The sequence below is a fragment of the Enterobacter sp. YSU genome (assembly GCF_016082135.1).
Classification (GTDB): Bacteria; Pseudomonadota; Gammaproteobacteria; order Enterobacterales; family Enterobacteriaceae; genus Enterobacter; species Enterobacter hormaechei_C.
On the sequence record NZ_CP059487.1, the window covers coordinates 3419288 to 3476958 of the forward strand.

The window sequence follows — 57671 nt, forward strand, 5'->3', positions numbered from 1 at the left end:
GATACTGCGGTTGGTGTAGAGCAGCGTCGCCGCACGGCCCAGCTCGGCGAATTTTTCCCGGGTGGAGAGATTATGCATGTGCGTTGGGGTTTTGACGCTGCGCAGGGATACCATGGCGATGATTCCCCCCGCCAGACAAAACGCCAGTGCCAGCCACAGGGTGCCCATCTCCCCGATGTGCGGAATGGTAAAGCTCGGAATATAACTGCCCGCCACGCCAATACCTACGGAATAAACCGCCCAGTACCAGCCCAGCGCCGAGCTGGATTTATCGCTACGCACATTATGAATAATGACCACGATGAAGGCGTACAAAAATAACGGATAGGCCAGGCCGCGGATCCCGTAAAACAGCAGCATTAATGCGTAATTTGCCTGACCCAGACCAAAAACGAGAAACAGGACGTGGAAAACGCACCACAGCACGAAGCCAATCAGCATGGTTTTTTGCGGGGTGATGATTTCAGCCACCACGCCGGAGATCCACGCGGAGAGCGCCGCCGCGAGACCGTAGAGCGTGAAGGCGAAAGAGGCTTCAGCAGGCGTGAAGCCCAGTGATTTAATATAGTGCGACAGGAATGCCAGCTCGAAACCGTCACCCGTCATAAAGACCGCGATCGCCAGATATCCCCATAGCAGGTTCAGCGGCAATCCCAGCCACTGTTTATTTATTTCGGACATATTGACCTCGTTTGTAGCGTACAGGTAAGCCCACACCGGAAATATTCCGGCGTGAGTTTTCTTATTGTCTTTTTCTCTAATATACTGACGTGTATTTATTCTCTGATTACTGTCGCAGTCTGTTGTAACTGCTTATAAGCCTCGTATCGACGCAGATGAAGGGACTGAAAGTTCGCTTGCGGATAGAAATATTTATCCACGTGGGTAAATTGTTTCATGGCATCGGTCACTGAAGGCGCTATATTTCCCGCCACCGCCCCGAGAATGGCCGAACCCAGTAATACCGGTTCGCTGCATTGGGTCGCTAACACCGGCAGCCCGCAGGTATCTGCCAGCAGCTGGCGAACGAAAGGGTGCTGGCCCGCGCCGCCGCTGATAACGATATTTTCGGTCTGTACGCCGCATTCACGCTGGGCGTCAATGATTTGTCGCAAACCGTAACCGATACCACACAGACCGGCCACATACAGTGCCATCAGGTTATTGATATCGTTCTCCATGCCCAGCCCGCAGATCGTGGCCCGCGCATGGGGATCGGCAAAGGGCGCGCGGTTACCCAGAAATTCGGGTACCACGTGCAGTCCTGCTGCCAGGTTCACCGCCTCTGAGGCGGTGGCGAAGGTCTGTAAAAGCCGGTCCGCCAGGTAAACCGGCAGCGGCAGGTCTGATTCCTGTGCCAGCTGGCGCGCTTGCGGTGCGGCAGGATGGAAACTTAATAACCGATCGATAGCGGCACCCGCGGCGCTTTGTCCGCCCTCAATCAGCCACAGTCCAGGTACCATCGCGCTAAAATAAGGCCCCCAGACGCCGGGCACAAAAACGGCGCTCTCGGCGCTGGTCATGGTGCACGATGAGGTGCCAAAAACATACGCGAGATTGTTCAGCGCGCCGCCGCCAACGCCCAACGTCCCGATGCCGCCAGCGTGGGCATCAATTAACCCTACCGCCACCGGCGTGCCTGGCAGCAAGCCCATCTCACGCGCGGCCTGCTCCGTTAAGCCCTCGCCGCAAGGGGTGCCGGGGGCGGCAATATGCTGCCCTATGCGGACAAAATCTTCTCCGGCCAGCTCGTCCAGGCCAACGGTGCGGAAATAGTCCGGGTCCCAGCGATTCTCATGGGCCAGCCACGTCCATTTACAGGTTACGGTACAGATGGAACGGGTGAGATCGCCGGTCGCGCGCCAGGTCAGGAAATCGGCCAAATCGAAAAATTGCCAGGCGCGATCGTAGACCTCACGATGGTTTTCTTTCAGCCACAGCAGCTTGGGCGTCTCCATTTCGGGCGATATTTTCCCGCCAACGTAGTCCAGCACCGGATGATGGGTGGCGTTGATGCGCTCCGCCTGGTCTGTCGCACGGTGATCCATCCAGACGATGATATTGTTTTCCGCTTCACCGTCAGGGCTGACCGCCAGCGGTTCGCCATTGTTGTCCAACACCACCAGCGAGCAGGTGGCGTCAAACCCGATGCCGGCAACGCTCTGCGGAGTCGTCCCGGAGCGCGCCAGCGCCTCGCGGATGCAGCGGCAAACGGCCTGCCAGATCTCGGCGCTGGACTGCTCCACGCGGCTTCCGCTGCGGTGCACGGTGGCAATTTTCTGCGTCGCGTGGGAAAGCAGCCTGCCGCTGAGATCGAAAATGCCCGCGCGGACGCTGCCGGAGCCGACGTCTACGCCGATAACGGTTTCTGGTGTACTCTTCATCCTTGCGGCCCTTAAAGATCGACGCTGTTAGGCAGAATCACCAGATCCCGGACGGTAACGTTCTTCGAACGGGTCACCATGAATAACACCGATTCTGCGACTTCAATCGGCTGCATCAGGCTGCCGTTTGCCAGCGCTTCATCCATTTTGGCCTGCGGCCAGTCGTCGAGCAGAGCCGTCACTACCGGCCCAGGCAGAACGGCTCCGACGCGTACGCCATGTTCCGCGACCTGACGACGGGTGGTATGCACGAACGCCTGAACGGCAAATTTGGACGCGGTGTAGATCGGCTCCCAGATAACCGGCACCACGCCCGCAATGGAGCTGGTGAAGATAATATCGCCTGACTTCTGCGCAATCATATGCGGCAGTACGGCGCGAACGCAGCGGAAGGCGGCGTTGATATTCAGGTTCAGTACGCGATCCCAGACGTCCGGGTCGCCTTCAGCAACCGGCCCGCCGATGTAGGCGCCTGCATTGGCGTGAAAAATATCCAGGCCGCCGGCGAGGCCGACAATGTCGCTCAGCATCGCGTCGACTTGCTCGGGTTTGAACAGATCGATTTGCAGGGCAAACGCGTTCTCGCCCAGCTCGGCGACGATGCGCTGAAGCTTCTCGCCTTCACGGTCGATTAACACCACCTTTGCGCCAGCGCCGAGCAGCGTTTTTGCACACTCCAGGCCAATACCTGAGGCGGCGCCAGTGATAGCAGCGACTTTGCCCTGAAGGGAACTATTCATGGAGGGGACAGAGTGATTCATTTTATAATCCTTTATGCAGAGATGATTTTTAGGGTGTGTCTGCTTTCGCGTGAAGAACGGGGGTTCTGACTGACGCGTGAAGCAAACTGCTCAATCGATGAAGCAGATCTAGCACTTGCTTATTTCTCCAGCAAGAGACATTCAAAATGAAGAGGCGATTTTGTGACGCGCGTTGAGAAAACGAAGAAAACGACCATTTACGATCTGGCGGAACTCACCGGCGTTTCTGCCAGCGCGGTGAGTGCTATTTTGAATGGCAACTGGAAGAAACGCCGCATCAGCGCCAGCCTGGCAGAGAAGGTAACCCGCATTGCACAAGAGCAGGGCTACGCGGTTAACCGTCAGGCAAGCCTGCTGCGCAGCAAGAAATCGAACGTTATCGGCATGATTGTGCCGAAATATGACAACCGCTATTTCGGCTCTATAGCGGAAAAATTCGAAGAGATGGCGCGTGCCAGAGGGCTGTTGCCGATTATTACCTGCACACGCCGACAGCCGGAACTCGAGCTGGATGCCGCCCGTGCCATGCTCTCCTGGCAGGTTGACTGGGTCATTGCCACGGGGGCGACACACCCGGACAAAATTGCTGAACTCTGTCATCAGGCGGGCGTACCTACGCTAAATCTTGATCTGCCGGGTACCCTGGCGCCCTCTATCATTTCGGATAACTACGGCGGCGCGAAGATGCTGACAGAGCGGATCCTCGCCAGCAGCTTTAAACGGTTTGGTTCGCTGGCTCCGCTGACCTTCGTGGGCGGACGCCGGAGTGATAACAACACCGCAGAGCGCCTGCGCGGGTTCCTTGATGCCCATCAGGCCCATGGGCTGACCGTTCCGGAACAGCAGCTGCTGGTCACAGGATACTCGTCATCGCGCGTGGAGGAGCAGCTCAGAGCCACCTTCCCGTCGCCATCGACGGCGTTAAAGGGGCTGTTTGTCAATTCGACCATTTCGCTGGAGGGGGTGGTACGTTGGCTGGCCCAAAACGGGCAGACCGGCCAAAATCAGCCGCCGATGGGTTGTTTTGACTGGGACCCATTTGTCTCTCTGCTGGGACATGATATTGACATGGTGCGCCAGGACGTCCCGGCGATGCTGGAGAAGGTATTTGAAATTCTCGATTCCGGTGATACCTCGGTCAGGCGTATTGAGATCCCACCGGAACTGATTGGCAGCCAGAGCGTCACGGGCTAGCCCTGACGCGTCAGCAGCCAGCGCGCGGTCTGTTCATCCGTCACCAGACCGTTTACCCAGCCGCCTTTGAGGGCGGCAAGGATCGCCGGGCGTTTATCCTCGCCGCAGGCGGCCGCAATACGTGGACACTGGCTCTGGCGAATATCGTAGCTGGTAATAAAGCGATTAATCTGGCTGTCGATGACCTTGCCGTCGGCATCGATAAAGCGTCCGAGTATTTCGCCAACGCCACCGCGCTGGGTCAACTCTTCCAGCTGTGCCTCATCGATAAACCCGTCTTTGAAGATAGGGCTCTGCCTGCCCAGCGCCCCGATGCCGACAAAAATCACATCGGCCGCATCCGCCACGGCGCAGACGTTACGGAACAGGCGGTTTGAGCACCACATCTCATGCTCCTCGCTGGACTGAGCATAGCGCGGCGCCGGCCACTGGTAATATTTTCCCTGAATTTTACGCGCCAGCAGCAACGGCACATCATCGTAATAGTTACATTGCCCGTGCTCGTTCATGGCGCTGATCAGGGCAACACAGCGGGTGTTGTGGCTGTCAAAATCGATACGCTTGATGGTTTTTTTTAGCGTCAGTCCGGAGCCAATTCCGACAACCGTGGGTTTATCACCTTGCAGGTAGCGGGCCATCAGCTGATAACAGCCAAACGTCACGCTATCCAGCGCGCTTTCATTACGGTAGACGGGCACAATGTTGCAGTGGGTCAGGTGATATTTTTCCGCGAGAAGTTGCGCATAATCGAGGCAGTTAGCGACAGGGTGATGAAGCCCAATCGAGACAATGCCTTCCTCTTTCGCGGCGGCAATCAGCCGCTGCACCACCGGTCTTGATGTGCCGAGCTGGCTGGCAATTTCGCTTTGATTAAGCCCGGCGATGTAATACATCCATGCCGCCCGCACTTTTTGATCGAGCCTGATGTCATCTTCTTTGCTCACGTTTCCCTGCCTCAAGAGTGGGGTTGAGGGCGGTCAACACCCACAACAATTGTCTGTCATTCTGGCGGGTGCTCCGCGCTGAGGCAAGCGGTTTGCTCTTTATTGGTCATTTGTTATTTGAATGGTCATTTGTTCTTTTGTGATCTGTAGCTCTTATTTTAATCAAATGATCATCTACAGTTCAGCCATAACCTCACTGGAGAACAGAACAATGACCGAGAAATACACATGGCTACATATTGGACTGGGGTCTTTTCATCGTGCGCATCAGGCGTGGTATCTGCACCGCCTGATTGCCGGCGGCGATACGCGCTGGCACATCGCTGCGGGCAACATACGCAACGATGCTGAACATGTGGTGCAGGCGCTGGCCGCGCAGAAGGGGCGATATGTACTGGAGACCGTCAGCCCGGAAGGCGAGAGAGACTATGAAGAGATCGCCTCGATTCAGACGCTGATCCCGTGGCAGGCGGATTTGCAGCCGCTGATTGCCGAAGGGGCGAACCCGCAGACTCGGGTCATCGCGTTTACCGTGACGGAGGGGGGCTACTATCTGGATACCAGCCACAGGCTGGATGTGGCCAATGCCGATCTGGCGAGCGATATTAAGGGCGGCTGTAAAACCATCTACGGGACAATTGCCCGCATCCTCGAAGCGCGTATGGCGAACGGAGCGGGTCCGGTAACCTTGCTTAACTGTGACAACGTGCGGCATAACGGCGAGCGCTTCCACGACGGGTTGATTGAATTCTTAACCCTCAGCGGCAAACAGAGGGTCATCGACTGGCTGAGCGCTAATGCGACCTGTCCGAATACCATGGTGGATCGCATCACACCGCGTCCGGCGGCCGATCTCCCGGCGCGCATTAAGGCCCGGACGGGCATAGACGATAACGCCCCGGTTATGGGGGAACGCTTTATTCAGTGGGTGGTTGAAGACAATTTCCGCGACGTTCGTCCCGCGCTGGAAACGGTGGGCGTGGAGCTGGTGGGATCCGTCATCCCTTATGAAGAGGCGAAGATCCGCATCCTCAATGCCTCCCATAGCTGTATCGCCTGGGCGGGTACTCTGGTCGGGCAGCAGTATATCCATGAAAGCACGCTGACAGAGTTTATCTACAAGATTGCCGACCGCTACGTGACGGAAGATGTCATTCCCTGCCTGGGAGATAATGGCATCGATCTGCCAGCCTACCGCGACGTGGTGCTTAAGCGTTTTACCAACCCCTGGATTCAGGACACCAACCAGCGCGTCGCGGCCGACGGGTTCTCGAAGATCCCGGCGATGATAGCCCCAACGCTGCGTGAATGTTACCAGCGCGGCGTACGTCCTGACGCTACCGCTATGCTGCCTGCGCTGTTCTACGTCTATATGGAGCAGTGGCATCACGGCAAGCTGCCATATGAATACCAGGACGGTATCCTCAACGCCTCTGCGGTACATGCGATGTTCGAATCGGACGATCCGATAGCCCGATATGCCAGCGATACCGCCCTGTTTGGCGATCTGACCGGCCGGGAAGATTTTGCCGCGCTTCTGCGTGAAAAAATCGCTGACGTCTACGCGCTGATTAAGTGAGAGGTGGGTATGTATCTGGGCATCGATCTTGGCACATCAGAAGTAAAGGCGCTGGTCATTGACGAAAACAACGGCGTTGTCGCTACCCATAGCGCGCCGCTGACGATACAGCGTCCGAAGCCGCACTGGTCTGAACAATCGCCGGAAGCCTGGTGGGAGGCAACCGAATACCTGATTGCCACCCTCCGGGAGAAGTGCGGCCACCACTGGCAGGCGATAAAAGCCATTGGCCTTTCCGGACAGATGCACGGTGCGGTACTGCTGGATGCCGCGGGTGAACCCCTGCGTCCGGCCATCCTGTGGAATGACACCCGCTGCGCGCAGGAGTGCGCAGAGCTGGAAGAGATGGCGCCCGAGCTGCACCAGGTGGCGGGGAACCTGGCAATGCCGGGGTTTACGGCACCAAAGCTGCTCTGGGTGCGCCGTCATGAGCCGCAGAACTTCAGCCGTCTCGCCACCGTGCTGCTGCCGAAGGATTATCTGCGCTTCAAAATGACCGGAAAAAAAATCTCTGATATGTCGGACTCGGCAGGGACGCTGTGGCTGGATGTGGGAAAACGAGACTGGTCGGATGCACTGCTGGAAAAATGTGGGCTGTCGCGTGCCGCCATGCCTGCGCTGGTGGAAGGGTGTGAGGTCTCGGCGCTACTCGAACCTGCGGTAGCGCAGCGGTGGGGTCTGAACCCCTCGGTTATCGTTGCCGGCGGCGGGGGAGATAACGCCGTCAGCGCGATAGGGGTTGGGGCCGTTTCGCCGGGCGATGCGTTTATTTCGCTGGGCACCTCCGGCGTGCTGTTTGTGGTCACAGATGCCTACCGTCCGGCGCCCCAGTCTGCCGTGCACGCGTTCTGTCACGTGCTGCCAAACCTGTGGCATCAGATGAGCGTGATGTTAAGCGCCGCCAGTTGTCTACAGTGGTTTTGCCGTCTGGTGGGCGTCACGGAGCTGGCATTGCTTGAGGAGATCGCCCAGCTAAGCGATGCGGAGAAAGCGAGCGCGCCGATGTTCCTGCCGTACCTTTCCGGGGAACGTACGCCGCATAACGATCCCTGTGCACGGGGCATGTTCTGGGGGCTAACGCACTCCAGCCAGCGTGCGCTGATGGGGTATGCGGTGCTGGAAGGCGTCAGCTTCGGTATTGCCGATGGCCTTCGCGTGTTGCAGGAGAGCGGCACGCAGATTGAACAGTGCTCCCTCGTCGGCGGCGGGGCGCGGAGCCCCTTCTGGGCCCAGCTGCTGGCCGATATTCTGGCGATGCCGGTGGTGACGCATAAGGGCGGCGAAACCGGCGGTGCGCTGGGGGCTGCACGGCTGGCCTGTCTCGCAGCCGGTAAGCCGCTGGCTTCCGTGTGCGAAAAACCTGAAGTCTATAAAACCTGGCGCAGCGATCCGGCGCGCCACCGTGCGCTGATGACGCGTTACCAGCAGTTTAACGCGCTTTACCAAAACGACCTGAACTACCGAAACCCATAATTCTGTGGCAAAGACCCTCCGGCGATGCTGCCGGAGCGGTTCCCTGTACCCTAAAAACGAGGTCAATATGTCGTTAAATAACAAACAATGGCTGGGATTACCCCTGAGTCTGGTCTGGGGGTATATCGCTATCGCGGTCTTTATGACGGGCGATGGTTTCGAGCTGGCATTCCTGTCGCACTATATTAAGGCGCTGGGCTTCACGCCTGCTGAAGCCTCTTTCGCCTTCACGCTCTACGGTCTCGCGGCGGCGCTCTCCGCATGGATTTCCGGCGTGGTGGCTGAAATCATCACCCCGCAAAAAACCATGCTGATTGGCTTCGTCCTGTGGTGCGTTTTCCACGTCCTGTTTCTCGTTTTTGGTCTGGGTCAGGCAAATTACGCATTAATTCTGCTGTTCTACGGGATCCGCGGCCTGGCCTATCCGCTGTTCCTCTATGCCTTTATCGTCGCCATTGTGCATAACGTTCGCAGCGACAGTACCAGCGCGGCGCTGGGCTGGTTCTGGGCGGTTTACTCTATCGGCATCGGCGTGTTCGGCAGCTACATTCCGAGCTTTACCATTCCGCACATCGGGGAGATGGGCACCCTGTGGCTGGCGCTGGCATTCTGCGTAACCGGCGGGATCATTGCGCTGGTCTCTATGCGTAAGGTGGAAACGCCACGGCATATGCAGACTCTCTCCACCCGGGAAAAATTCGCCGAGCTGGGCCGTGCGGCGACGCTGCTCTACACCAACCGCAGTATTGCCGGTCTGTCTAACTTCCTTGCGCCGGCGATTGCCGTGGTGCTGCTGCCCTGGTTCAGCACGCTCGGCGTGGTCATTGCCTACACGGCGCTGTATGTCGTGGCCTTCATCCTGTGTCCGTTTATTCGGGTTGAACAGCCTGGGTTTGTTCGTCAGGAAACCTGTAAGGGTGAAACGGTCGGAATTTCGTAATTTATTCAGGCCTGACGGCAGCGTCGGGCCATTCACGGAGACGTATGATGGATGTTAAGGCGGTAATTTTTGACATGGATGGCGTCATCATTGACTCCGAAGGCCTGTGGCGTCAGGCGCAGAAAGCAGCTCTGGCAGGCTGGCGTGCTGAGGTCAGCGACGAAGAGTGTGAGTCACTGACGAAAGGCAAGCGGCTGGATGAGATTGCCCGGACCTGGTGCGAATACTGCAAACTTGAGGCCGATCCTGAAATGATTGAAGCGGCCATTCGTCTGCGCATCATCGAACTGATTGGCCGGGAAGGCAAAGCGATAGAGGGCATCTACGACGTGATGTCGTATTTTCGTGAGGCAGGTTACCGGATTGCACTTGCCACCTCTTCGTCGCATGAAATCGTGCATGCGGTGCTTAAGAAACTCAGGATGGGTCACTATTTTGAGGTCATTTGCAGCGCCGACGATGAACGCTACGGAAAACCGCACCCTGCCGTCTATCTCTCGGCGCTGCGAAAATTAGGCCTGACGGCCTCGCAGTGCATAGTGATTGAGGACAGCCAGAGCGGCTACCGTGCCGCCCTTAGTGCGGGGCTCAAAACCCTCATCGTCTCGCCAGCGTGCCATCATGCCAGCTTTAACAATGCCAGTGGCCGGTATGCGTCTATGCATGCGCTGCTGGAAAAGCTTGCCGTTCCAGCCCCGGAAGCGGGTTAGTTGACTGATTTGTAAGCGCAGAAGTTTCCGCGGGTTGTTGCCGGTCAGCATATTCCTGCTTCTGCGCTTACCTTCAAATAACGTCTCCCGATCAACCTCACATTTCCCCGCGCTTTTGTGAAAATTGTCACGTCCGACCGTGCATATGCCCAAAAAATAGCCTCTCCTTAACGCGTTTTGTCCGAGGACGTGCTGATTTTTTATGCTTAAATTACATACTGAAACGCATTTTTAAAATCATAAAACCCCTTTGTCATTTTCTGCTTCTGGGCTTATCGCCGGACTTAAGGATCGATAATGAAAATTGAATCTGTAAACGTCACTGTTTTTCAGTACCCGACGCGTCGGGTCTCTGACGCCGCGGGGCATTCGCATCCGGGGCCGGAGAGCATGGCCAAAATGGCGATGCTGACCATCACGGCAGAAGAGGGCACCCGCGGATATTCGTTCGCGCCGCCGGAAGTGGTGCGCCCCTTTGTGGTCAATACCTTCTTTCGCAAAGTGCTGGTGGGGCAGGACGCATTCAACCGGGAACGCATCTGGCAGGATCTGGCGCACTGGCAGCGGGGAAGCGCGCATCAGCTGACCGAGCGTGCGCTGGGCTTCGTTGAACAGGCGCTGTGGGATCTGATTGGCCGTAAGCTCAACCTGCCGGTCTGGAAACTGCTTGGCGGCTATCGCGATAAGGTGCCGGCCTACGGCAGCACCATGTGCGGCGACGATCTGCCGGGCGGATTATCCACGCCGGAGGAGTACGCCAGCTTTGCCGAAAAGCTGGTGGCGCGCGGTTACAAGGCCATCAAGCTGCACACCTGGATGCCGCCGGTCTCTTTCGCCCCCAATCCAAAGATGGACGTCAAAGCCTGTGCCGCCGTGCGTGAAGCGGTTGGCCCGGACATTGACCTGATGATTGACGGCTACCACTGGTACAGCCGTACCGAGGCGCTGTACATCGGCAAAGCGCTGGAAAAGCTTGACTTCGCCTGGTTTGAAGAGCCGATGGAAGAGGAGAGCATGGCCTCCTACGCGTGGCTGGCGGAGAACCTCTCGATTCCGGTTATCGGGCCGGAAAGCCTGGGCGGAAAGCACCACAGCCGCGCGGACTGGATCAAAGCCGGGGCCTGCGACATCCTGCGCGCAGGGTCGAACGGCGTGGGCGGCATTTCCCCAACGCTGAAGGTGGCGAACCTGGCGGAATCTTTTGGCATGGACTGCGAAATACACGGCAACGGCGCGGCCAGCCTGGCGGTGATTGGCGCCATCAAAAACTGCCGCTGGTACGAGCGCGGCCTGCTGCACCCGTTCCTCGACTACGACCAACCGGCGGCGTACCTCAACAGCCTGGTGGACCCGATGGACGAAAACGGCATGGTCAGTCTGCCGACCCGCCCGGGACTGGGCGAAGACATTAATTTTGCATATATCGAAGCCAATACCGTCAGCCACGACTGACAGATAAAAACGTACCCTACAGGCGATATATACATGAAACGATCTCCCTTAGCCGGGGCGTGCTTGCTCGCGCTCTCGCTGATGATGGGGAGCGGTGCGGCGTACGCGAAAACGCCGCCCGACCAGCTCATCATCGGCATGAATATGAACAACCTCCTGACACTCGATCCGGCGGCGATGACCGGTAACGAAGTGGTCGGCATAGTGGTCAATCTCTACGATTCGCTGGTGGAGCTGGACCCGAACGCGCTCACCAACGTCAGGCCCGCGCTGGCGACGTCCTGGGATATTTCGCCGGACCGTAAAACCCTGACCTTTCACCTGCGTGACGACGTTAAATTCCACTCTGGCAACCCGCTCACGGCGGAGGATGTGGTCTGGTCGATGCGCCGTCTGCTGCACCTCAACCTTGCCCAGGCGTCGGTGTGGAAGTCGTATGGATTTTCTAAGCAAAACATCGACAGCCAAATCAGCGCCCCCGATGCCTACACGGTGCAAATTGTTCTGCCTAAGCCTAACGATCCGCAGCTGGTGATCTACTCCCTCGGCGCGCTCGGCAACCTCGGCGTGCTCGACAGCAAAACGGTGCAGCAGCACGCGGTGAATAACGACTGGGGCAACCGCTGGCTTACCACCAACGAAGCGGGTTCCGGCCCGTTTATGCTGGAAACCTGGCAGGCGAAGGATGTGCTGCGCATGCAGCGCAACCCGCAATACTGGCGGGAAGAACCCAAAATGAGCCGGGTGGTGCTGCGTCATTTCCAGGAGTCACAAACCCTGCGCCTGATGATTGAGAAAGGCGACCTCGACGTTGCCAACAACATGGCGGTGGCGGACATTAACGCCCTGCGCAAAGACCCGCAGCTCACCGTCGAAGCCGTGCAGAAAGGCACGGTCTACTACGTGGCGATGAGCATGAAAGAGGCCCATTTCGCTAACCCGAAGGTGCGCGAAGCGGTGCGCTACTTGATTGACTATCAGGGCATCAATAAAGCGCTGATGCCGGGCTACGGCGTGCTGCACCAGCGCCCGATCAAGGCGGGTATGCCGTCCACGCTGCCGGACCCGGGCTATAGGCTCGATATCCCGCGCGCCAGAAAGCTGCTGGCGGAGGCGGGCTACCCGGACGGGTTTGACACCACCCTGCGGGTGCTGGCGGATCAGCCGTTCCTCAATATCGCCATCGCCGTGCAGTCGACGCTGATGCAGGCGGGCATCAACGCCAAAATCATCACCGGCACCGGGAACCAGATTTACGGCGCAATGCGCGAGCGCAAGTTCGACATGCTGGTGGGGCGCGGCGGTAGCGGCGTCGAACCCCATCCGCACTCCAGCCTGCGGGCGTTGGTCTATAACCCGGACAACAGCGATGAAGCCCGTCTGACCAACTTCCAGGGCTGGCGTACCAGCTTCTACGACAAGCCGCTCAACGAAATGATCGACAAGGCCCCGCTGGAGCGCGATCCGGAAAAACAGATCGCCGACTACCAGCAGATCCAGGTCCGCTACGACGCGCTGATCCCGGCGATGATCCCCCTGTCACAGATGGTCGATTCGGTGGTGGTGCGTAACGAGGTGAAGAACTTCCAGTCGCACCCGTCGGCCACCACCTTCCTGCGTGAGGTCTACAAAACCGGAGGTGACAAATGAGTGTGGCAATTCTCGCGCCCGGCTCACGGACCCGGCGCTTCTCAAAGCGGTTAACGCAGGTGGTGGTGACGCTGTTCGGTCTGCTGCTGCTGACCTTTTTCATCGGTCGCGTAATGCCCGTCGATCCGGTGCTGGCGATTGTCGGACCGGATGCCGACCACAGCACCTATCAGCAGGTCTATCACCAGCTGGGATTCGACCGGTCGCTGCTGGCTCAGTTCGGTATTTACCTCAATAACCTGCTGCACGGCGATCTGGGCAATGCCCTGCTGACGGGTAAACCGGTGACTGCCGATATTCTGCGCGTCTTCCCGGCGACGCTCGAGCTGGCGACGATGGCGATTATCGTCGGTGCGGGTCTGGGCATTCCGCTGGGCGTACTGGCGGCGGCGCGGCGCAACAGCGTTTCCGACTACGTGGTGCGCATCATCAGTCTGGCGGGTTATTCCACGCCGATTTTCTGGGTCGGGATGATGGGGCTGCTGCTGTTCTACGCCTGGCTTGGCTGGGTGGGGGGCGCGGGGCGTCTGGATCTCGGACTGGAGGGGGTAGTCCCGCGCCGTACCGGGCTGATGACGGTGGATGCATTGCTGGCCGGAAACGGCGCGGTGTTCTGGAACGCCATTAACCATCTGGTTTTGCCCGCGTCGTTGCTCGGCTTCCACTCGCTGGCCTACATCAGCCGCATGACCCGCAGCTTTATGCTGGCGCAGCTGTCGCAGGAGTTCATTATCACTGCCCGGGTGAAGGGCTTAACTGAACGTCAGGTGATCTGGAATCACGCGTTTCGCAACATTCTCGTGCAGCTCCTGACGGTAGTGGCGCTGGCCTACGGCTCGCTGCTGGAGGGGGCGGTGCTGATTGAAACCGTCTTCTCCTGGCCGGGCTTCGGTTCGTATCTCACCGGCAGCCTGCTGCTCGGGGATATGAACGCGGTCATGGGCTGCGTGCTGCTGGTGGGGGTCATCTTCGTGATGCTGAACCTGCTCTCCGACATGCTGTATCAACTCTTTGACCCGAGGACGAAATCATGACCGTTTCTCTGGATTCGCCGCTGGGGACCGGGCCATCCGAACGCCGCCAGCGTATCAGACGCACGCTGGGCCGCGCCGCGGGCTTCGTCGGCAAGATGGCGCGCAATCCGCTCACCGCCATCGGCGGCGGGATTATCCTGCTGCTGCTGATTGTGGCGGCGTTTGCCCCGCTGATCGCGCCGTACAACCCGCTGGTGCAGGACCTCAATAACGCGCTGGTCGCCCCGAACGCACTGCACTGGTTCGGCACCGACGAGTTTGGCCGGGACATCTTCAGCCGGCTGGTGTACGGCGCGCGCATCACGCTCTACATCGTGCTGCTGGTCTCCGTGACCGTTGGCCCGCTGGGGCTGCTGCTGGGCGTCACCGCAGGCTACTTCGGCGGCAGGGTGGACGCGGTGCTGATGCGCGTCACCGATATCTTTATCTCCTTCCCGAGCCTGGTGCTGGCGCTGGCGTTTGTCGCGGCGCTCGGGCCGGGGCTGGAGCACGTGGTGATTGCGATTACGCTCACCGCCTGGCCGCCGATTGCCCGTCTGGCGCGCGCCGAAACCCTCTCTCTGCGCCAGGCCGATTTTGTCTCGGCCGTGCGGCTTCAGGGTGCTTCCCCGGTGCGCGTACTGTGGCGTCACATTGTCCCGCTGTGCCTGCCGTCAGTGATTATCCGCATCACCATGAACATGGCGGGGATCATTCTCACCGCCGCCGGGCTGGGCTTTCTTGGCCTTGGCGCACAGCCGCCGGAGCCGGAGTGGGGAGCGATGATCTCCAGCGGTCGTACCTACATGATGGAGTGCTGGTGGGTGGTGACTATTCCGGGGCTGGCGATCCTGATCAACAGTCTGGCGTTCAACTTCTTAGGAGATGGCCTGCGTGACATCCTCGATCCTCGTAGCGAATAACCCGATGCTCGACGTGCGCGATCTCCACGTCGATTTTATCAACGGCGACGCGGTCACCCACGCGGTGCGCGGCGTCTCTTTCCAGCTCGGACGCGAAAAGCTGGCGATTGTCGGTGAATCCGGTTCCGGTAAATCCACCGTCGGGCGGGCGCTGCTACGCCTGCATCCGGCCAAAGCGCAGATCCGCGCGGCGCGGATGCAGTTTGGCGATGTCGATTTACAGGCCGTCAGCGAGGCGCAGATGCGCGGCATTCGCGGCAAGCGCATCTCGATGATCATGCAGGACCCGAAATACTCCCTTAACCCGGTGGTGTGCGTGGGCGACCAAATTGCCGAAGCCTGGCTGACCCATCATCCGGGGCGCAAGGCGGAAGCCAAAGCCAGAGTGCTGGAGATGCTCGACGTGGTGCGCATTCGCCAGCCGGAGCGGGTGTATCACCTCTGTCCGCACGAGATTTCCGGCGGGCAGGGGCAACGCATCATGATCGCCATGATGCTGATCGCCGATCCCGAGCTGGTCATTGCCGACGAGCCGACTTCGGCGCTGGACGTGTCGGTGCGCTTGCAGGTGCTGGGGTTACTGGATGACCTGGTGCAGTCCCGCGGTCTGGGGCTGATCTTTATCAGCCACGACATCAACCTGGTGCGCAGCTTCTGCGACCGGGTGCTGGTGATGTACGCCGGACGGGTGGTGGAGTCGATTGCCGCGAAGGATCTGCACAACGCCAGGCATCCCTACACCCAGGGGCTCATCAGCGCGCTACCGGAAATCAACCATCGCCGACCGACGCTGCCGGTATTACAGCGTCAGGCCAGCTGGCTCACCGAGTAAGGAGCAGAGATGATCGAGATACAACACCTTAACCTGACGTTTGGCGAGGGCGAGAAGCGTAATCAGGTGCTGGACGATGTGAATATCAGTGTGAGGGACGGCGAGATTTACGGCCTGGTGGGGGAGTCCGGTTCGGGCAAAACCACGGTGCTGAAATGCCTTGCCGGGCTGTTTACCCACTGGGAGGGCGAGCTGGCGATTAACGGCAAGCGGCTGGAAAAACGTATCAGCCAGGAACGCTGCCGCCGGGTGCAGATGGTATTTCAGGATCCGTACGGCTCTTTGCATCCGCGTCACACCATCGGCGATATTCTGGAAGAGCCGCTGCACATTCACCGCATAAAAAATCGGGAGCGGCGCGTTCACGCCCTGCTGGATAAAGTTGGGCTTAACCGGGCGTTTCGCGATCGCTATCCGCACCAGCTTTCCGGCGGGCAGCGCCAGCGCGTGGCGATTGCCAGGGCGCTGATTCTGGAGCCGCAGGTGCTGCTGCTGGATGAACCTACCTCGGCGCTGGACGTCTCGGTTCAGGCGGAAATCCTCAACCTGCTGGCGGAACTTCAGCGTGAGTCGAACCTGACCTACCTGATGGTCACCCACGATCTGGGCGTGATTGCCCATCTGTGTCAGAAGGTGGCGGTAATGCAGTATGGCAAAATCCTTGAAAGCCTGACGGTGGACGAACTGGTCGCCGGGCAGGCCAAAACCGACTATACGCGGATGCTGGTCAATGCCTCACAGCAGTATTCCCGCGAGATGGCGCGGGAGGTGGCGGTGTATTAGGTAGCCGGGTGGCGGCTACGCGATCGGTCCTGTAGGCCGGGTAAGGCGTAGCCGCCACCCGGCAAACCATCAGCGCAAGAGCTGACAATCCGGCGGTAATCGGCACTGCAACGCGCCCGGAACAACTTCGATGCGGAATTTCTCTCCGCTCAGCGGTTCGCCATCAAGGTTAAAGGTCATGCCGTGTGGGGCGATCACTTCAAACCACGCGGATTTCCCGGCGATGATATTGGGGCTCTCCTCTGGCTGCGTCAGCGTCGTAAACAGCGCGGGCAGCAGCCCGTCGCCAGTAAAAATGCGCAACTGTAGCTGACCATCATTAATCAGGGCTTCCGGGCAAAGCTGCTGTCCGCCGCCTGCCTGACGTCCGTTGCCGATACCAATCACCAGCGCGTCGCCCTGCCAGTGGAAGTTCTCACCGTGGATTTCACAGCTGTCGGGCTTGAGGGTGTCCATGCGCATCAGGCCGTGAATGAGGTACGAGACGCCGCCCAGCGCGGCTTTCAGCTTCTCCGGCGTTTCGCTGGTGATCCGCGTGCCGAAACCGCCCGTTGCCATGTTGATAAAACAAGTTCTTTCATTCACCTGCGCAATGTCGACGGCGGTCGCTTTCCCGAGGATAGCCAGTTGCAGCGCTTTGCCTAAATCCTCAGGTATGCCGGCGCTGGTGGCAAAATCATTGGCGGTACCGAGCGGTAAAATGCCCATCACCGGGCGATGTGCTGTGTTGAGGTCAATAAGCGCACCAGCGATCTCGTTGATTGTTCCGTCGCCGCCGCCTGAAATGATGGTCTCAGCGCCTAACCTGATGCCTTCGTCGATATAGCGTGCCGCATCGCCTTTTTCAAAGGTCACCCGCACGTGAATGCGCGCGCCATCTTCACGCAATTCGGTGATCGCCTGGCGCAACAGATCGTTGCCTGCACTTTTGCCATTGAGAATTAATAAACTGTCTGGATAGGATGCCATCCGGGTTGCTCCCTTTTTTAACTATAGAAAGAGTGTATCCCAGAGAAGGAAAAAGCGGGTAAGAACAGGATGAAAGGCAAAAAATAAGCCCGCGTAAGGGGGCCTTTGAACCCGACCAAAGAACCCCGTAGCGCTTACATGGCTGTTACTGGCACTCAAATGGCAATTGTGGTTAACGTTAGAGGCCTGACGTTGGCCTTGCCTCAATTTTGAGCTGCTTACGCCAGACCCGATTATGTAGCGTTAGCGCAATTGAACGGTAAAAAATCGATGAATCCATCCACTTAATGTTCAGACAGAAAAAACCCAGCCCCAACAAAGAGGTTATTTGCGGTGTGTAGTTCTCAACAGGGCCGATTAAAAGCGAAATCCCTGTCCAGATGAAATAAACGATGCTGATTATGCCTGTCAGCGTAATGACGAAAATATGCAGTTTATATCCAGGCAAAGATCCCCGTGTAGTCAGAAACATCGTGCTCATCACTATCAGACAATACACAATTGCTGCAATGAATACTCCCATCATAACCTTAAATTCAGCTAAGCCGAGCCAGCGAAACAGCAACAGCCAGAGGGAAACTTGCACCATGGCGTAGCAAAAAATAGCAAGTAATGTGCTAACTGCCAGAGGAATCCCTGTCATATGTACGCCCACAGGAACGCCGAACTGATCTTTTAATTCTTCTTTTAATGTTTCAAGCTGGTGGAGATCATCGGTCGCCATTTTACAGTTAACCAAGGCACTTAATGTAAGGCTATTTTTAATGTATTTCATCATGGACGGGTCAATAACTTCCTGTAAATGAAAAAGACTGAATTAAACCAAAAATGTATTTACCCGTTTGTGCAACATTCTGCGGATTTCTGATATTTCCTGAGATAGCACTTCCAACAAAGGCAGAGGAATTTGAAATGGTGTTCAGCAACTCACGCTGTAAGAGCAACTGCAACGCTTCTGACGGATAACGTTTAGGATACACGCCTGCTTTCATTGCGGCTTTTACACCTGAATTCGAGATGCCGGGATTGCGGATACGAATAATCTCCTCTGTTAATCGCGTACGGTCAGCCCGGCTCATTTTTTGTAATAAAGAGAGCAAACTCTCAGACGATGAACGGTTAAGAAGGCGATAGGTCAATACAGCGCTTTTTAAACCCGCAGCAGCCCCGGCAAGAGAAATCGCATCCAGGGCTGTGTTGGTTGCTGTATACCACTCCTGGGAGTCCATCCACGCAACATAGTCATCATGATTCATAGCAATCAACGACAGGCGGCCAAGCCCATTTGCACATTGAATTCCTGTCGCAACACCACCGGCCAAGATCACAGCGGCTATAGCACCGGAAGACCCTGCGGTGAGTGGAATAGCCATGCCGGCACCTGCCGCAAGAACAACAGTAAGTATTGCGGCTCCGCAGGAAATTGCCGTTGAACCAATTTCAGTTGCCAGGGAAGGGGACTTAATCGTCGCCGTTGTTGCCTGAACAGGGTTAACTAATGAGGCATTTACTTTGGTTATGACTACATGACTAACCGAGCTTTCGTTTGGTGTCGCGATTCTTCTTGATGGCCGTACTAACCACTGACGTGCACCGTCTGAGTAGATAATCCCGGCCTGATTAAAATTTCTGCTACAGTCCAGTTGACCTGCAAGTGCTGTGAAATTTATATCGCAGCCAGAGGCAAGACCAAGACTACGTGCGATTTCGTAATCTGGAATATCCTTTGAAAACTGACCTGGGAATGTCACTTCATCTCTCTCCGTCCAGGTGAATCGTAGGCTGTTCTTGAATCAAGAGTAAGGGGGCTGCCATCTCTTACAATTAGGAATGTTCCGAATAGTTTTCATCCTTCTCTAATCCATTAAAAGATGGGATACAGATCCTTTGTCTGTACGATTCCCTTATATGCTATGCCAAATGCTGACACGACCCCCCACCAGGTCAACGCAACTCCATTTTAACTTTCAGGGGTAAAAAAAATAAGCCCGCGTAAGGGAGATTACGCAGGCTAAGGAGGTGGTTCCTGGTACAGCTAGCATTTATGGGTTATGTTTTTCAGCGGGGGGATAATACCCGTATTGAACGAAGCGGTATGTGATCCGATTCTAAGAATTATCCCGGCGAGAAAAAATCCCGTTGATTGACTATTTGCCGTGTGGATTTCGGGTATTTTCACCTTCAAAATTACGCATCAGCAGTGCAAACTCCAGCTCTACCTCTTCAGGAACCGGCAGCCAGACCACATGGCCGTCGCCAGGAGCGACCTCTATCGCCTCACCTTTTTTGTTTTCCAGGTGCTCCAGGCGGAAGTTCATGTTGCCCTGAGGCGTCATCAGCTCCAGGCTGTCGCCTTTAGTGAATTTGTTTTTTACGGCGACGGCGGCCAGCGGACCTTTACGTTCGCCGGTGAAGTCGCCTACAAACTGCTGGCGTTCGGAAATAGAGTAGCCATGCTCGTAGTTCTGGTAGTCGTCGTGGGTGTGACGACGCAGGAAACCTTCGGTATAGCCGCGATGCGCCAGACCTTCCAGCGTTTCCAGCAGGCTGGTGTCGAACGGTTTGCCGGCGGCGGCATCGTCGATGGCTTTGCGATACACCTGTGCGGTACGGGCGCAGTAGTAGTAAGACTTGGTGCGGCCTTCGATTTTCAGGGAGTGTACGCCCATCTGGGTTAAACGCTCGACGTGTGCGATGGCGCGCAGATCTTTGGAGTTCATGATGTAGGTGCCATGCTCGTCTTCGAAGGCGGTCATGTATTCGCCCGGACGTTTGGCTTCTTCGATCATAAACACGCTGTCGGTAGGCGCGCCGATACCCAGCGTTGGCTCAACGTTGGTGACCGGGATCGGCTCGTGTTTGTGCACGATATTGCCGATGTCATCTTCTTTGCCTTCCTGAACGTTATATTCCCAGCGGCAGGCGTTGGTGCAGGTGCCCTGGTTCGGGTCACGCTTGTTGATGTAGCCAGAGAGCAGGCAGCGGCCGGAGTAGGCCATGCACAGCGCGCCGTGAACGAAGATTTCGATCTCCATATCCGGCACCTGGGTGCGGATCTCTTCGATCTCTTCGAGGGACAGCTCGCGGGACAGAATGACGCGGGTCAGCCCCATCTGTTTCCAGAATTTCACCGTTGCCCAGTTGACGGCGTTAGCCTGCACCGAGAGGTGAATGTCCATCTCCGGGAAGTTCTCCCGAACCAGCATGATTAAACCCGGGTCCGACATGATCAGCGCGTCCGGCCCCATCTCCACGACCGGCTTCAGGTCGCGAATGAACGTTTTCAGCTTGGCGTTGTGCGGCGCGATGTTCACCACCACGTAGAATTTTTTGCCCAGGGCATGCGCTTCATTGATGCCGAGCTGAAGATTCTCGTGGTTGAATTCGTTGTTACGCACGCGCAGCGAGTAGCGCGGCTGGCCCGCGTAAACGGCGTCGGCACCATAGGCGAAAGCGTAACGCATATTTTGCAGCGTTCCCGCCGGGGAAAGGAGTTCCGGTTTAAACATGTTTGTTCTCGTTCTGATGACAGGTCAGATCCGCGTGCACCTGGTGCAGCGGTAAGGGGAGATCCCCCACTTTAAGGGCGGGCATTGTAGCGCTGCGGGGAAGAGAGGTAAAGCTTTGCCCCTCACCCTAACCCTCTCCCCTTTGGGGCTGAGGGTTCCCCACAAAATAATGCCTGCACAGACGGCCCCCTCTCCCTTGAGGGAGAGGGCTGGGGTGAGGGGGGGGTATTCAGGCAATCCTGCACGCATCCGCTTCCCAGCGATAACCCACGCCGTACACCGCGCGAATAAACGACTGGTCGGCGTCCAGTGCCTCCAGCTTGCGGCGCAGGTTTTTGATGTGACTGTCGATGGTGCGGTCGGTCACTACGCGGTAATCGTCATACAGATGGTTGAGCAGCTGTTCGCGGGAAAACACTTTTCCCGGCTCGTGGGAGAGCGTTTTCAGCAGGCGGAACTCCGCTGGGGTGAGATCCAATAGTTTGCTGCGCCAGCTCGCCTGGAAGCGGCTTTCATCGACGATCAGCGGGCTTTGCGCATCCAGCACCTGCAATTCACGCTGCGGCTTACAGCGGCGGAGGATGGTTTTCACCCGAGCGACCACCTCCCGCGGGCTGTAAGGCTTGCAGATGTAATCGTCGGCGCCGATTTCTAGCCCCAGCAGACGGTCGATCTCTTCGATTTTGGCCGTGACCATCACGATGGGCACATCGGAGAAACGACGAATTTCCCGGCACAGGGTCAGGCCGTCGGTACCCGGCAGCATCAGATCCAGCAGGATCAGATCCGGCGGCGTCTGGCGCACGTAGGGCAGCACCTGGTCGCCGTGGCTGATAAGCGTTGGCGCGTAACTTGCGGCACGCAAATAGTCGATCAGCAGTTGTCCAAGTTTAGGCTCGTCTTCCACGATCAAAATACGCGGTGTGTTGTCGTCAATCGGTAACTCGGTCATGCTTCCCTCGATAAATCCCGTTCCAGAGGTAACTCTACTGTAATGCTAACCCCGCCAAAAGGCGAATGGGCGGCGCGGATGGTGCCGCCGTGGGCCTCAACAATGTTAACGCAAATCGCCAGCCCAAGGCCGGAACCGCCGCTGGCGCGGTTGCGTGAACCTTCGGTACGATAGAAGCGCTCGAACAGTTTTTCCAGCTGCGCATCTTTCACGCCAGGGGCGGAGTCCGCAAAGGTCAGGGCAAAGCGCCCGTTTTCCTGCCTGCCGGAGATATGCAGCGCGCCGCCGCCGTCGGTGTAGCGGAGGCTGTTCTCCAGCAGATTATTGAACAGCTGCATCAGGCGATCTCTGTCGCCAAATACCACCGCGCTGTCCGGCAGCGAAAGGTTGATTTTCAGGTCACGGCTGGCGAAGCGCTCGCGGAATGCGCCGGTCACAACTTCAAGGATATTGATCACGTCGACTGGGGCTTTCTGGTAGGCCAGGGCGCCTTCGTCGGACATGGAAAGCTGATGCAGATCGTCCACCAGCTTGGTCAGCGTGCCGACTTCCGCTTGTAGCGAGGCCACGGACTCGGGGGTGAACTGCCGCACGCCGTCCTGAATCGCCTCCAGCTCGCCGCGCAGCACCGCCAGCGGGGTGCGCAGCTCGTGCGAAATGTCGGCCATAAAATCGCGGCGCATCTGCTGGTTTTTTTCCAGCGTGCTGGCGAGCTGGTTGAAGTCCTGCGCCAGCTTGCCCAGTTCATCCTGGCTGCGGGTGTCAACGCGGGTCGAGAAATCACCCGCCGCCAGCTTGTGCGTGCCTTCCACCAGGCGCTTAACCGGCGCCAGCAGGCCGCGCGCCAGCGGGAAGGTGGCTAGCGCCGCAAGCAGGGTAGAAAGCGCGACAATCAGCCAGCTGGTCTGACGCTGCTGGCGGTCAAAGTTGATGTCGGTGTTGCGCGTCAGCCGCTCGACCGGCGAGGCGATAACCCAGCCCACCGTCGCGCCGTTCGAGGTAATGGCGCGCTTTGTGCCGTCCGGCGGTACCGGAGAGCGTGGGCCAACGAGCACGCGCATCTCCTGATCAATCACCCAGAACTGGGTGCGCCAGCCGTGCGGCGGCATGCCCGGCCCCGGGCGGTCGTCGTCATTATCGTGCTCCAGCGATCGCAGGATTTGAAACACAAAGCGATCGTTATTGCGCAGAAAACGCCAGTTACCGTGCAGGCTATACTGTTCGCCCAGCGCGTCGCTTAAGCCCTGTAGTCGCTGTTCGTTACCGTGCTTAATGTAGTCAATAAAGCCGCGCTCAAAGCTGACCCGCACCGCCCAGTGCATGGTAATCAGCAGAACGATACAGGTGGCGAAAATCGCCACAAAAAGCTTACCGGTGATCCCCGGACGCCAGAATTTCATGGTGCACTCCTTTTGCCGCGTCGGATCACGACGTTTTTGGTCGTGTCATTCGGTACTCTGGCAAAGATAAAAGCGGGCAGGGCGATAATTACCGCCATGCTGAGGTAAGTGTATAAAAAGACCTGATGCGCGACGGGGGTGTCGGCGCTGAGATGGTGCTGACCGTACATGCCGAGCAGCAATCCGGCGACCGTGACCCCCACGCTCATGGAGAGCTGCATGATCATCGACAGCAGGCTGTTACCACTGCTCGCCAGCTCGTCCGGCAGATCTTTTAGCGTCAGGGTGTTCATCGACGAGAAGCGCATGGAGTTGATGATCCCCTGGCAGAACAGCACCAGCGGCAGGATGTAGTACCAGCCCAGCAGCGCCACGGCCATAAACAGCAGGCAGACCAGCGCCAGCCCGATCGTGGCGGCCACCAGCACCCGGCGATAGCCGAAGCGGTTCACCACCTGCACCACAATACGCTTCATCCCCATGCTGCCGAGCACCATCGGGATCATCATCAGCCCGGCGTGGAACGGCGAGAAGCCCATCCCAATCTGTAAAAACACCGGCGTCATAAACGGCAACATGCCGCTGCCGATGCGTCCGGCAAAGCTGCCGAACAGACCAAGACGGTAGGTGGGATTCCTGAACAGATTCAGGCTGAACAGCGCGTTAGCGTTGCCTCTGGCATGCCACAGATACCAGAGAATCGCGGTGATCCCCAGCGCCACCAGCAGGGCGAGCGACAGGGAGGAGATCCCCAGCCCTTTTTGCCCGTCGAGGGCCAGGGTGAGCGTCGCCATGCCAGCCGCCAGCAGGATAAAGCCAACGAAATCAAAGCGCCGGGTCTGCATTTTATAGTTCGGCATCAGCGTCAGAGTGGCAATCGCGCCGATAATACCGACCGGCAGGTTGATCAGGAAGATCCAGTGCCAGGAGGCATACTCCACCAGAATCCCGCCCAGCGCCGGGCCAAGCAGCGGGCCGACCTGACCGGGCAAGGTGACGAAGGTCATCGCCGCCATATACTGCGTGCGCGGAACAATTTTCATCACCGTTAACCGCCCGACGGGCACCATCATCGCGCCGCCGACGCCCTGTAGCACGCGCGCCATCACCAACTGGTCGAGGGTATTGGCCTGGGCGCAAAACAGCGACCCGGTGGTAAACAGCACAATGGCGGTGAAGAAGATGTTTCTCACACCGACTTTATCCGCCAGCCAGCCGCTGGCGGGCAGCATCACGGCGACCGTCAGCACGTAGGCGACAATCACCATATGCATGTGCAGCGGGCTCTCCCCCAGGCTTTTCGCCATCGAGGGAAGGGCGGTGTTCACGATGGTCGTGTCCAGCGACTGCATAAAGAAGCCGAACGCGACGATCCACAATTGCCAGCGAACGTTACTGGGTAGGTCGGTCATTTACTCGGTCACCGTAGTTCTCTTTTTACGCGAAAAACGCAGCCGCAGTCGGTCAAAGAACAGATAGACTACCGGCGTGGTGTAGAGCGTCAGCAGCTGGCTCATCACCAGGCCGCCGACAATCGTGATCCCCAGCGGCTGGCGCAGTTCAGAGCCGTCACCGCCGGATATAACCAGCGGTAGCGCACCGAACAGCGCGGCCAGCGTGGTCATCATGATCGGGCGAAAACGCAGCAGACAGGCCTGGAATATCGCCTCGTCCGGCGTCAGGTTGCCGTTACGCTGGGCGTCCAGGGCAAAGTCGACCATCATAATCGCGTTTTTCTTCACAATACCTATTAATAGCATGATCCCGATGAGCGCGATTAGGCTGAACGGGGCACCGAACAGCTCCAGCGCCAGCAGCGCCCCCACGCCCGCAGAAGGCAGCGTGGAGAGAATGGTCAACGGGTGCACATAGCTTTCGTACAGCACGCCCAGCACGATATAAACCGTGGCAATAGCCGCCAGTATCAAAATGACCTGCGAGTTCATGGTGTCCTGGAACACCTGCGCCGTACCGGCAAAGCTGCCGCGCACGGAGGAGGGCACCCCGAGCTGGGTCATGGCGCGGTTGATGGCGTCGCTGGCCTCAGACAGCGACGAGCCGGTTGGCAGGTTAAACGACACGGTCGAGGCGGCGGAAAGCCCCTGGTGGTTCACCGACAGCGGCGCGTTCGACGGCTGCCAGCTGGCGAAGTACGACAGCGGGATCGCCTTGCCGTCATTATTGATCACAAACATCTTGTCCAGCGCGCTGATGTCCTGGGTGTAGCGCGGATCAACTTCCATCACCACCTTGTACTGGTTCATCGGCTGATAGATGGTGGAGACTTCACGCTGCCCGAAGGCGTTGTTAAGCAGGCTGTTGGCCGCTTCAACGTTAATGCCCAGGCGGGACATGGTTTCGCGATCGTAGGTGAGCGCCATCTCCGCGCCGTTATTCTGGCTGTCGGAGTTCACGTCCGCCAGCTGCGGCAGCGCGGCCAGCGCTTTACGGATCTTAGGCTCCCACTCGCGCAGGGCAGCTAAGTCATCTGAGAGCAGGGTATACTGATAGCTGGCGTTAGCCTGTCGTCCGCCGACGCGGATATCCTGAACGGCCATCAAAAACAGATTTGCCCCCGGCTCTTTGGCGAGCTTCAGCCGCAGGCGGTCAATGATCTGCTGCGCCGTTTCGTGACGTTCACCGCGCGGCTTAAGGGTAATAAACATCATCCCGCTGTTAACGCGTGAGCCGCCGGTAAAGCCGGTGACGTTATCCACGGCCGGATCTTCCCGGATGATTTTCATAAAGTCTTGCAGTTTGCCCCGCATCGCCTGGAACGAAATACTCTGGTCCGCCTGAATACCGCCCATCAGCACGCCGGTATCCTGCTCCGGGAAGAAGGTTTTCGGGATGGTGATATACATCCAGACGTTGAGCACAATGGTGCCCATCAGCACCAGCCCGACAAGACGCGTGTGGTTCAGCACCCATTTCAGCGATTTGCCATAGCCGGACTGCATTGCTATCAGGACGCGGCCAAAGCCTTTCCTGCGCGGCTGCGAGTGCGGTTGGCTGCGCTTTAGCATCCAGCCGCACATCATCGGCGTCAGCGTCAGCGAAATCACCAGGGAGATACCGATGGCGACGGAAAGCGTGACGGCAAATTCGCGCAGCAGTCGCCCCGGCAGGCCGCCCATCAGCAGCAGCGGCAGGAACACCGCCACCAGCGACAGGCTCATGGACAGGACCGTGAAGCCCACTTCGCGCGTCCCCTGAAGCGCCGCCTGGAGCGGCTTCATGCCCGCTTCCAGATGGCGCGAGATATTCTCCAGCACCACGATGGCGTCATCCACTACAAACCCGGTGGCAATCGTCAGCGCCATCAGCGACAGGTTGTTAAGACTAAACCCACACAGGTACATGGCGGCAAAGGTGCCTATCAGCGATACCGGAACCGCCACCGCCGGGATCAGCGTGGCGCGCCCCGAGCGCAGGAACAGGAACACCACCAGGATCACCAGCGCGACGGAGATGATCAGCGTTTGCTCTACCTCCTCAAGCGAGGCGCGGATGGTAGGGGAGCGGTCCTGCGCAATCTGGAGGTCGATGGCCGCCGGAATCGTTTCCTGGAGTTCCGGCAGGCGCGCGCGGATGCTGTTCACCGTCTGGATGATGTTGGCTTCCGGCAGCTTGCGGATCATCAGCAAAATCGCCGGTTTGGCGTTGGTCATCCCGGCGTTACGCACGTCCTGCACCGAATCGGTGACGCTGGCGACGTCGCTCAGGCGCACCGCCGCGCCGTTGTTGTAGTGAATAATCAACGGCTGATACTCGGCGGCGGTTTTCAGCTCGTCGTTGGTCTGGATCTGCCAGCGGTGGCTGTTGTCCTCAATCGCGCCCTGCGGCTTACGCACGTTGGCGTTGCTGATGGCGGAACGCACGTCGTCCAGCGATACGCCCTGGTTAAACAGCGCCTGCGGATTCAGCCCCACGCGCACGGCGGGCAGGGAGCTGCCGCCGACGTCCACGTCGCCCACGCCGTCAATCTGGGCGATGGTTTGCGCCAGCTGGGTGGAGGCAAAATCATACAGCTCGCCCTGGGAGTAGGTCTCTGACGTGAGCGTCAGGATCATGATCGGCGCGTCGGACGGGTTAGCCTTGCGGTAGGTTGGACGGCTCGGCATGCCGCTTGGCAGCAGGCTTTGGGCGGCGTTTATCGCGGCCTGCACGTCACGCGCCGCGCCGTTGATGTCCCGGTCGAAGTTAAATTCCAGAATGATGCGCGTGCTGCCCAGCGAACTGCTGGAGGTCATCTCGTTAACCCCGGCAATTCGCCCAAGCGAGCGCTCAAGCGGCGTCGCCACCGATGACGCCATGGTTTCCGGCGAGGCACCCGGCAGCGAGGCGCTGACCATGATCACCGGGAAATCGACCTGCGGCAGCGGGGCCACCGGCAGCAGCCGGAAGCCCAGCACGCCGCACAGGGTAATAGCGACGGAGAGTAAAATCGTCGCCACCGGACGGTAAATGAAGAGGGCGAAAAACTTCACTTACGCCTCCTCTTCACGTTTCGGGAAGCGGCTTTTCGTCCACAGGGCCAGACGGTCAAACAGCAGGTAGATAACCGGCGTGGTAAACAGCGTCAGCACCTGGCTCACCAGCAGGCCGCCCACCATCCCGATGCCCAGCGGACGGCGCAGTTCGGCCCCCACGCCGGTGCTCAGCATCAGCGGCAGCGCGCCCAGCAGGGCGGCGAGGGTGGTCATCAGGATCGGACGAAAACGCAGCAGACAGGCCTGGTAAATGGCCTCGCGCGGCGCCATACCCTGCTCGCGCTCGGCGGCCAGCGCAAAGTCGATCATCATGATGGCGTTTTTCTTCACAATGCCGATAAGCAGGATGATGCCGATGATCGCAATGACGTCCAGCTCGCTCCCCGCCAGCATCAGCGCCAGCAACGCCCCCACGCCCGCTGTCGGCAGGGTGGAGAGGATGGTGATCGGATGGATAAAGCTTTCATACAGCACGCCAAGCACGATATACATCGCCACCACCGCCGCGACAATCAGCCAGACGGTGCTGCCCAGCGCGGCCTGGAACGCCAGCGTACTGCCCTGGAACTGGGTCTGAATATCGGACGGGAAGCTGAGTTCTTTCTCCGCGCCCAGAATGGCCTCCACCGCTTCGCCCAGGGAATACCCGTCCGGCACGTTGAACGAAATGGTGGTGGACGGGAACTGATCGAGATGGTTAATCGACAGTGGGGTGTGGCGCTCTTCCACGCTGGCAATGGCGCTGAGCGGCACAATCCCGCCGTCTTTGCTGGTCAGGCGCACCGTGTCCAGCGCGGCCAGCCCGGGCGTGTTTTCGGTGTTATGTTCCAGCACCACGCGATACTGGTTGGCCTGGGTATAGATGGTGGAGATCAGGCGCTGGCCAAAGGCGTTATACAGGGCGTTATCCACGTCGGACATGGTAATGCCCAGACGGCTGGCGGTATCGCGGTTGACGTTCACGTACGCCGCCAGCCCTTTATCCTGCCAGTCGCTGCTGACGTCAGAAACCTGCGGCAGTGCTTTCAGCTTGTCCACCAGCTGCGGCACCCAGGTGCTCAGTGCCTCAAGCGAGGTGGCCTGGAGCGTAAACTGGTACTGCGTGCGGCTCACCTGCGTATCAATGGTTAAATCCTGGATCGGTTGCAGATACAGCTCAATGCCCGGCACGCGCGCCACCGCGCTTTGCAGGCGTTCAATCACCGCGTTAACGCGATCGTCGCGGTCATCGAGCGGTTTAAGGTTAATTTGCAGGCGCGCGCTGTTGAGCGACGGGTTGGTGCCGTCCACGCCCACGTAGGCAGTCAGGCTTTCCACGGCCGGATCTTTCATGATGATCTCAGACACCTGCTGCTGGCGCTGCGCCATGTTGGCGAAGGAGACCGTCTGCGGCGCCTGAAGCGTGCCCTGAATAATGCCGTTGTCCTGAATCGGGAAGAAGCCTTTCGGAATGAAAATCCACAGCATGACGCTGAGCGCCAGGGTGCCGAGCGCCACGCCGAGCGTTGCCCACGGATGGTTCAGCACTTTCGCCAGCACGCGGCCGTAGGCGGCGATAATGCGCTCGAACATCCGCTCGGAGGCGCGCGAGAAGCGGTTTTGCTTGCGCAGGGACTCGTGGCACAGCATGCGGGCGCACATCATCGGCGTCAGCGTCAGCGACACCACGGCAGAGATCAGAATGGCGACCGCCAGCGTCACGGCAAACTCGCGGAATAGCCGCCCGACGATATCGCCCATAAACAGCAGCGGGATCAGCACCGCAATCAGCGAGAAGGTGAGCGAGATAATGGTAAAGCCGATCTCCCCCGCGCCCTTCAGCGCGGCGGCTAACGGCTTTTCACCTTTTTCGATATAGCGCGAGATGTTCTCGATTACCACGATGGCGTCGTCCACCACAAACCCGGTGGCGATGGTGAGCGCCATCAGCGTCAGGTTGTTAATCGAGAAGTCGAGGAACACCATCACCGCGAACGTTCCGACCAGCGAGAGCGGCACGGCGACGGCGGGAATGATGGTTGCCGGGACGTTGCGCAGGAACAGGTAGATGATCATCACCACCAGCGCAATCGCCAGCATCAGCTCGAACTGGGTGTCGGTCACTGACGCGCGAATATTCGTGGTGCGGTCAGAGAGCACTTTCACGCTGACCGATTTTGGCAGGCTTTCCACCAGCTGCGGCAGCATGGTGCGAATGCTGTCGGCGGTATCAATGATGTTCGCGCCCGGCTGGCGCTGAACGTTCATGACAATCGCCTGCTGCTTATTGGCCCACGCCCCGAGCCAGCTGTTTTCCGCGCCTTGTTCAACGGTTGCCACGTCGCCCAAACGGATCGGCGCGCCGTTCTGGTAGGCAATGATCAGCTGACGGTACTCATCGGCGGACTGCATCTGGTCGTTGGCGGAGAGCGTGACCGCGCGGGTCGGGCCGTCCAGCGAACCCTTCGCTGAGTTGACGTTGGCGCTGCTGATGGCGGTGCGAATGGTTTCGCTGGTTAACCCCAGCGCGGCAATGGCCTGGGCATTCAGTTTGACGCGCACGGCGGGGCGTTGACCGCCCGCCAGCGTCACCAGCCCCACGCCGGTCACCTGCGAAATCTTCTGCGCCACGCGGGTTTCAACCATGTCTTCCACCTGGGTCATCGGCATGGCGGAGGAGGTGACGGCAAGGGTCATGATCGGCGGATCCGCCGGGTTGACCTTGCTGTAAACAGGTGGATTCGGCAGGTCAGACGGCAGCAGGTTTGTGGCGGCGTTAATCGCGGCCTGCACCTCCTGCTCAGCGACGTCCAGCGACAGCGTGAGCTGGAACTGAAGCGTGACGACCGAAGCGCCACCGGAGCTCTGGGAGGACATTTGCTTCAGGCCAGACATCTGGCCAAACTGACGCTCCAGCGGGGCGGTGATGGCGGACGTCACCACATCCGGACTGGCGCCCGGATAGAGGGTGACAACCTGAATGGTCGGGTAGTCCACTTCCGGCAGCGCCGACACGGGCAGAAAACGGTAGCCAATGATCCCGGCCAGCAGGATCGCCACCATCAACAGGGTCGTCGCAACCGGACGTAAGATAAACAGGCGTGATGGCCCACCTGTAGAGCTCGGCGGCATCACCTGCATCAGGCTTTTGCTCCTGTATTCTGCGCTTCCACCACCTCGACCTGCGCCCCTTCGGTCAGACGGTCAATACCGTCGGTCACGACGCGGTCGCCAGCGGACAGCCCGGCGCTGATCACCACCGTCTGGCTGTCCTGGATGCCGGTTTTCACCAGATGTTTGCTGACCTTGTTTTCGCTGTTCAGCACCCAGACAAAGTTGCCTTCACTCCCCATTTGCAGGGCCGCCGTCGGGATCACTACCGCGTTTTCTTCGGTCGCGACCAGCATTCGCGCGTTGACGAACTGATTCGGGAACAGGGCATCGTCCTGATTGTTGAAGCGTGCTTTTAGCTTGATGGTGCCGGTGGTGGTGTCGATCTGGTTATCCAGGCTCAACAGCGAACCTTCGCTCAGCTTCTGCTTGTTGGTCCGATCCCAGGCTTCAACCACCAGCGCTTTTCCGGCCTTCTGCGCCTGTATCACCGTCGCAATGTCGCTTTCCGGCAGGGTAAAAACGAGATCGATAGGGTGCGTCTGGGTGATCACCACGATGCTCGTGGTATCGCCGCTGGAGATTTGGTTCCCGATATCGACCTGTTTCAGGCCCACGCGGCCGTCAATCGGCGCGGTGATCCGGCTCCAGTCGAGCTGGAGCTGGGCGCTGGCGACCGCGGCTTCGTCGGCCTTGATGGTGCCCTGAGATTCACTGACCAGAGACTGCTGGGTGTCCAGCTCCTGGCGCGACACGAGGTTGGTTTTTACCAGCTGCTGATAGCGGGCTAAATCGCGGCGGGCATTGGCGAGGGTGGCTTTGTCTTTCGCGAGCTGCCCCTGCGCCTGCGCCAGGGCAACCTTAAACTGGCTTGGATCGATTTCCGCCAGCAGATCGCCGGCTTTTACCTGCTGACCTTCCTGGAAATGGATGGCCATCAGCTGACCGTCCACGCGGCTACGTACCGTCACGGTGTTGGCGGCGGTGATGGTTCCCAGCCCGGAGAGATAACGAGGCACCGCTTTATTCACCGCCGTTGCCGCCTGCACCGGTGCCAGCGCACCGCCGCGCATAGCGTGGCGCCCGCCGCCCGTTGAGCGTTGTGAGGGGCTATTAGCGCCAGCAGGTGCCGTGGAGTTCGCGGACTGGCTGTGCCAATACCAGGCGGCGGCCAGGACCACCACAATCAGACCAACGGCGATTGCCCAGCGGGATTTGTTACTGCCTTTCATCGTTATACGTTCTCATCCTGAAACTCTTTCGGGGAATGATACTAGTTTAGTCAGCTAACACAGCGAAAAAATGGAGGAAATATGGAAGACTGTCGGGAATTGTCTGAGTGTGGCGCGCTGTTTCGCCTTCGCCGGGTGGCGCTGCGCTTACCCGGCCTACGGTTGGAGGATCTTGTTGGCCGGGTAAGGCGAAGCCGCCACCCGGCACAACCCCATTAGCTAAACACCACCTGCGCCCAGCGCGCCAGCCCTGCCGTAACGGAGCCAAAGTCATCGCCGCCGGCAATCGGGATACCCGGCAGCTGTTCCGCCAGCGCTTTCTTGATCAGCGGCGAACGGGCGCTACCGCCAGTCAGGTAAATTACGTCCGGCTTCACGTTGCCGTTCTCAAGCGCCAGCTGCACCTGCTCCAGAATACGCTGAAGCGGCTGAGTGAGCGCCATTTCCAGCCCTTCCTGAGTGATAGCCGTAGCCAGATCGTCACTGATAAACGGCAGCGAAACCGCATGCTCTGGACGATCGGAAAGGGCGATTTTGCTCTCTTCGGCGGTGCGCACGACCCGGTAGCTCAGACGTTGACGCCACACCTTATACAGCAGCGCGACCTTCTCTGCATCCTGCGCATCACGCACCAGATCGTTGAGGAAACGGCCATTCGCGGTGCTGTAAAAATCACTCTGGGCAGGGACGTCGTTGATAGCAATCGCGTTCCACCACGGCAGGATCGGCAGGGCGATGCCTTTCTCGGTTTGACCGCCCATACCGAGCAGCGGCATCAGGCTCTTGAAGGCCAGGGCAATATCAAGATCGTTACCGCCCACGCGGCAGCCGCTGTGCCCCAGCAGACTATTTTCACGATCGCGACGGTGATGCCACTGGGGACCCATCAGCAGTAATGAACAGTCCGTCGTACCGCCGCCGATGTCCACCACCAGCACCCGTTTCTCTTCCGTCAGCGTGGCTTCAAAATCCAGCCCCGCCGCAACCGGCTCATACTGGAACACCACGTCACGGAAGCCTGCCCGGTGCGCTGCACGCTCAAGGATCCCCTGCGCCTGCTGGTTGGCTTCGTCGCCGCCCAGCCCCTGAAAGTTAATCGGACGGCCAATCACCGCCTGGGTGATGTCATCCGGCACCTGAGACTGCGCCTGATTGCGAATGTGCAGCATCATCGCGCAGACCAGATCTTCAAACATCGCCACCTGCTGCGGCTTCAGGCCGCTGGCGCCGAGGAAGGATTTCGGCGATTTAACGAAGTAGACCTCTTCCGGGTCTTCAATGTACTGCCCGAGGGAAGAGAGGCCGAACTGCACGCTGGACGGGGTAACGTCGATATCTTCCTCGCGGTTAAAGCTGACCGCACGGCGCAGCAGCGCCTGGGTCTCCGCCGCCGTGGCCGGAACCTGATGGTGGCGGAACAGCCACTCGCTCACCGCTTCACGCGTGGGCGCACAAAGCATTGACGGCAACAGCGTACTGCCGTTTTCCATTTTCAGGAGCTGCGGTTGTCCGTTTTGCATTATCGCAACCGAGCAGTTTGCGGTGCCGTAGTCGAATCCAATAAACACAATAAATCCCCATGCCGGTGAGAAGGGGCGAGACTTTAGCGAAATGTCTGCCAGGCGACAACAGGAATATGAAAGCAAGGCGCAAGGCGATCTTTCGGTTTATGCTGAGGTAAATACAAAAGGAGAGACGATGTACACCCTGAACTGGCAACCGCCCTACGACTGGTCGTGGATGTTTGGCTTTCTTGCCGCGCGTGCGGTCACGGGGGTTGAGACCGTTACGGAGGATTACTACGAGCGCAGTTTTGGCTATGCCGGGCACCAGGGCGTTTTCCGGGTTACGCCAGACAGCGCAACCCCTACGCTGGCGGTGTCGCTCAGCCCTGGCCTGATCCCGGTGGCGGATATCTGCCTCGACCGCATCTCCCGCCTGTTTGACCTCGATTGCGACCCGCTGCACATTGCGCAGACTCTCGGCGAGCTCGGCGCGGCGCGGCCGGGCTTACGTTTGCCCGGCGCGATGGATGCATACGAGCAGGGCGTGCGCGCCATTCTCGGGCAACTGGTGAGCGTGGCGATGGCGGCAAAACTGGCGTCACGGGTGGTGGCGCTGTGCGGTGAACCCATTGAGGATGCGCCGGGCTATCTCTGCTTTCCTCCGCCAGAGGTGCTGGCCGCGGCAGATCCGCTGGCGTTGAAAGCCCTCGGGATGCCGCTCAGGCGTGCGGAGTCGTTGATTCATCTGGCGCAGTCGGTGGTGGACGGTGAATTCCCGCTGTTCCCGCCTGCGAACGTTGAGGCCGGGATGAAGGCGCTACAGCAGCGCCCCGGCATCGGGCGCTGGACCGCGAATTATCTGGCCCTGCGCGGCTGGCAGGCGAAGGATGTTTTCCTGCCGGATGACTATCTGATTAAACAGCGCTTTGCCGGTATGACGCCCGCGCAGATCCGTCGCTATGCCGAACGCTGGCAGCCGTGGCGCTCGTATGCGCTGTTACATATCTGGTACACCGACGGCTGGTCGCCGTCAGTTGATGGCGAAATAGCTGGTATTCAGCAGTAGATCAAGCGGCTGCGCTTCCCCGATGGTGTCGCCGTAAATAAAATCAACGCCGATGCCCGACAGCGTATCCATCATGATCGACTGATGGCATGGCCCGGCAATGGTTTTTATGCCCAGACGCTGGGCGTGGCCCTGAATGATTGTCACCATCATCTCATCCATCAGATTGCCGTGGACGTTGGTCACCATGTCTGTATCCAGCAGCAGATAATCGGCGGTGTTGGCGCTGAGCTGGCTGAAGACGTTCATATCGCGTCCGACCCGGGTCAGCACCACGCGACAGCCGGCCTGACGAAGCTTTTGCAGACCCTGCTGCACGTTTTCATCCGTATTGCTCAGCACATCAACGGCGATCGCCAGATGCAGCAGCCGCGCCGGCAGCGGACCTCTGGTGATCAGGTCGAGCAGCTCATCCACCAGCGTGACGCTGGCTAAACCCGCTTCTGAGAGCGGCAGCGCGACGCCCATTCCTTTGGCCGCCACCTGTGCGGCATAGGTACGGAAAAATTCGCTGAATATCCGTCGGTCCAGGGCGTGCAGCAGCTCCGGTTCCGCCAGCCCGGCGCGGAAGGCATGCTCTTCCAGCACTTCCCCCTGGCTGGTCCACAGCCGCAAGGAAATCAGCCAGAAGCTACTGCTCTCGGGAATGCGCGGCGAGGCGACGCTGCGGGCGATCATCAGCAGATGGTTATCTTTAATCATGTGCCACTGCTCATCCAGCGACATCATGCTGCGCGTGCTGTGGATCCGCTCCTGCTGGGGTTCGTAGACGGTGACCACGCCGCGCCCGCTGTTTTTCGAGGCGTAGCAGGCGATATCGGCCTGAGACATCACTTCCGCAGCCTGGTAATTGGTGTCGTCAATCAGCGTAATCCCCGCGCTGGCGCCAATGCGGTGCAGGCGTCCTTCCCAGGAAAAATGATAGTTGTTGATGGCGTCGATCAACCGGCCCGCAATATAGCGTGCGCTTTCGACGTTGCAGTCCGGCAGCAGCAGGCCAAACTCGTCGCCGCCCAGACGCGCCAGCACGTCGCTGGAGCGCAGCATGGTCAGCATCAGCGAAGAGAGTTCGCGCAGGAGAGCGTCGCCCGCCGCGTGGCCTGCCGTATCGTTCACCGCCTTAAAACGGTCAAGATCGATAAAGACCAGCGCGTGACGCTGATGGGTCTCCTGTACCGTCTGCAACAGGCGCTTAAGATGGTTTTCAAAGCTGACGCGGTTCGCCAGGTGGGTAAGGGCGTCATGGGAAGCGCTGTAGCTCAGCTGGCGCAGCATTTTGCGCGACTCGGTGACGTCCTGAATCACCAGCACCGAGCCGATGGTGTGTCCTTCCAGAGTGCTGAGGGGGGTTATGCTGTAATGAATGTCGAAACTGCCGCCATTGCGGCAGTTAAGCACCACATCCTGTTCGATATCGGTACGGGACATATCGCCGCTGTGGATGTTTTCCATTAACGGACCGTTCTCGCCGAAGGTAATGTGTAGCACCTTCAGAATGGGCTGACCCAGCGCTTCGCTTTGCGACCAGCCGCTCATCTTCTCGGCGACCGGGTTCATAAAGGTGATGTTCATGTCGATGTCGGTACACAGCACCGCTTCGCCGATAGAGTCGAGGGTGATATGCAGGCGCTCTTTTTCCTGGAACAGCGCCTCGTTCAGCTGCTTCACCTCGGTCATATCCATGTTGATCCCTAACAGCCGCTCCACTTCGCCCTGTTTGTTCAGCACCCGGTTCGCCAGCGAACGAATGTGGCGAATGCCATCCTTGACGCGAATGCGAAATTCCAGCTTGAAAGGTACCCTGGCCTGGAGTGACTCACGCAGGACCTGTTCGGCGTGCGTACGATCTTCAGGCACCATGGCCGCATGCCAGAGCTGCCAGGTGGGTTTAATGTGCGAGGGGATCTCGTACAGCTCAAACATCCGTTTATCCCAGCTGATTACGTCCGGCTCGAGATCCCACTCCCAAATCCCGATTCCGCCGGCTTCGTTAGCGAGAGTGATACGCTCCATCAGACGCTTATTCACCCACTCGGTCTGTTTCAGATCGTTGATGTCTTCAATCTGGGCAATAAAGTAGAGCGGGGTGCCGTCGGCATGGCGCACAACGGAGACGGCCAGCAGCGCCCACACCACCTCGCCGCTGCGGGTGTAGTAGCGTTTTTCGAGGGTGTAGGTGTTGATCTCGCCGTGAATCAGCTGTTGCAGCTGCTCCAGGTCGGTATTTAAATCTTCCGGCCAGGTTAACTGCTGGAACGTGAGCGACTGAAGCTCGGACTGGCTGTAACCGAGGAAATTGCACAGAGCCTTGTTGGCCTGGAGCCACTGGCCCTCAATGCCCACCAGCGCCATACCAATCGCGGAATACTCCATCGCATTGCGAAAACGTTCTTCGCTTTCCGTAATATGTTTACGCTCGGCCCGGAAGGCATACATCACCATCGTCATAATGTTGGCGGGGAGCAGCATCATCAGGAAGGGGAGCCACGGCGCGTTGAAGGTGACGATCATGGTGGAGGGCGTCATGGAGAGCGGATTTCGCGCCATCATCAGGGACACCATCATGATGGTGAATAAAAATATCAGGAACGCTTCCATACGCGGCAGACGGACCGCGCTCCACATCAGTAGAACGATAATGCAGGTGAATGGCCACGGCAGCCAGGTGATTGCCGTCCAGCTAAGAACCAGCGTGACGACCAGGGTCACCAACGTTTCCAGCAGCAGTTTCGGGTTGCGGTGGCGCAGCAGGTAATGCGGCTTAAACAGCAGACCTAACGGCACCAGCGCCAGTGCGCCAATGGCTTCTGAAAGTACCCAGACAAGGAAATTACGCAGCGGCTCCGCGCTCGGCACCAGAAAATGAACCAGAACGCCCCCCACCAGCGGCGGCACCAGGGCACTGCCGAGGGCAAGCCGGACCCAGTCGTTGAGGTTTTGCAGCGGATTATACCAGGGGAGCAGCTTACGCAGTAACAGCGCGCCAACCGTGGCCTCAATGATATTGATCGCCGTGTAGGTGATATTGATCGATGCCCATGAGAAGAGCATCCACGAGGCAAAAATATTGCCAAAGGAGCAGGCGAGCGCAATGCCGGGCCACATTTTTCCCGCATGGCGGTAAAACGCCACCATCATAATTGAAGTCGGGAACCATAGTGGCGCCAGCAGCGTACCGAAGCGAGTCAGCTCGAGGGAAAATAAGGTGAAGATGAACGTGACCAGACCCAGACAGACAAGCCGCAGTAAAGGATGTGGGGTAGTAACCAAAACCCGCTGGTATTGTTTATTCATTACCGCTCTATCCAGGGACGCCATGTTGTCAGGAGCCAGGTCCGGACGCGTGAAATTAATAATTTGGTTTATGCTAGTACAAACATTTTACAATTCATATGCTGAGTGGTCAGATTTTGACTTCATAGACTTATAAAATAGTTACTCTGCGAAGAAGGGTGATGAAATGGCGAAAAACCGCGCGTAAAAATTTCGCTAAAGGCGTGAAACGGCGCTTTTCAGCCCGCCTCGCATAACCTGCGCATTCGACTGGTATCACGCCCCCGAAATCCCTATAATTGCCGCGTTTGACGCTCCGGCGTCGTCCTTCCTTACATCCAGGTTAATCAGGTCGCTAAATTTATGACTGATAAGTCTCATCAGTGCGTCATCATAGGCATCGCCGGCGCATCGGCTTCAGGTAAAAGTCTTATTGCCAGTACGCTTTATCGCGAACTGCGTGAACAAGTGGGTGATGAGCATATCGGTGTGATTCCCGAAGATAGCTATTACAAAGATCAATCCCATCTTTCGATGGAAGAGCGCGTAAAAACCAACTACGACCACCCCAGTGCGATGGATCACAGCCTGCTGTTCCAGCATCTGGAAGCGCTGAAGCGCGGCGAGGCGATTGAGCTGCCCGTCTACAGCTACGTGGAACATACCCGCACCCAGGAAACGATCCGTATCGAGCCCAAGAAGGTGATTATCCTTGAAGGGATTTTGCTGCTCACCGACGCCCGTTTGCGCGAATCTATGAACTTCTCGATTTTCGTCGACACTCCGCTGGATATCTGCCTGATGCGGCGTATTAAACGCGACGTTAACGAACGCGGCCGCTCCATGGACTCCGTGATGGCGCAATATCAGAAAACCGTTCGCCCGATGTTCCTGCAATTTATTGAGCCTTCGAAACAATACGCCGATATTATCGTGCCTCGCGGCGGTAAAAACCGTATTGCCATTGATATCTTAAAAGCGAAAATCAGTCAGTTTTTTGAATAAGCCGTGTGAATTGTGTACCGTTCAGAGATAACCTGGTTTTGCCCTGACGCCGTAAGGCTTCAGGGCGCGATGCACGAAAGGAGAAAGTGCCATGCGTCTTTGTGACCGCGATATAGAAGCCTGGCTGGATGAAGGCCGCCTGTCTATCACCCCGCGTCCGCCGGTTGAGCGTATTAACGGCGTGACCGTCGATGTGCGTCTGGGGAATAAATTCCGCACCTTCAGCGGCCACACGGCACCGTTTATCGACCTCAGCGGGCCGAAAGACGAAGTCAGTGCGGCGCTGGATCGCGTCATGAGCGACGAAATCGTCATCGAAGAAGGAGAGGCGTTTTATCTCCATCCTGGCGAACTGGCGCTGGCGGTGACCTTTGAATCGGTCACGCTGCCTGCGGACCTGGTCGGCTGGCTTGACGGACGCTCTTCCCTGGCGCGTCTGGGCCTGATGGTGCACGTCACCGCGCACCGTATCGATCCGGGCTGGTCTGGCCGTATCGTGCTGGAGTTCTTTAACGCCGGTAAATTGCCGCTGGCGCTTCGTCCGGGAATGATGATTGGTGCGTTGAGCTTTGAACCGCTGACCGGCCCGGCAGACCGTCCTTATAACCGCCGTCAGGACGCAAAATATCGCAACCAGCAGGGTGCGGTTGCCAGTCGTATCGATAAAGACTGATCTGTGAGTTCACTGAGGAAGCCATGAGAAGAGTTCTGACAACGCTGATGATTTTGCTGGTGGTGCTGGTGGCTGGCCTTTCAGCGTTGGTGCTGCTGGTTAACCCGAATGACTTCCGGGCCTACATGGTGCGGCAGGTGGAAGCGCGCAGCGGGTATGAACTCAAGCTGGACGGGCCGCTGCGCTGGCACGTCTGGCCTCAGCTCAGCATTCTCTCCGGACGTATGTCCCTCACCGCGCCGGGTGCCGCGCAGCCGCTGGTCACGGCGGATAACATGCGTCTTGATGTCGCGCTCATCCCGCTCTTATCCCATCAGCTCCAGGTTGAACAGGTGATGCTGAAAGGGGCGGTGATTCAGCTTACGCCGCAAACCGAAGCCGTTCGTCAGGCGGATGCTCCGGTCGCACCGCGTGAAAACACCTTACCTGACGTCCCGTCTGACACCGGCTGGTCGTTCGATATTGGTAATCTGAAAGTTGCCGACAGCGTGCTGGTTTTCCAGCATGAAGATGACGAACAGATCACCGTACGCAATATCAACCTCAGGATGGAGCAGGATGCCAACCATCACGCCACCATGGAGTTCTCCGGGCGGATCAACCGCAATCAGCGCGATCTCAACCTGTCGATGAACGCGAACGTGAACGCCTCTGATTATCCGCACCAGCTGACGGCGGACGTTCAGCAGCTTAACTGGCAGCTGACCGGCGCGGATTTACCCGCGAAGGGGATTGCCGGCCAGGGCACGATGCAGGCGGTGTGGCATGAAGAGCGCAAACAGCTCGAACTGAACGCGCTCAACCTCCAGGCCAACGACAGCGCCCTGAAGGGGCAGGCGAGCGTCACGCTTGATGAGAAACCTAAGTGGGTGCTGGATCTGCAATTCGACAAGCTGAACCTCGAGAACCTGCTTCCGCCCCAATCGGTGAACGCGACCGATGAGGGAGCCACGCAGGTGGGGCAAAGCCAGGTCACGCAGTCGCGTCCGGTGATCTCCTCAAATCTCGATCAGCCTGACTACAACGGCCTGCGCGGATTTACCGCAGACATTCTGCTGAAAGCGAACAGCGTGCGCTGGCGTGGGATTGATTTTACTGACGTCAGCAGCCAGATGTTCAACCACAACGGCCTGCTGGTCATCTCCGAGCTCAGCGGAAAAATGGGAGCAGGGAACCTCTCCCTGCCGGGCTCGCTGGATGTGCGCAAAGACGTTGCCAGCGCCGCGTTCCAGCCGCGTCTGGAAAACGTTGAGATTGGCACCATCCTGAAAGCCTTTAATTACCCGATTGCCCTCACGGGGCAGCTGTCGCTGGCAGGGGGTTTCTCTGGTACGAAGATTGATGCGGACGCCTTCCGTCGTAGCTGGCAGGGGCAGGCGCACGTTGAGCTGAAAGATTCGCGCATGGAAGGGCTGAACTTCCAGCAGCTGGTGCAGCAGGCGGTAGAACGCAGCAGCAGCGTGAAAGCGAATGAAAACTACGACAGCGCAACCCGTCTGGACAGCTTTACCAGCGAGCTTGCCCTCGACAACGGTCAGCTCTCGCTGGACGACATGCAGGGGACTTCGTCACTGCTGGCGCTGACCGGAACCGGCGCGCTGGATCTGGTGAAAGAGACGGCAGACACCCGCTTCAACGTCCGCGTGAAGGCTGGCTGGGAAGGCGAAGGCCAGCTTGTGGAGTTCCTGAAAGAGACGCCGATACCGCTGCGCGTGTACGGAAAATGGCAGGAGTTGAATTACAGTTTGCAGGTCGATCAGATCCTGCGTAAGCACCTTCAGGATGAAGCGAAACGTCGGCTGAATGACTGGGCGGACCGCAATAAAGAGTCTCAGTCAGGTAAGGACGTGAAAAAGCTGCTCGATAAGCTGTGATGCCTGTTGTGCCGGGTGGCGGCTTTGCCTTACCCGGCCTACAAAAGCCAGACACCGTAGGCCGGGTAAGCGAAGCGCCACCCGGCTTTTTTACACTTCAAAATCCATCTCATCTTCACCGCGCAGCGGTATCAGCTGCACCTTCTGCACGCGATGGCTCTCAACCTGCAAGGTTTTGATCATGTAATCCCCCACCTGGACCTCTTCGCCCGGCTGCGGAATACGTTGCAGATATTCCATCAGCAAACCGGCGATGGTGTGGTATTCGCGCTTCTCATCCAGCGGAAGCGGAACGAACTGCACCAGATCTTCGAGCGGCATGTGGCCGTTGGCGGTCCAGCTGCCGTCGGCGTTTTTCTGAATATCGTGACGCGCATCGATTTCATCCACCTCATTAGGCAGATTACCAGCGATGGTTTCCATCACGTCGCTGAGCGTCACCAGCCCTTCCACAGAACCAAACTCATCAACGACAAACGCGAAGTGGGTACGCGCGTTGCGGAACTGCTCCAGCGCGGAGAGCAGCGGCAGCGCTTCCGGGAAGACCAGCGGCTGGCGCACCAGCGCCCGCAGGTTGAGCGGCTCGCCGTGGAGCTGCTGTTGCAGGAGGTCAATCAGGTGTACCACGCCCAGCAGCTCTTCTTCCTCTTCACCGCCGGTCACGACCACGCGGGTGTGCTGGTTTTTATCCAGCAGGGCGCGGATCTGCTCTTCCGGCGCCGTCAGGTCAATATGCTCAATGTCATGGCGGGAGGTCATGATACTGCTCACCGAGCGCTGGTTGAGGTTAAGCACGCGCTCTATCATCCGGCGTTCCTGCGGGTTGAAGATCTGCCCGTCGCTGTGGTCGGCAAGCATCGCCGCGGATTCAGCATCCAGCTCGGCATCCTCTTTTTTGCCGCTCAGCAGGCGCATCACCGTATCTGCGGTGCGCTGTCGTAATGTCTGGTTCGCGGAGAGAAAACGGCGACGGTTGAAAATGGCCAGCTGGTTGAGAAACTCAATCAGCACCGAGAAACCAATGGCGGCGTACAAATACCCTTTCGGGATATGGAAGCCAAAACCATCCGCGACCAGGCTAAAGCCAATCATCAGCAGGAAGCTCAGACAGAGGATGACGATAGTCGGGTGACTGTTCACGAAGCGCGTCAGGGCTTTACTGGCGAGCACCATTAGGGTGATGGCGATGATCACCGCGGCCATCATCACCGCCAGATGGTCAACCATCCCGACGGCCGTGATCACGGAGTCGAGAGAAAAGACGGCATCCAGCACCACTATCTGCGCGACCACTGGCCAGAATTTTGCACCGCGTCGCTGGGTGGGGTTTTCACTGTCTTTTCCTTCCAGCCGCTCATTAAGCTCAACCGTGGCTTTGAACAGCAGGAACAATCCGCCGAAAAGCATGATCAGGTCGCGGGCGCTAAAGCTCAGACCCTGCACGCTGAATAAGGGTTTGGTCAGCGTCACCAGCCAGGAGATTGAGGCCAGTAACAGCAGACGCATCACCATGGCGAGCAGAAGACCCGTCACGCGGGCGCGGTCGCGTTGTGAAGGGGGTAATTTATCGGCAAGGATGGCGATAAACACCAGGTTATCAATGCCGAGCACTAATTCGATGACGACCAGCGTCACCAGCCCGGCCCAGATTGATGGATCGGCAATCCATTCCATAGTAAATGCAATACCTTCTGTTATATGACTAATGTCACACTTCGATCATGGATAAAGCCGACGGAAATTGCAATGCCGGGGTGAGATTTCTCTTAATGCTACACTCAGGTAAACCCCATTTGCCGGGCGGTGTAAATAAGTTAATTGCGAAGATTTAATTACATAAGACGATATTTAGGATATATCGCAATAAATGGTCCGGCGATCTATTTTGTCAATATAAAGAAAATCCGAAAACCTTAAAACTTTGCTCTTAATATTAATCTTAAAAACGAATATTAGGACGGTTGTCTCCTTGCCTGCTATTAGGTTAGCTGCAACAATTCTTCCAGCATCAAATGTTAAATCTCCTTGTTGCTATTTTTGTTTCGGTCTTTGGTGAAGGTTATACATTATCAATCGCCCCTGTGAGGCGTTTGATATATTTCGCAAAAGGCCTTATCCAAGAGGGTGTCTAACCATAACGCATTGTTTAGTCAGTGGATTGGTAACTGAAAGCCAAGGGCGGTAGCGTGCCTGAAAGCGTGTGAATCAGCCTCAATTATTCTGTCAATAGCCAATGGATGAATAAGCTTTTTTTAGGACTGATGCCAGTTATATTGCTAAATGATTAACTGCATTCTGATTGTCACCACGACCCGCGCTTATTTTAATTGCACAGGATAATTACTCTGCCAAAGTGATAAATAATCAATGATGAAATCCAAAATGAAATTGATGCCATTATTGGTGTCTGTGACCTTGATGAGTGGTTGCACGGTCTTTCCCGGCAGCAATATGTCGACAATGGGCAAGGATGTGATTAAACAGCAGGATGCTGATTTTGATCTCGACAAAATGGTGAATGTGTATCCATTAACCCCACGTCTGGTGGAACAATTACGCCCACGTCCAAATGTTGCTCAGCCAAATATGTCTCTGGACCAGGAAATTGCCTCTTACCAGTATCGCGTGGGTCCGGGTGACGTCATTAACGTGACCGTCTGGGATCACCCTGAACTGACCACGCCTGCGGGCCAGTACCGCAGCTCAAGTGACACCGGTAACTGGGTTCAGTCCGATGGCACCATGTTCTATCCCTACATTGGCAAAGTGCACGTCGCGGGCAAAACGCTTGCTGAGATCCGTAGTGATATTACCGGCCGCCTGGCGCAGTACATTGCTGACCCGCAGGTGGACGTTAATATCGCCGCGTTCCGATCCCAGAAAGCCTATATCTCTGGCCAGGTCAATAAATCCGGCCAGCAGGCGATCACCAACGTCCCGCTCACCGTTCTCGATGCGATCAATGCCGCAGGCGGCTTAACCGACGGCGCTGACTGGCGCAACGTGGTGCTGACCCACAACGGCAAAGAGCAGCGCATTTCGCTTCAGGCGCTGATGCAAAACGGTGACCTGACCCAGAACCGCCTCCTTTATCCGGGCGATATTCTGTACGTGCCGCGCAACGACGATCTGAAAGTGTTCGTGATGGGTGAAGTGAAGAAACAGAGCACCCTCAAGATGGACTTCAGCGGTATGACCCTGACCGAAGCGCTGGGCAATGCGGAAGGCATCGATCTGACCGCCTCCAACGCCAGCGGTATCTTCGTGATCCGTCCTATCAAAGGCGAGAACGCGAAGGGCAAGATTGCCAACATCTACCAGCTGGATATGTCCGACGCGACGTCCCTGGTCATGGCAACGTCGTTCCGTCTCCAGCCGTACGATGTGGTCTATGTCACCACCGCGCCGGTTGCCCGCTGGAACCGTCTGATCAACCAGTTGCTGCCTACCATCAGTGGCGTTCGCTACATGACGGATACGGCGAGCGACGTTCATAACTGGTAAGCCGCGATGTTTAACAAAATTCTGGTGGTGTGCGTGGGGAACATTTGCCGTTCCCCCACGGCTGAAAGGCTGTTGAAAAATTACCAGCCTGCGTTAACGGTCGACTCCGCAGGGCTGGGCGCGCTGGTCGGAAAAGGTGCCGACGAACGTGCCGCAAGCGTTGCCCTTGAGCATAACCTCTCACTCGACGGGCACGTTGCCCGTCAGGTCTCTGGCCGGATGTGCCGGGAATATGACCTGATCCTCGCGATGGAAAAACGCCACATTCACGCGCTGTGCGATATCGCACCGGAGATGCGCGGCAAGGTGATGCTGTTTGGTCACTGGGATGGTGAGCGCGAAATTCCCGATCCGTATCGCAAGAGCCGCGAGGCCTTTGAGGCGGTATACACCTTACTAGACCAGTCTGCCCGTCAGTGGGCGCAGGCACTGAAAGCTCAGCAGGGATAACAATGACAGAAAAAACAAGACCTTCTGCCGCCCCGACGTCGGGCAGTGATGAAATCGATATCGGTCGCCTGGTCGGGACCGTTATTGAAGCGAAATGGTGGGTGCTGGGTATTACCGCCATCTTTGCCGTGGCGGCGATCGTTTATACGCTGTTCGCGACGCCTATTTACAGCGCCGACGCGCTGGTGCAGATCGAACAAAATACCGGAAACTCGCTGGTTCAGGATATCGGCTCGGCGCTGGCCAACAAGCCGCCGGCATCGGAAGCCGAAATTCAGCTGATCCAGTCGCGCCTGGTACTGGGCAAAACGGTTCATGACCTGGGGCTGGATATCGCGGTCACCAAAAACACCTTCCCGGTATTTGGCGCAGGCTGGGATCGCCTGATGGGGCGCAGTAACGATACGGTAAAAGTGACCGACTTCGTGATCCCAAAAGGGGCAGGGGACCAAACCTTTACCCTGACCGTGCTGGGACCAAAACAGTATCAACTGACCAGCGACGCGGGCTTCAGCGCACGCGGTGAGGTGGGGCAGATGCTGACCAAAGAGGGCGTCAGCATCAAGGTCAGCGCAATTCAGGCGCATGAGGGCGGGGAGTTTACGGTCACCAAATTCTCGACGCTCGGGATGATCAACAACCTGCAAAACAACCTGACCGTCACCGAAAACGGCAAGGACACCGGCGTCCTGAGCATGACCTTCACCGGTGAAGACAAGGATCAAATTCGCGACATCCTCAATAGCATCACCCGCAACTATCTGGAGCAGAACGTTGAGCGTAAGTCAGCGGAAGCTGCAAAAAGCCTGGCGTTTCTCAGTAAACAGCTGCCGGAGGTGCGCGCCCGTCTGGATGACGCTGAGAACAAGCTGAACGCGTACCGTCAGGACAAGGATTCCGTCGATCTGCCGCTGGAGGCGAAATCGGTTCTCGACTCCATGGTGAATATTGATGCGCAGCTGAACGAGCTGACCTTCAAAGAGGCGGAGATTTCCAAGCTCTATACCAAACGTCACCCGGCGTACCGCACGCTGCTGGAGAAACGTCGTACCCTGGAAGAAGAGAAGGCGAAGCTGAATGACCGCGTGACCGCGATGCCGAAGACGCAGCAGGAAATTGTACGCCTGACGCGTGATGTGGAATCCGGCCAGCAGGTTTACATGCAGCTGCTGAACAAACAGCAGGAGCTGAAGATCACCGAAGCCAGTACGGTGGGTGATGTGCGTATCGTCGACCCTGCCATCACCCAGCCGGGCGTGCTGAAGCCGAAGAAAGCGCTGATTATCCTCGGCAGCATTATTCTCGGCCTGATGCTTTCCATTGTCGGCGTGCTGCTGCGCTCGCTGTTCAACCGCGGTATCGAAAGCCCGCAGGTGCTGGAAGAGAACGGGATCAGCGTGTACGCCAGCATCCCGCTTTCAGAGTGGCAGAAGTCCCGTGACAGCGTCAAAACCGTTAAGGGCGTCAAGCGTTACAAACAGAGCCAGCTGCTGGCCGTGGGTAACCCGACTGACCTGGCGATTGAAGCGGTGCGCAGCCTGCGTACCAGCCTCCACTTCGCCATGATGCAGGCCAAAAACAACGTCCTGATGATGACCGGTGTCAGCCCGTCAATCGGTAAAACCTTCGTCTGCGCCAACCTGGCGGCGGTGGTGAGCCAGACCAACAAGCGCGTGCTGTTGATCGACTGCGATATGCGTAAGGGCTACACCCATGAGCTGCTGGGGACCAACAACGTTAACGGTCTGTCGGAAATCCTGCTCGGTAAAGGGGAAATCAGCGAGAGCGCCAAGCCGACGTCGATTCCGAAATTTGACCTGATCCCGCGTGGCCAGGTGCCGCCGAACCCGTCTGAACTGCTGATGAGCGAGCGCTTCACGCAGCTGATTGAGTGGGCGAGCAAAAACTATGACCTGGTGCTGATCGATACCCCACCAATTCTGGCGGTCACCGACGCTGCCGTGGTAGGGCGTCATGCGGGCACCACGCTGATGGTCGCACGCTATGCGGTGAACACCCTGAAGGAAGTGGAAACCAGCCTGAGCCGCTTTGAGCAGAACGGTATTGAGGTGAAGGGGGTCATTCTGAACTCCATCTTCCGCCGCGCGACCGGGTATCAGGATTACGGCTACTACGAGTACGAATACAAGTCTGACAGTAAATAATAATCCCCCTCATCCTAACCCTCTCCCCAGGGGGGAGAGAGGACTGCATGGTGCAGCTTTTCTCCCTCTCCCTCCGGGAGAGGGTCGGGGTGAGGGATAAGGGGAAGACCATGACCACACAACGCCCTTTGATTTCTATCTATATGCCGACATGGAATCGTCAGCAGCTGGCGATCCGCGCGATTAAATCGGTCCTGCGTCAGGATTACGATAACTGGGAACTGATTATCGTGGATGACTGTTCCTCCTCTTACGAACAGCTGCAAAAATTTGTCGAAGACCTGAACGACCCGCGCGTGGTGTACACGCACAACGCCATCAACTCCGGGGCGTGTGCGGTGCGCAACCAGGCGATTATGCAGGCGAAAGGGCAGTATCTGACCGGTATCGACGACGATGACGAATGGACGCCAAACCGTCTGTCCATCTTCCTGTCGCACAAAGCGCAGCTGGTGACCCACGCGTTTCTGTATGCCAATGACTATGTTTGCCAGGGCGAGGTCTATTCGCAGCCAGCCAGCCTGCCGCTGTATCCGAAATCACCGTATTCCCGCCGCCTGTTCTACAAGCGCAACATTATCGGCAATCAGGTGTTTACCTGGGCATGGCGCTTTAAGGAGTGCCTGTTCGATACCGAGCTGAAGGCCGCGCAGGATTACGACATCTTCCTGCGGATGGTGGTGGAGTACGGCGAGCCGTGGAAGGTGGAAGAGGCCACGCAGATCCTGCACATCAATCACGGGGAGATGCAAATCACCTCGTCGCCGAAGAAATTCTCGGGCTACTTCCATTTTTACCGCAAGCACAAGGACAAGTTTGACCGTGCCAGCCGGAAGTATCAGCTCTTCACCCTGTATCAGATCCGTAATAAGCGCATGAACTGGCGCACGCTGCTGACGCTGCTGTCGGTACGTAACGGCAAGCGTCTGGCTGACGGGCTTCGGGGGAAATAATGTTTCTGGAAGATTGCCGCGCTAACAGCTGGAGCCTGCGCCCGTGCTGCATGGTTCTGGCCTACCGTATTGCGCACTTTTGCTCGGTGTGGCGCAAAAAAAATGTGCTGAACAATATCTGGGCCGCGCCGGTGCTGGTGCTGTACCGCATCATCACCGAATGCTTTTTTGGCTATGAAATTCAGGCCGCTGCCACCATTGGCCGCCGCTTTACCATTCATCACGGCTATGCGGTGGTCATCAACAAGTTCGTCGTCGCGGGTGATGATTTCACCATTCGCCACGGGGTGACAATCGGCAACCGCGGGCCAGACAGCCTGGCTTGCCCGGTGATTGGCAATAACGTCGAGTTGGGCGCCAACGTGGTGATGATCGGGGACATTACCGTGGGTAATAACGTGACGATTGGCGCAGGCAGCGTGGTGCTGGACAGCATTCCGGACAACGCGCTGGTGGTGGGCGAGAAAGCCCGCGTGAAGGTGATTAAATGAACATTCTGCAATTTAACGTACGCCTCGCAGAGGGCGGGGCGGCAGGCGTAGCGCTGGATCTGCACCAGCGCGCGCTGCAAAAAGGACTCCAGTCGCGCTTTGTTTACGGTTACGGTAAAGGCGGCAAGAAAAGCGTCAGCCATGATAACTATCCGCAGGTGCTGAAGCAGACGCCACGTCTGACCTCCATCGCCAATATTGCGCTGTTCCGCCTGTTTAACCGCGACCTGTTCGGCAACCTGAATAATCTCTACCGCACCGTCACCCGCACTCGCGGCCCGGTTGTGCTGCACTTCCACGTGCTGCACAGCTACTGGCTGAATCTGGAAGAGGTGGTGGCGTTTTGTGGCAAGGTGAAGGCGCACAAGCCGGATACCCGATTTGTCTGGACGCTGCACGACCACTGGAGCGTGACCGGACGTTGCGCCTTTACCGACGGCTGCGAAGGCTGGAAAGATAACTGCCAGAAATGCCCTACGCTCAGCAACTACCCGCCGGTGAAGGTCGATCGCGCGCATCAGCTGGTTGAGGGTAAGCGTCAGCTGTTCCGCGATATGCTCTCGCTCGGCTGCACCTTTATCTCCCCAAGCCAGCACGTGGCGGACGCTTTTAATAGCCTGTACGGAGCAGGGCGCTGCCAGATCATCAACAACGGTATTGATGTGGCAACGGAAGCGATCCTGGCCGAACTGACGCCCGTAGCCGTTACCCCCGGTAAGCCGAAAATTGCGGTCGTCGCCCATGACCTGCGCTACGACGGCAAAACCAACCAGCAGCTGGTGCGCGACATGATGGCGCTCGGCGACAAAATTGAGCTGCATACCTTTGGCAAATTCTCGCCGTTTGATGGCGCTAACGTGGTGAACCACGGGTTTGAAACCGACAAGCGCAAACTGATGAGCGCGCTGAACGGTATGGACGCGCTGGTGTTCAGCTCCCGCGTGGACAACTACCCGCTGATCCTGTGCGAAGCGCTCTCCATCGGCGTACCGGTGATTGCCACCCACAGCGACGCCGCGCGGGAAGTGCTGGAGAAATCCGGCGGTAAAACCTTCAGTGAAAATGAGGTGCTGCCGCTGGTGCAGTTGTCGAAGGCCGATATCGCGCAGGCTGTTTTTGGCACGGACCTGGAATCGTTCCGCAACCGTAGCCGCAAAGCGTACAGTGGACAACAGATGCTGGAGGAGTATGTCTCGTTCTATCAGAATCTGTAGTTATCTGCTGCTGCCGCTGATCTACCTGCTGGTCAACGTTAAGATTGCCCAGCTCGGTGAAAGCTTCCCGATCACTATCGTCACCTTCCTGCCGGTTCTGCTGTTGCTTTACGTTGACAAGCTTAACCTCAAAAAGCTGATGATTTCACTGGGCATCGGGTTTGGTCTGACGGCGTTTAACTACATCTTTGGTCAGTCGCTGGACGCCAGCAAATATGTCACCTCCACCATGCTGTTTGTTTATATCGTTATCATTATTGGCATGGTGTGGAGTATTCGCTTTAAAACTATTTCTCCGCACAATTATAGGAAAATCCTCAGGTTCTTTTATATTGTCGTCGGGCTGATTGTTGTGCTTGCGGCAATGGAGATGGCGCAAATTATTCTCACAGGCGGCAGTAGCCTGATGGAAATAATTTCGAAATATCTTATATACAGTAACAGCTATGTACTGAACTTCATTAAGTTTGGTGGCAAGCGTACAACCGCGCTCTATTTTGAACCGGCGTTTTTTGCTCTGGCATTAATCTCAATTTGGCTCAGCATCAAACAGTTCGGTATCAAAACCCCCAAGACCGATGCTATGATTCTTGCAGGAATCGTTCTGTCAGGGTCGTTCTCCGGGGTAATGACGTTTATTCTGTTTTACCTGCTGGAGTGGGCCTTCCAGTACCTGAACAAAGAGGCGATTAAGAAAAAACTGCCGCTGGCGATAATCTCTCTGACGGTATTTTTAGTGGGCGTAATATTTGCGTTTCCGTACATTTCTGAACGTCTGGGTGATTTGGGAACGGAAGGTTCGTCGTCCTATTATCGCATCATTGGTCCACTGGTGATGGTGGGTTATTCCTTAACCCATATTGATGGCGTAGTAAGATTCGGCTCACTTTACGAATATGTTGCATCATTCGGAATCTTTAACGGTGCGGATGTCGGTAAAACCATAGACAATGGTCTGTATCTGTTAATTATCTATTTTTCCTGGTTCGCCGTACTGTTGACACTGTGGTATCTGTTTAAAGTTTTCAAAATGATGATTAACGCGTTTGGTGATAACCAGAACTTTCGCGTGCAACTTTATCTGTTCACACCGGTGTCGTTGTTTTTTACCGGGTCAATATTTAGCCCGGAATATGCATTCTTAATTGTATGTCCGTTTATTTTGCGCAAAGCGCTGAATATTACGAGCGTATGACGAAATGAGGTGATTTATGTTTCTTAGCGTCATTACTGTCGCCTTTCGTAACTACGAAGGGGTGGTAAAAACCTGGCGCTCGCTGCGCAACCTGGCGCGCGATCCGAGCCTCACCTTTGAGTGGATCGTGGTCGATGGCGGCTCGAACGACGGCACGGCGGAGTTCCTGGAAAAACTTAACGGTGAGTTCAACTTACGTTATATCAGCGAGAAAGATAAAGGTATTTACGATGCCATGAATAAAGGCATCAACATGGCGCAGGGGCGTTACGCGATCTTCCTCAATTCCGGCGATGTGTTCCATGAAGATGTGGCGCTGTTTGCCCGTCAACTGGCGCGCCAGAAAGAAGATGCCATGTTTATTGGTGATGCCCTGCTTGATTTCGGCGAGGGGAAAAAAGTGCTGCGCGGCGCGAAACCAGGCTGGTATATCTACCACAGCCTGCCGGCCAGCCATCAGGCTATTTTCTTCCCAATGAGCGGCCTGAAAAAACAGCCTTACGATTTGCGCTATAAAGTGTCATCAGATTATGCCCTGGCTGCCAGCCTGTACAAATCTGGCTACCCGTTCCGTCGAATTAAAGGACTGGTATCTGAATTTTCAATGGGTGGCGTGTCAACCTCGAATAATCTGGAACTGTGCCAGGATGCCAAAAACGTGCAGCGTAAAATATTACGCGTGCCGGGGTTCTGGGCGGAATTATCTTATTTCTTACGTCTGAAAACGACGGGTAAAGCGAAAGCCTTATATAACAAAGCCTGAGATATAAGGAAACGTAATGCAGGAATTAAAGGGATTCTCCGTGCCGAAAGGTTTTCGGGGCGGGAGCGGTATTAAAGTTCAACTGTGGTGGGCTGTACAGGCAACGTTATTTGCCTGGTCGCCGCAAATACTGTACCGCTGGCGCGCATTTTTACTGCGTCTGTTTGGCGCAAAAATAGGAAAAAACGTAGTCATTCGACCTTCGGTGAAAATTACTTATCCCTGGAAATTAACGCTTGGGGATTACGCCTGGGTTGGGGATGACGCGGTGTTATATACCCTTGGCGAGATTACGATTGGCGCAAATTCGGTGGTTTCACAGAAGTGTTATTTGTGCACCGGCAGCCACGATTTTATGAGCCCGCATTTTGATATTACCGCTTCGCCTGTTGTGATCGGTGAAAAATGCTGGCTGGCAACAGACGTCTTTGTTGCACCCGGTGTTTCTGTTGGCGATGGCACGGTAGTCGGTGCCCGCAGCAGCGTTTTTAAATCGCTTCCGGCAAATAAAATTTGCCGTGGCAACCCCGCAGTGGTGATACGCGAACGCGTTGAAACTGAAAAACTTTGATAAGTACAGAGGAATATAAACATGTCTAAAGTCGCTCTCATCACCGGCGTTACCGGACAAGATGGTTCTTACCTGGCAGAATTGCTGCTGGAAAAAGGGTATGAAGTTCACGGTATTAAGCGTCGTGCCTCTTCATTCAACACCGAGCGTGTCGATCACATTTACCAGGATCCGCATGCGGCAAACCCGAAATTCCATCTGCATTACGGCGACCTGACCGATACCTCCAACCTGACCCGCATCCTGCAAGAAGTACAGCCGGATGAAGTGTACAACCTGGGGGCAATGAGCCACGTTGCGGTTTCCTTCGAGTCCCCGGAGTACACCGCTGACGTGGATGCGATGGGTACGCTGCGTCTGCTGGAAGCGATTCGCTTCCTTGGTCTTGAGAAGAAAACCCGCTTCTACCAGGCATCTACCTCTGAGCTGTACGGTCTGGTGCAGGAAATTCCGCAGAAAGAGACCACGCCGTTCTACCCACGTTCTCCGTACGCTGTGGCGAAACTGTACGCTTACTGGATCACCGTGAACTACCGTGAATCCTACGGCATGTACGCCTGTAACGGCATTCTGTTCAACCACGAATCTCCGCGTCGCGGCGAAACCTTCGTGACCCGCAAAATCACCCGCGCGATCGCCAACATCGCTCAGGGCCTGGAGTCTTGCCTGCACCTCGGCAACATGGATTCCCTGCGTGACTGGGGCCATGCGAAAGACTACGTGAAAATGCAGTGGATGATGTTGCAGCAGGAACAGCCAGAAGACTTCGTGATCGCGACCGGCGTGCAGTACTCCGTGCGTCAGTTCGTTGAGATGGCTGCGGCACAGCTGGGCATCAAGCTGCGCTTCGAAGGCACCGGCGTGGAAGAGAAGGGTATCGTTGTTTCCGTGACCGGCCACGACGCACCGGGCGTGAAGCCAGGCGACGTGATTGTCCAGGTTGATCCGCGTTACTTCCGTCCTGCTGAAGTGGAAACCCTGCTGGGCGACCCAACCAAAGCGCACGAGAAGCTGGGCTGGAAACCAGAAACCACCCTGCAAGAAATGGTATCCGAGATGGTGGCCAAAGATCTTGAAGCAGCGAAAAAACACTCCCTGCTCAAGTCTCATGGCTACGAGGTTGCCATCGCGCTGGAGTCCTGAGAATGACAAAACAACGTATTTTTGTCGCCGGTCATCGCGGAATGGTGGGTTCCGCGATTGTTCGCCAGCTGGAACAGCGCGGCGACGTTGAGGTGATTGTTCGCACCCGCGACGAGCTGAACCTGCTTGATAGCCTTGCGGTGCAGGACTTCTTCGCCAGCGAACGTATCGACCAGGTGTATCTGGCGGCGGCGAAGGTGGGCGGCATTGTCGCTAACAACACCTACCCGGCGGATTTCATCTACGAGAACATGATGATTGAGAGCAACATCATTCACGCGGCGCATCTGCACAACGTGAATAAACTGCTGTTCCTCGGCTCATCCTGTATCTACCCGAAAATGGCGAAGCAGCCGATCGCCGAGAGCGAACTGTTGCAGGGCACGCTTGAAGCCACCAACGAGCCGTATGCGATTGCCAAAATTGCCGGGATCAAGCTGTGTGAATCCTACAACCGTCAGTATAACCGCGACTATCGCTCGGTGATGCCGACCAACCTGTACGGACCGCACGACAACTTCCACCCGAGCAATTCGCACGTGATCCCGGCGCTGCTGCGTCGTTTCCACGAGGCGACTGCCGAGAACGCCCCGGATGTGGTGGTGTGGGGTAGCGGTACGCCAATGCGCGAGTTCCTGCACGTGGACGACATGGCGGCGGCCAGCATTCACGTCATGGAGCTGGATCGCGAGGTGTGGCAGGAAAACACCGAGCCGATGCTGTCGCACATTAACGTCGGGACCGGCGTGGACTGCACCATTCGCGAGCTGGCACAGACCATCGCGCAGGTGGTGGGCTACAAAGGACGCGTGGTGTTTGACGCCACCAAACCGGACGGCACGCCGCGCAAGCTGCTGGACGTGACCCGTCTGCATCAGCTGGGCTGGTATCACGAGGTCTCACTGGAGCAGGGGCTGGCCAGCACCTACCAGTGGTTCCTGGAAAACCAGCACCGCTTCCGGGGGTAATGATGTTTTTAAGTCAGGAAGATTTTGCCACGGTAGTGCGTTCCACTCCGCTGATCTCAATTGATTTGATCGTGGAGAACGAACGCGGCGAGTTCTTGCTGGGGAAACGAACCAATCGTCCTGCACAGGGCTTCTGGTTCGTGCCCGGCGGGCGCGTGCAGAAGGATGAGACGCTTACCGATGCGTTTGAGCGTCTCACTCTGGCGGAACTGGGCCTGCAACTGCCGATGGCAGCGGGCCAGTTTTACGGGGTCTGGCAGCACTTCTATGACGATAACTTTTCAGGCACCGGGTTCACCACGCACTACATCGTGCTGGGGTTCCGCCTGAAGGTGAGTGAGGCAGACCTGCGTCTGCCTGATTCTCAGCATGACGATTACCGCTGGTTAACGCCAGAGGCGCTGCTGGCAAGCGACAACGTCCATGACAACAGTCGGGCGTACTTCCTTGCGGAACGTCAGGCCGAGGTGCCAGGTCTATGAAAATCCTCGTCTACGGAATTAACTACTCGCCGGAGCTTACCGGTATCGGGAAATACACCGGCGAGATGGTCGAGTGGATGGCGAGCCAGGGACATGACGTGCGGGTGATTACTGCCCCGCCGTATTACCCGGAGTGGAAGGTAGGCGAACGCTATTCCAGCTGGCGCTACCGCCGCGAAGAGGGCGCCGCGACCGTCTGGCGCTGCCCGCTCTACGTGCCGAAACAGCCCTCGACGCTGAAACGTTTAATTCATCTGGGCAGCTTTGCCCTGAGCAGTTTCTTCCCGCTGATGGCGCAGCGTCGCTGGAAGCCGGATCGCATCATCGGCGTGGTGCCGACGCTGTTCTGTACGCCAGGCATGCGCCTGCTGGGCAAACTCTCCGGCGCGCGCACCCTGCTGCACATTCAGGATTATGAAGTGGACGCCATGCTCGGGCTGGGGATGGCCGGGAAAGGCAAGGGCGGCAAGGTGGCGAAGCTCGCCAGCGCCTTTGAGCGCAGCGGCCTGCACAACGTGGATTACGTCTCGACCATTTCGCGCTCGATGATGAACAAGGCGCAGGAGAAGGGCGTCCCGGCGGAAAAAGTGATCTTCTTTCCGAACTGGTCCGAAGTGGCGCGCTTCCGCGATGTGACAGACCAGGGTGCGCAGGCGTTACGCGCGCAGCTCGGGTTGCCTGCTGAGCAAAAAATCATTCTTTACTCAGGCAACATCGGCGAAAAACAGGGGCTGGAGAGCGTGATTGACGCCGCGCTTCAGCTGAGCGAACACCCGTGGATGTTCGTGATAGTCGGGCAGGGCGGCGGTAAAGCGCGGCTGGAAAAAATGGCCAGCGAGCGCGGACTGACCAACATCCGCTTCTTCCCGCTTCAGTCTTATGACGCGCTGCCCGCGCTGCTGAAAATGGCGGATTGCCATCTGGTGGTGCAAAAACGCGGCGCGGCGGATGCGGTGCTGCCGTCCAAGCTGACAAACATTCTGGCAGTGGGTGGAAACGCGGTGATTACGGCAGAAGCCGCAACAGAATTAGGCCAGCTGTGCAACAGCTACCCGGGCATTGCCGTTTGCGTGGAGCCGGAATCGGTTCCTGCGCTGGTGACCGGAATTGAGCAGGCACTCGCCATGCCAAAAGAGAACACGGTGGCACGTGAATATGCCGAACGCACGCTCGAGAAAGAGAACGTGCTGAGCCAATTTATTGCAGATATACGGGGATAAATCATGAGTCAAACCACTTTGTATCCGGTCGTAATGGCGGGTGGATCCGGGAGCCGGTTGTGGCCACTGTCCCGCGTGCTTTATCCAAAACAATTTCTGTGCCTGAAAGGCGACCTCACCATGCTGCAAACGACGGTTAACCGTCTGCACGGCGTGGAGTGTGAAAGCCCGGTGGTGATCTGTAACGAACAGCACCGCTTTATCGTTGCCGAGCAGCTGCGCCAGCTGAACAAACTGACCGAAAATATCATTCTGGAGCCTGCCGGACGCAACACGGCGCCTGCCATTGCCCTCGCGGCGCTGGCGGCAAAACGCAGCAGCCCGGACTGCGACCCGCTGATGCTGGTGCTGGCGGCTGACCACGTCATCCAGCAGGAAGAGGCCTTCCGCGACGCGGTACGCGCCGCGATTCCTTACGCTGAGAACGGCAAGCTGGTGACCTTCGGCATCGTGCCGGATCTCCCGGAAACCGGCTATGGCTACATTCGCCGCGGCAGCGTTACGCCTGGTGAAGGCGACAGCGTGGCCTTTGACGTGGCGCAGTTTGTCGAAAAACCGAATCTGGAAACCGCGCAGGCGTACGTGGCCAGCGGGGAATACTACTGGAACAGCGGTATGTTCCTGTTCCGCGCCGGTCGCTACCTGGAAGAGCTGGAAAAATATCGCCCGGATATCTTGCGCGCCTGCGAAAAAGCGATGGCGGTGGTGGATCCGGATCTCGATTTTATCCGCGTGGACGAAGAAGCCTTCCTCGCCTGTCCGGAAGAGTCCATTGACTATGCGGTAATGGAACGTACGGCAGATGCGGTAGTGGTACCGATGGATGCTGGCTGGAGCGACGTCGGCTCCTGGTCGTCACTGTGGGAGATCAGC

Annotated in this window: 46 protein-coding genes (1 of these 46 cut by a window edge); 29 read left to right on the forward strand and 17 right to left on the reverse strand. The window is 57.5% G+C overall.

All coding sequences use genetic code 11. From position 1 onward, the window contains the following. The 3 genes from H2Z33_RS16515 to H2Z33_RS16525 form a co-directional block, all read right to left on the reverse strand. A partial coding sequence (locus H2Z33_RS16515) for an MFS transporter (RefSeq protein ID WP_194518674.1) occupies positions 1-681 on the reverse strand: 681 nt, incomplete at its 3' end. A 95-nt stretch (positions 682-776) separates the two neighbouring features. Next, entirely contained in the window at positions 777-2384 is a 1608-nt protein-coding gene (locus tag H2Z33_RS16520; RefSeq protein ID WP_045341911.1) for an FGGY-family carbohydrate kinase, read from the reverse strand. A gap of 11 nt (positions 2385-2395) precedes the next feature. Then, positions 2396-3145: an SDR family oxidoreductase gene (locus H2Z33_RS16525; RefSeq protein ID WP_161799062.1), complete on the reverse strand. Its 750-nt coding sequence runs from the start codon at positions 3143-3145 to the stop codon at positions 2396-2398. Positions 3146-3307: 162 nt separating this feature from the next. On the opposite strand from H2Z33_RS16525, the gene H2Z33_RS16530 reads away from it, so the two are divergent. Continuing rightward, positions 3308-4339, forward strand: a complete 1032-nt coding sequence (locus H2Z33_RS16530; protein ID WP_063134496.1) for a substrate-binding domain-containing protein — start codon at positions 3308-3310, stop codon at positions 4337-4339. On the opposite strand, the gene H2Z33_RS16535 is transcribed toward H2Z33_RS16530, so the two are convergent. Next, positions 4336-5283 carry a sugar-binding transcriptional regulator gene (locus H2Z33_RS16535; protein WP_017383561.1) on the reverse strand — a complete coding sequence of 316 codons (948 nt, stop codon included), beginning with the start codon at positions 5281-5283 and terminating at the stop codon, positions 4336-4338. The genes H2Z33_RS16530 and H2Z33_RS16535 overlap by 4 nt on opposite strands. A gap of 211 nt (positions 5284-5494) precedes the next feature. Between H2Z33_RS16535 and dalD the strand changes: the two genes are divergently transcribed. The 10 genes from dalD to H2Z33_RS16585 all read left to right on the forward strand — a co-directional run bounded on the left by dalD (position 5495) and on the right by H2Z33_RS16585 (position 16638). After that, positions 5495-6862, forward strand: a complete 1368-nt coding sequence (dalD, locus tag H2Z33_RS16540; protein ID WP_032104897.1) for a D-arabinitol 4-dehydrogenase — start codon at positions 5495-5497, stop codon at positions 6860-6862. 9 nt (positions 6863-6871) lie between these two features. Continuing rightward, complete coding sequence (xylB, locus tag H2Z33_RS16545) at positions 6872-8335, forward strand: xylulokinase (protein WP_015572354.1); 1464 nt, start codon at positions 6872-6874, stop codon at positions 8333-8335. A gap of 67 nt (positions 8336-8402) precedes the next feature. Continuing rightward, positions 8403-9275, forward strand: a complete 873-nt coding sequence (locus tag H2Z33_RS16550; protein ID WP_198091805.1) for an MFS transporter — start codon at positions 8403-8405, stop codon at positions 9273-9275. Between the two features lie 44 nt (positions 9276-9319). Then, on the forward strand, positions 9320-9985 hold the full coding sequence (locus tag H2Z33_RS16555) for an HAD family hydrolase (RefSeq protein ID WP_080296615.1): 666 nt from the start codon (positions 9320-9322) through the stop codon (positions 9983-9985). Positions 9986-10282: 297 nt separating this feature from the next. Further along, complete coding sequence (locus tag H2Z33_RS16560; protein ID WP_015572356.1) at positions 10283-11437, forward strand: mandelate racemase family protein; 1155 nt, start codon at positions 10283-10285, stop codon at positions 11435-11437. Between the two features lie 33 nt (positions 11438-11470). Further along, the gene (locus H2Z33_RS16565) at positions 11471-13087 is read left to right on the forward strand and encodes an ABC transporter substrate-binding protein (protein ID WP_063134494.1); all 1617 of its coding nucleotides are present in this window, start codon (positions 11471-11473) and stop codon (positions 13085-13087) included. Continuing rightward, the gene (locus H2Z33_RS16570; RefSeq protein ID WP_017693076.1) at positions 13084-14121 is read left to right on the forward strand and encodes an ABC transporter permease; all 1038 of its coding nucleotides are present in this window, start codon (positions 13084-13086) and stop codon (positions 14119-14121) included. Before H2Z33_RS16565 ends, H2Z33_RS16570 begins: the two co-directional genes overlap by 4 nt. Further along, positions 14118-15023 (forward strand): ABC transporter permease, encoded by a 906-nt coding sequence (locus H2Z33_RS16575; protein WP_045142415.1) that lies wholly within the window; start codon positions 14118-14120, stop codon positions 15021-15023. The genes H2Z33_RS16570 and H2Z33_RS16575 overlap by 4 nt, the downstream gene beginning before the upstream one ends. Continuing rightward, positions 14995-15855: an ABC transporter ATP-binding protein gene (locus tag H2Z33_RS16580; RefSeq protein ID WP_032104614.1), complete on the forward strand. Its 861-nt coding sequence runs from the start codon at positions 14995-14997 to the stop codon at positions 15853-15855. The genes H2Z33_RS16575 and H2Z33_RS16580 overlap by 29 nt, the downstream gene beginning before the upstream one ends. Positions 15856-15864: 9 nt before the next feature. Beyond that, the gene (locus tag H2Z33_RS16585) at positions 15865-16638 is read left to right on the forward strand and encodes an ABC transporter ATP-binding protein (protein ID WP_023295028.1); all 774 of its coding nucleotides are present in this window, start codon (positions 15865-15867) and stop codon (positions 16636-16638) included. A gap of 69 nt (positions 16639-16707) precedes the next feature. On the opposite strand, the gene yegS is transcribed toward H2Z33_RS16585, so the two are convergent. The 11 genes from yegS to yegD all read right to left on the reverse strand — a co-directional run bounded on the left by yegS (position 16708) and on the right by yegD (position 33851). Beyond that, on the reverse strand, positions 16708-17607 hold the full coding sequence (gene yegS / locus H2Z33_RS16590) for a lipid kinase YegS (protein WP_015572360.1): 900 nt from the start codon (positions 17605-17607) through the stop codon (positions 16708-16710). 178 nt (positions 17608-17785) lie between these two features. Next, on the reverse strand, positions 17786-18385 hold the full coding sequence (locus H2Z33_RS16595; RefSeq protein ID WP_063134492.1) for a hypothetical protein: 600 nt from the start codon (positions 18383-18385) through the stop codon (positions 17786-17788). A 7-nt stretch (positions 18386-18392) separates the two neighbouring features. Further along, positions 18393-19358, reverse strand: coding sequence for a hypothetical protein (locus H2Z33_RS16600; RefSeq protein ID WP_045349323.1), 966 nt, complete (start codon positions 19356-19358; stop codon positions 18393-18395). 396 nt (positions 19359-19754) lie between these two features. Then, the gene (gene yegQ / locus H2Z33_RS16605; protein WP_017383261.1) at positions 19755-21116 is read right to left on the reverse strand and encodes a tRNA 5-hydroxyuridine modification protein YegQ; all 1362 of its coding nucleotides are present in this window, start codon (positions 21114-21116) and stop codon (positions 19755-19757) included. Between the two features lie 229 nt (positions 21117-21345). After that, the gene (baeR, locus tag H2Z33_RS16610) at positions 21346-22068 is read right to left on the reverse strand and encodes a two-component system response regulator BaeR (protein ID WP_015572364.1); all 723 of its coding nucleotides are present in this window, start codon (positions 22066-22068) and stop codon (positions 21346-21348) included. Beyond that, positions 22065-23468 carry a two-component system sensor histidine kinase BaeS gene (gene baeS, locus H2Z33_RS16615; RefSeq protein ID WP_015572365.1) on the reverse strand — a complete coding sequence of 468 codons (1404 nt, stop codon included), beginning with the start codon at positions 23466-23468 and terminating at the stop codon, positions 22065-22067. Before baeS ends, baeR begins: the two co-directional genes overlap by 4 nt. Then, on the reverse strand, positions 23465-24880 hold the full coding sequence (locus H2Z33_RS16620) for an MFS transporter (RefSeq protein WP_063134491.1): 1416 nt from the start codon (positions 24878-24880) through the stop codon (positions 23465-23467). Before H2Z33_RS16620 ends, baeS begins: the two co-directional genes overlap by 4 nt. After that, positions 24881-27958, reverse strand: coding sequence for a multidrug efflux RND transporter permease subunit MdtC (mdtC, locus tag H2Z33_RS16625; RefSeq protein ID WP_058686678.1), 3078 nt, complete (start codon positions 27956-27958; stop codon positions 24881-24883). Beyond that, the gene (locus tag H2Z33_RS16630; RefSeq protein ID WP_063134490.1) at positions 27959-31081 is read right to left on the reverse strand and encodes an MdtB/MuxB family multidrug efflux RND transporter permease subunit; all 3123 of its coding nucleotides are present in this window, start codon (positions 31079-31081) and stop codon (positions 27959-27961) included. It lies immediately after the preceding gene. Continuing rightward, on the reverse strand, positions 31081-32283 hold the full coding sequence (locus H2Z33_RS16635; RefSeq protein ID WP_033487321.1) for an MdtA/MuxA family multidrug efflux RND transporter periplasmic adaptor subunit: 1203 nt from the start codon (positions 32281-32283) through the stop codon (positions 31081-31083). Before H2Z33_RS16635 ends, H2Z33_RS16630 begins: the two co-directional genes overlap by 1 nt. Before the next feature lie 215 nt (positions 32284-32498). Then, the gene (gene yegD / locus H2Z33_RS16640; protein WP_063134489.1) at positions 32499-33851 is read right to left on the reverse strand and encodes a molecular chaperone; all 1353 of its coding nucleotides are present in this window, start codon (positions 33849-33851) and stop codon (positions 32499-32501) included. 130 nt (positions 33852-33981) lie between these two features. On the opposite strand from yegD, the gene alkA reads away from it, so the two are divergent. Beyond that, entirely contained in the window at positions 33982-34854 is an 873-nt protein-coding gene (alkA, locus tag H2Z33_RS16645; protein WP_017693082.1) for a DNA-3-methyladenine glycosylase 2, read from the forward strand. Here alkA and H2Z33_RS16650 read toward each other — a convergent pair. Next, complete coding sequence (locus H2Z33_RS16650) at positions 34819-38148, reverse strand: diguanylate cyclase (RefSeq protein WP_063134488.1); 3330 nt, start codon at positions 38146-38148, stop codon at positions 34819-34821. The two genes, alkA and H2Z33_RS16650, sit on opposite strands and share 36 nt — an antisense overlap. Positions 38149-38490: 342 nt before the next feature. On the opposite strand from H2Z33_RS16650, the gene udk reads away from it, so the two are divergent. The 3 genes from udk to asmA all read left to right on the forward strand — a co-directional run bounded on the left by udk (position 38491) and on the right by asmA (position 41679). Then, on the forward strand, positions 38491-39132 hold the full coding sequence (udk, locus tag H2Z33_RS16655; RefSeq protein WP_000130320.1) for a uridine kinase: 642 nt from the start codon (positions 38491-38493) through the stop codon (positions 39130-39132). Positions 39133-39223: 91 nt separating this feature from the next. Further along, positions 39224-39805, forward strand: a complete 582-nt coding sequence (dcd, locus tag H2Z33_RS16660) for a dCTP deaminase (protein ID WP_017383269.1) — start codon at positions 39224-39226, stop codon at positions 39803-39805. Positions 39806-39828: 23 nt separating this feature from the next. Continuing rightward, positions 39829-41679, forward strand: a complete 1851-nt coding sequence (asmA, locus tag H2Z33_RS16665; RefSeq protein ID WP_063134487.1) for an outer membrane assembly protein AsmA — start codon at positions 39829-39831, stop codon at positions 41677-41679. 90 nt (positions 41680-41769) lie between these two features. On the opposite strand, the gene H2Z33_RS16670 is transcribed toward asmA, so the two are convergent. Continuing rightward, positions 41770-43353, reverse strand: coding sequence for a TerC family protein (locus H2Z33_RS16670; protein ID WP_063134486.1), 1584 nt, complete (start codon positions 43351-43353; stop codon positions 41770-41772). A 693-nt stretch (positions 43354-44046) separates the two neighbouring features. Between H2Z33_RS16670 and H2Z33_RS16675 the strand changes: the two genes are divergently transcribed. The 14 genes from H2Z33_RS16675 to cpsB form a co-directional block, all read left to right on the forward strand. Then, entirely contained in the window at positions 44047-45183 is a 1137-nt protein-coding gene (locus tag H2Z33_RS16675) for a polysaccharide export protein (protein WP_003862079.1), read from the forward strand. A 6-nt stretch (positions 45184-45189) separates the two neighbouring features. Next, complete coding sequence (wzb, locus tag H2Z33_RS16680) at positions 45190-45633, forward strand: low molecular weight protein-tyrosine-phosphatase Wzb (protein WP_003862078.1); 444 nt, start codon at positions 45190-45192, stop codon at positions 45631-45633. A gap of 2 nt (positions 45634-45635) precedes the next feature. Further along, positions 45636-47798, forward strand: coding sequence for a tyrosine-protein kinase Wzc (gene wzc / locus H2Z33_RS16685; RefSeq protein WP_015572374.1), 2163 nt, complete (start codon positions 45636-45638; stop codon positions 47796-47798). Between the two features lie 110 nt (positions 47799-47908). Then, entirely contained in the window at positions 47909-48751 is an 843-nt protein-coding gene (gene wcaA / locus H2Z33_RS16690) for a colanic acid biosynthesis glycosyltransferase WcaA (RefSeq protein ID WP_017383272.1), read from the forward strand. After that, positions 48751-49242, forward strand: coding sequence for a colanic acid biosynthesis acetyltransferase WcaB (gene wcaB, locus H2Z33_RS16695; RefSeq protein WP_003863505.1), 492 nt, complete (start codon positions 48751-48753; stop codon positions 49240-49242). Before wcaA ends, wcaB begins: the two co-directional genes overlap by 1 nt. Then, positions 49239-50456, forward strand: coding sequence for a colanic acid biosynthesis glycosyltransferase WcaC (wcaC, locus tag H2Z33_RS16700; RefSeq protein ID WP_045348878.1), 1218 nt, complete (start codon positions 49239-49241; stop codon positions 50454-50456). The genes wcaB and wcaC overlap by 4 nt, the downstream gene beginning before the upstream one ends. Next, complete coding sequence (gene wcaD, locus H2Z33_RS16705) at positions 50431-51651, forward strand: colanic acid polymerase WcaD (protein ID WP_015572375.1); 1221 nt, start codon at positions 50431-50433, stop codon at positions 51649-51651. The genes wcaC and wcaD overlap by 26 nt, the downstream gene beginning before the upstream one ends. Positions 51652-51667: 16 nt before the next feature. Beyond that, positions 51668-52414, forward strand: coding sequence for a colanic acid biosynthesis glycosyltransferase WcaE (wcaE, locus tag H2Z33_RS16710; RefSeq protein WP_003863510.1), 747 nt, complete (start codon positions 51668-51670; stop codon positions 52412-52414). Between the two features lie 16 nt (positions 52415-52430). Beyond that, positions 52431-52985 carry a colanic acid biosynthesis acetyltransferase WcaF gene (wcaF, locus tag H2Z33_RS16715; protein WP_063134485.1) on the forward strand — a complete coding sequence of 185 codons (555 nt, stop codon included), beginning with the start codon at positions 52431-52433 and terminating at the stop codon, positions 52983-52985. 21 nt (positions 52986-53006) lie between these two features. Further along, entirely contained in the window at positions 53007-54128 is a 1122-nt protein-coding gene (gene gmd / locus H2Z33_RS16720; RefSeq protein WP_003863514.1) for a GDP-mannose 4,6-dehydratase, read from the forward strand. 2 nt (positions 54129-54130) lie between these two features. Continuing rightward, complete coding sequence (fcl, locus tag H2Z33_RS16725; protein ID WP_032671736.1) at positions 54131-55096, forward strand: GDP-L-fucose synthase; 966 nt, start codon at positions 54131-54133, stop codon at positions 55094-55096. 2 nt (positions 55097-55098) lie between these two features. Then, positions 55099-55578 carry a GDP-mannose mannosyl hydrolase gene (locus H2Z33_RS16730; protein ID WP_065186924.1) on the forward strand — a complete coding sequence of 160 codons (480 nt, stop codon included), beginning with the start codon at positions 55099-55101 and terminating at the stop codon, positions 55576-55578. Next, positions 55575-56798 carry a colanic acid biosynthesis fucosyltransferase WcaI gene (wcaI, locus tag H2Z33_RS16735; protein WP_032669517.1) on the forward strand — a complete coding sequence of 408 codons (1224 nt, stop codon included), beginning with the start codon at positions 55575-55577 and terminating at the stop codon, positions 56796-56798. Before H2Z33_RS16730 ends, wcaI begins: the two co-directional genes overlap by 4 nt. Positions 56799-56801: 3 nt before the next feature. After that, positions 56802-57671 carry the 5' portion of a mannose-1-phosphate guanyltransferase gene (gene cpsB / locus H2Z33_RS16740; RefSeq protein WP_017693088.1) on the forward strand. The gene runs 567 nt beyond the window's last position, so the window shows 870 of its 1437 coding nt (coding positions 1-870); the start codon lies at positions 56802-56804; its stop codon lies beyond the right edge, outside the window.

Excerpts from the sequence above, each read along its gene's own strand:
- H2Z33_RS16520 (WP_045341911.1), bottom strand. The coding sequence starts at position 2,384 with ATGAAGAGTACACCAGAAACCGTTATCGGCGTAGACGTCGGCTCCGGC.
- H2Z33_RS16525 (WP_161799062.1), bottom strand. The coding sequence starts at position 3,145 with ATGAATCACTCTGTCCCCTCCATGAATAGTTCCCTTCAGGGCAAAGTC.
- dalD (WP_032104897.1), top strand. The coding sequence starts at position 5,495 with ATGACCGAGAAATACACATGGCTACATATTGGACTGGGGTCTTTTCAT.
- xylB (WP_015572354.1), top strand. The coding sequence starts at position 6,872 with ATGTATCTGGGCATCGATCTTGGCACATCAGAAGTAAAGGCGCTGGTC.
- H2Z33_RS16550 (WP_198091805.1), top strand. The coding sequence starts at position 8,403 with ATGTCGTTAAATAACAAACAATGGCTGGGATTACCCCTGAGTCTGGTC.
- H2Z33_RS16555 (WP_080296615.1), top strand. The coding sequence starts at position 9,320 with ATGATGGATGTTAAGGCGGTAATTTTTGACATGGATGGCGTCATCATT.
- H2Z33_RS16560 (WP_015572356.1), top strand. The coding sequence starts at position 10,283 with ATGAAAATTGAATCTGTAAACGTCACTGTTTTTCAGTACCCGACGCGT.
- H2Z33_RS16565 (WP_063134494.1), top strand. The coding sequence starts at position 11,471 with ATGAAACGATCTCCCTTAGCCGGGGCGTGCTTGCTCGCGCTCTCGCTG.
- H2Z33_RS16570 (WP_017693076.1), top strand. The coding sequence starts at position 13,084 with ATGAGTGTGGCAATTCTCGCGCCCGGCTCACGGACCCGGCGCTTCTCA.
- H2Z33_RS16575 (WP_045142415.1), top strand. The coding sequence starts at position 14,118 with ATGACCGTTTCTCTGGATTCGCCGCTGGGGACCGGGCCATCCGAACGC.
- H2Z33_RS16585 (WP_023295028.1), top strand. The coding sequence starts at position 15,865 with ATGATCGAGATACAACACCTTAACCTGACGTTTGGCGAGGGCGAGAAG.
- yegS (WP_015572360.1), bottom strand. The coding sequence starts at position 17,607 with ATGGCATCCTATCCAGACAGTTTATTAATTCTCAATGGCAAAAGTGCA.
- H2Z33_RS16595 (WP_063134492.1), bottom strand. The coding sequence starts at position 18,385 with ATGATGAAATACATTAAAAATAGCCTTACATTAAGTGCCTTGGTTAAC.
- yegQ (WP_017383261.1), bottom strand. The coding sequence starts at position 21,116 with ATGTTTAAACCGGAACTCCTTTCCCCGGCGGGAACGCTGCAAAATATG.
- baeR (WP_015572364.1), bottom strand. The coding sequence starts at position 22,068 with ATGACCGAGTTACCGATTGACGACAACACACCGCGTATTTTGATCGTG.
- baeS (WP_015572365.1), bottom strand. The coding sequence starts at position 23,468 with ATGAAATTCTGGCGTCCGGGGATCACCGGTAAGCTTTTTGTGGCGATT.
- H2Z33_RS16620 (WP_063134491.1), bottom strand. The coding sequence starts at position 24,880 with ATGACCGACCTACCCAGTAACGTTCGCTGGCAATTGTGGATCGTCGCG.
- H2Z33_RS16630 (WP_063134490.1), bottom strand. The coding sequence starts at position 31,081 with ATGCAGGTGATGCCGCCGAGCTCTACAGGTGGGCCATCACGCCTGTTT.
- H2Z33_RS16635 (WP_033487321.1), bottom strand. The coding sequence starts at position 32,283 with ATGAAAGGCAGTAACAAATCCCGCTGGGCAATCGCCGTTGGTCTGATT.
- alkA (WP_017693082.1), top strand. The coding sequence starts at position 33,982 with ATGTACACCCTGAACTGGCAACCGCCCTACGACTGGTCGTGGATGTTT.
- H2Z33_RS16650 (WP_063134488.1), bottom strand. The coding sequence starts at position 38,148 with ATGAATAAACAATACCAGCGGGTTTTGGTTACTACCCCACATCCTTTA.
- udk (WP_000130320.1), top strand. The coding sequence starts at position 38,491 with ATGACTGATAAGTCTCATCAGTGCGTCATCATAGGCATCGCCGGCGCA.
- dcd (WP_017383269.1), top strand. The coding sequence starts at position 39,224 with ATGCGTCTTTGTGACCGCGATATAGAAGCCTGGCTGGATGAAGGCCGC.
- asmA (WP_063134487.1), top strand. The coding sequence starts at position 39,829 with ATGAGAAGAGTTCTGACAACGCTGATGATTTTGCTGGTGGTGCTGGTG.
- H2Z33_RS16670 (WP_063134486.1), bottom strand. The coding sequence starts at position 43,353 with ATGGAATGGATTGCCGATCCATCAATCTGGGCCGGGCTGGTGACGCTG.
- H2Z33_RS16675 (WP_003862079.1), top strand. The coding sequence starts at position 44,047 with ATGATGAAATCCAAAATGAAATTGATGCCATTATTGGTGTCTGTGACC.
- wzb (WP_003862078.1), top strand. The coding sequence starts at position 45,190 with ATGTTTAACAAAATTCTGGTGGTGTGCGTGGGGAACATTTGCCGTTCC.
- wzc (WP_015572374.1), top strand. The coding sequence starts at position 45,636 with ATGACAGAAAAAACAAGACCTTCTGCCGCCCCGACGTCGGGCAGTGAT.
- wcaA (WP_017383272.1), top strand. The coding sequence starts at position 47,909 with ATGACCACACAACGCCCTTTGATTTCTATCTATATGCCGACATGGAAT.
- wcaB (WP_003863505.1), top strand. The coding sequence starts at position 48,751 with ATGTTTCTGGAAGATTGCCGCGCTAACAGCTGGAGCCTGCGCCCGTGC.
- wcaC (WP_045348878.1), top strand. The coding sequence starts at position 49,239 with ATGAACATTCTGCAATTTAACGTACGCCTCGCAGAGGGCGGGGCGGCA.
- wcaD (WP_015572375.1), top strand. The coding sequence starts at position 50,431 with ATGTCTCGTTCTATCAGAATCTGTAGTTATCTGCTGCTGCCGCTGATC.
- wcaE (WP_003863510.1), top strand. The coding sequence starts at position 51,668 with ATGTTTCTTAGCGTCATTACTGTCGCCTTTCGTAACTACGAAGGGGTG.
- wcaF (WP_063134485.1), top strand. The coding sequence starts at position 52,431 with ATGCAGGAATTAAAGGGATTCTCCGTGCCGAAAGGTTTTCGGGGCGGG.
- gmd (WP_003863514.1), top strand. The coding sequence starts at position 53,007 with ATGTCTAAAGTCGCTCTCATCACCGGCGTTACCGGACAAGATGGTTCT.
- fcl (WP_032671736.1), top strand. The coding sequence starts at position 54,131 with ATGACAAAACAACGTATTTTTGTCGCCGGTCATCGCGGAATGGTGGGT.
- H2Z33_RS16730 (WP_065186924.1), top strand. The coding sequence starts at position 55,099 with ATGTTTTTAAGTCAGGAAGATTTTGCCACGGTAGTGCGTTCCACTCCG.
- wcaI (WP_032669517.1), top strand. The coding sequence starts at position 55,575 with ATGAAAATCCTCGTCTACGGAATTAACTACTCGCCGGAGCTTACCGGT.